General features: G+C 41.2%; 46 protein-coding genes (1 of these 46 running past the window's edge). 34 read left to right on the forward strand and 12 right to left on the reverse strand.

The window, feature by feature from the left end; translation table 11 throughout:
• The 29 genes from VIM89_RS06840 to rfbA all read left to right on the forward strand — a co-directional run.
• The coding region (locus tag VIM89_RS06840; protein WP_488155395.1) for a DNA-directed RNA polymerase subunit beta at nucleotides 1–201 on the forward strand (201 nt) is incomplete at its 5' end.
• Nucleotides 202–293: 92 nt separating this feature from the next.
• Nucleotides 294–4580, forward strand: a complete 4287-nt coding sequence (rpoC, locus tag VIM89_RS06845) for a DNA-directed RNA polymerase subunit beta' (protein WP_488155396.1) — start codon at nucleotides 294–296, stop codon at nucleotides 4578–4580.
• Between the two features lie 219 nt (nucleotides 4581–4799).
• A complete protein-coding gene (locus VIM89_RS06850; protein ID WP_488155397.1) occupies nucleotides 4800–7424 on the forward strand; it encodes an SLBB domain-containing protein in 2625 nt (874 codons plus the stop codon).
• 21 nt (nucleotides 7425–7445) lie between these two features.
• Nucleotides 7446–8546 (forward strand): lipopolysaccharide biosynthesis protein, encoded by a 1101-nt coding sequence (locus tag VIM89_RS06855; protein WP_488155398.1) that lies wholly within the window; start codon nucleotides 7446–7448, stop codon nucleotides 8544–8546.
• Between the two features lie 69 nt (nucleotides 8547–8615).
• On the forward strand, nucleotides 8616–9944 hold the full coding sequence (locus VIM89_RS06860) for a nucleotide sugar dehydrogenase (protein WP_488155399.1): 1329 nt from the start codon (nucleotides 8616–8618) through the stop codon (nucleotides 9942–9944).
• Nucleotides 9945–9964: 20 nt separating this feature from the next.
• The gene (locus VIM89_RS06865) at nucleotides 9965–10960 is read left to right on the forward strand and encodes an SDR family oxidoreductase (protein WP_488155400.1); all 996 of its coding nucleotides are present in this window, start codon (nucleotides 9965–9967) and stop codon (nucleotides 10958–10960) included.
• A 1-nt stretch (nucleotide 10961) separates the two neighbouring features.
• Nucleotides 10962–11372, forward strand: coding sequence for a sugar 3,4-ketoisomerase (locus VIM89_RS06870; protein WP_488155401.1), 411 nt, complete (start codon nucleotides 10962–10964; stop codon nucleotides 11370–11372).
• 1 nt (nucleotide 11373) lies between these two features.
• The gene (locus VIM89_RS06875; protein WP_488155402.1) at nucleotides 11374–11781 is read left to right on the forward strand and encodes a sugar 3,4-ketoisomerase; all 408 of its coding nucleotides are present in this window, start codon (nucleotides 11374–11376) and stop codon (nucleotides 11779–11781) included.
• The gene (locus VIM89_RS06880) at nucleotides 11778–12326 is read left to right on the forward strand and encodes an acyltransferase (RefSeq protein WP_488155403.1); all 549 of its coding nucleotides are present in this window, start codon (nucleotides 11778–11780) and stop codon (nucleotides 12324–12326) included. Before VIM89_RS06875 ends, VIM89_RS06880 begins: the two co-directional genes overlap by 4 nt.
• Complete coding sequence (locus VIM89_RS06885; RefSeq protein ID WP_488155404.1) at nucleotides 12323–13429, forward strand: DegT/DnrJ/EryC1/StrS family aminotransferase; 1107 nt, start codon at nucleotides 12323–12325, stop codon at nucleotides 13427–13429. Before VIM89_RS06880 ends, VIM89_RS06885 begins: the two co-directional genes overlap by 4 nt.
• 55 nt (nucleotides 13430–13484) lie before the next feature.
• The gene (locus tag VIM89_RS06890; protein WP_488155405.1) at nucleotides 13485–14969 is read left to right on the forward strand and encodes an O-antigen translocase; all 1485 of its coding nucleotides are present in this window, start codon (nucleotides 13485–13487) and stop codon (nucleotides 14967–14969) included.
• The gene (locus VIM89_RS06895; RefSeq protein WP_488155406.1) at nucleotides 14966–15853 is read left to right on the forward strand and encodes a glycosyltransferase family 2 protein; all 888 of its coding nucleotides are present in this window, start codon (nucleotides 14966–14968) and stop codon (nucleotides 15851–15853) included. Before VIM89_RS06890 ends, VIM89_RS06895 begins: the two co-directional genes overlap by 4 nt.
• A gap of 21 nt (nucleotides 15854–15874) precedes the next feature.
• Nucleotides 15875–17164, forward strand: a complete 1290-nt coding sequence (locus tag VIM89_RS06900; RefSeq protein WP_488155407.1) for a hypothetical protein — start codon at nucleotides 15875–15877, stop codon at nucleotides 17162–17164.
• A 6-nt stretch (nucleotides 17165–17170) separates the two neighbouring features.
• On the forward strand, nucleotides 17171–18472 hold the full coding sequence (locus VIM89_RS06905; RefSeq protein ID WP_488155408.1) for a glycosyltransferase family protein: 1302 nt from the start codon (nucleotides 17171–17173) through the stop codon (nucleotides 18470–18472).
• 74 nt (nucleotides 18473–18546) lie between these two features.
• Nucleotides 18547–19761: a glycosyltransferase gene (locus VIM89_RS06910; RefSeq protein WP_488155409.1), complete on the forward strand. Its 1215-nt coding sequence runs from the start codon at nucleotides 18547–18549 to the stop codon at nucleotides 19759–19761.
• Entirely contained in the window at nucleotides 19761–20981 is a 1221-nt protein-coding gene (locus VIM89_RS06915; protein ID WP_488155410.1) for a glycosyltransferase, read from the forward strand. The genes VIM89_RS06910 and VIM89_RS06915 overlap by 1 nt, the downstream gene beginning before the upstream one ends.
• A gap of 5 nt (nucleotides 20982–20986) precedes the next feature.
• On the forward strand, nucleotides 20987–22024 hold the full coding sequence (locus VIM89_RS06920) for a polysaccharide biosynthesis protein (RefSeq protein WP_488155411.1): 1038 nt from the start codon (nucleotides 20987–20989) through the stop codon (nucleotides 22022–22024).
• A gap of 6 nt (nucleotides 22025–22030) precedes the next feature.
• Nucleotides 22031–22480 (forward strand): cupin domain-containing protein, encoded by a 450-nt coding sequence (locus tag VIM89_RS06925; RefSeq protein WP_488155412.1) that lies wholly within the window; start codon nucleotides 22031–22033, stop codon nucleotides 22478–22480.
• On the forward strand, nucleotides 22477–23592 hold the full coding sequence (locus VIM89_RS06930) for a polysaccharide biosynthesis C-terminal domain-containing protein (protein WP_488155413.1): 1116 nt from the start codon (nucleotides 22477–22479) through the stop codon (nucleotides 23590–23592). Before VIM89_RS06925 ends, VIM89_RS06930 begins: the two co-directional genes overlap by 4 nt.
• A 33-nt stretch (nucleotides 23593–23625) precedes the next feature.
• Nucleotides 23626–24765 (forward strand): non-hydrolyzing UDP-N-acetylglucosamine 2-epimerase, encoded by a 1140-nt coding sequence (gene wecB / locus VIM89_RS06935; RefSeq protein WP_488155414.1) that lies wholly within the window; start codon nucleotides 23626–23628, stop codon nucleotides 24763–24765.
• A gap of 62 nt (nucleotides 24766–24827) precedes the next feature.
• Nucleotides 24828–25994 carry a right-handed parallel beta-helix repeat-containing protein gene (locus VIM89_RS06940; protein ID WP_488155415.1) on the forward strand — a complete coding sequence of 389 codons (1167 nt, stop codon included), beginning with the start codon at nucleotides 24828–24830 and terminating at the stop codon, nucleotides 25992–25994.
• A gap of 149 nt (nucleotides 25995–26143) precedes the next feature.
• The gene (locus VIM89_RS06945) at nucleotides 26144–27262 is read left to right on the forward strand and encodes a glycosyltransferase family 4 protein (protein ID WP_488155416.1); all 1119 of its coding nucleotides are present in this window, start codon (nucleotides 26144–26146) and stop codon (nucleotides 27260–27262) included.
• On the forward strand, nucleotides 27252–28160 hold the full coding sequence (locus VIM89_RS06950; RefSeq protein ID WP_488155417.1) for an NAD-dependent epimerase/dehydratase family protein: 909 nt from the start codon (nucleotides 27252–27254) through the stop codon (nucleotides 28158–28160). The genes VIM89_RS06945 and VIM89_RS06950 overlap by 11 nt, the downstream gene beginning before the upstream one ends.
• Nucleotides 28161–28209: 49 nt before the next feature.
• Nucleotides 28210–28521, forward strand: coding sequence for a DUF3467 domain-containing protein (locus VIM89_RS06955; RefSeq protein WP_488155418.1), 312 nt, complete (start codon nucleotides 28210–28212; stop codon nucleotides 28519–28521).
• Between the two features lie 231 nt (nucleotides 28522–28752).
• Complete coding sequence (locus VIM89_RS06960; protein ID WP_488155419.1) at nucleotides 28753–30000, forward strand: glycosyltransferase family 4 protein; 1248 nt, start codon at nucleotides 28753–28755, stop codon at nucleotides 29998–30000.
• A gap of 121 nt (nucleotides 30001–30121) precedes the next feature.
• Nucleotides 30122–31066, forward strand: a complete 945-nt coding sequence (gene fcl, locus VIM89_RS06965; RefSeq protein WP_488155420.1) for a GDP-L-fucose synthase — start codon at nucleotides 30122–30124, stop codon at nucleotides 31064–31066.
• Between the two features lie 27 nt (nucleotides 31067–31093).
• The gene (gene rfbC / locus VIM89_RS06970; RefSeq protein ID WP_488155421.1) at nucleotides 31094–31648 is read left to right on the forward strand and encodes a dTDP-4-dehydrorhamnose 3,5-epimerase; all 555 of its coding nucleotides are present in this window, start codon (nucleotides 31094–31096) and stop codon (nucleotides 31646–31648) included.
• Between the two features lie 9 nt (nucleotides 31649–31657).
• On the forward strand, nucleotides 31658–32509 hold the full coding sequence (gene rfbD, locus VIM89_RS06975; protein WP_488155422.1) for a dTDP-4-dehydrorhamnose reductase: 852 nt from the start codon (nucleotides 31658–31660) through the stop codon (nucleotides 32507–32509).
• Nucleotides 32510–32516: 7 nt separating this feature from the next.
• Entirely contained in the window at nucleotides 32517–33377 is an 861-nt protein-coding gene (gene rfbA, locus VIM89_RS06980) for a glucose-1-phosphate thymidylyltransferase RfbA (protein ID WP_488155423.1), read from the forward strand.
• A gap of 38 nt (nucleotides 33378–33415) precedes the next feature.
• Here rfbA and VIM89_RS06985 read toward each other — a convergent pair whose 3' ends face one another.
• From VIM89_RS06985 to VIM89_RS07015, 7 genes are all read right to left on the reverse strand, one after another.
• On the reverse strand, nucleotides 33416–34873 hold the full coding sequence (locus VIM89_RS06985; RefSeq protein ID WP_488155424.1) for a N,N-dimethylformamidase beta subunit family domain-containing protein: 1458 nt from the start codon (nucleotides 34871–34873) through the stop codon (nucleotides 33416–33418).
• A gap of 208 nt (nucleotides 34874–35081) precedes the next feature.
• Nucleotides 35082–35987 carry a tRNA (adenosine(37)-N6)-dimethylallyltransferase MiaA gene (gene miaA, locus VIM89_RS06990; RefSeq protein ID WP_488155425.1) on the reverse strand — a complete coding sequence of 302 codons (906 nt, stop codon included), beginning with the start codon at nucleotides 35985–35987 and terminating at the stop codon, nucleotides 35082–35084.
• A gap of 55 nt (nucleotides 35988–36042) precedes the next feature.
• Entirely contained in the window at nucleotides 36043–36702 is a 660-nt protein-coding gene (locus tag VIM89_RS06995; RefSeq protein WP_488155426.1) for an IS1096 element passenger TnpR family protein, read from the reverse strand.
• A 38-nt stretch (nucleotides 36703–36740) separates the two neighbouring features.
• Nucleotides 36741–38153 carry a CCA tRNA nucleotidyltransferase gene (locus tag VIM89_RS07000; protein WP_488155427.1) on the reverse strand — a complete coding sequence of 471 codons (1413 nt, stop codon included), beginning with the start codon at nucleotides 38151–38153 and terminating at the stop codon, nucleotides 36741–36743.
• A gap of 82 nt (nucleotides 38154–38235) precedes the next feature.
• On the reverse strand, nucleotides 38236–38802 hold the full coding sequence (locus VIM89_RS07005) for an L-threonylcarbamoyladenylate synthase (protein ID WP_488155428.1): 567 nt from the start codon (nucleotides 38800–38802) through the stop codon (nucleotides 38236–38238).
• A 1-nt stretch (nucleotide 38803) separates the two neighbouring features.
• Complete coding sequence (locus VIM89_RS07010) at nucleotides 38804–39778, reverse strand: glycosyltransferase family 9 protein (RefSeq protein ID WP_488155429.1); 975 nt, start codon at nucleotides 39776–39778, stop codon at nucleotides 38804–38806.
• A 117-nt stretch (nucleotides 39779–39895) separates the two neighbouring features.
• A complete protein-coding gene (locus tag VIM89_RS07015; protein ID WP_488155430.1) occupies nucleotides 39896–40711 on the reverse strand; it encodes a 2,3,4,5-tetrahydropyridine-2,6-dicarboxylate N-succinyltransferase in 816 nt (271 codons plus the stop codon).
• Nucleotides 40712–40889: 178 nt separating this feature from the next.
• Between VIM89_RS07015 and VIM89_RS07020 the strand changes: the two genes are divergently transcribed.
• From VIM89_RS07020 to VIM89_RS07030, 3 genes are all read left to right on the forward strand, one after another.
• On the forward strand, nucleotides 40890–41294 hold the full coding sequence (locus VIM89_RS07020; protein WP_488155431.1) for an RNA-binding S4 domain-containing protein: 405 nt from the start codon (nucleotides 40890–40892) through the stop codon (nucleotides 41292–41294).
• A gap of 182 nt (nucleotides 41295–41476) precedes the next feature.
• Nucleotides 41477–42421, forward strand: a complete 945-nt coding sequence (locus VIM89_RS07025) for an MraY family glycosyltransferase (RefSeq protein ID WP_488155432.1) — start codon at nucleotides 41477–41479, stop codon at nucleotides 42419–42421.
• Nucleotides 42422–42700: 279 nt separating this feature from the next.
• Complete coding sequence (locus tag VIM89_RS07030; protein WP_488155433.1) at nucleotides 42701–44647, forward strand: polysaccharide biosynthesis protein; 1947 nt, start codon at nucleotides 42701–42703, stop codon at nucleotides 44645–44647.
• Between the two features lie 205 nt (nucleotides 44648–44852).
• Here the strand turns inward: VIM89_RS07030 and VIM89_RS07035 are convergent, their stop codons facing one another.
• On the reverse strand, nucleotides 44853–45332 hold the full coding sequence (locus VIM89_RS07035; RefSeq protein WP_488155434.1) for a nucleoside deaminase: 480 nt from the start codon (nucleotides 45330–45332) through the stop codon (nucleotides 44853–44855).
• A gap of 93 nt (nucleotides 45333–45425) precedes the next feature.
• Nucleotides 45426–46016 carry an OmpH/Skp family outer membrane protein gene (locus tag VIM89_RS07040; RefSeq protein WP_488155435.1) on the reverse strand — a complete coding sequence of 197 codons (591 nt, stop codon included), beginning with the start codon at nucleotides 46014–46016 and terminating at the stop codon, nucleotides 45426–45428.
• A 280-nt stretch (nucleotides 46017–46296) separates the two neighbouring features.
• Here VIM89_RS07040 and gyrB point away from each other — a divergent pair, with 280 nt between their 5' ends.
• Nucleotides 46297–48255, forward strand: coding sequence for a DNA topoisomerase (ATP-hydrolyzing) subunit B (gyrB, locus tag VIM89_RS07045; RefSeq protein WP_488155436.1), 1959 nt, complete (start codon nucleotides 46297–46299; stop codon nucleotides 48253–48255).
• 121 nt (nucleotides 48256–48376) lie between these two features.
• Nucleotides 48377–49924: a hypothetical protein gene (locus VIM89_RS07050; protein ID WP_488155437.1), complete on the forward strand. Its 1548-nt coding sequence runs from the start codon at nucleotides 48377–48379 to the stop codon at nucleotides 49922–49924.
• On the opposite strand, the gene VIM89_RS07055 is transcribed toward VIM89_RS07050, so the two are convergent.
• The 3 genes from VIM89_RS07055 to VIM89_RS07065 form a co-directional block, all read right to left on the reverse strand.
• Entirely contained in the window at nucleotides 49914–50333 is a 420-nt protein-coding gene (locus VIM89_RS07055) for a retropepsin-like aspartic protease (protein WP_488155438.1), read from the reverse strand. The two genes, VIM89_RS07050 and VIM89_RS07055, sit on opposite strands and share 11 nt — an antisense overlap.
• Nucleotides 50334–50468: 135 nt before the next feature.
• Nucleotides 50469–52739 carry a translocation and assembly module lipoprotein TamL gene (tamL, locus tag VIM89_RS07060; protein ID WP_488155439.1) on the reverse strand — a complete coding sequence of 757 codons (2271 nt, stop codon included), beginning with the start codon at nucleotides 52737–52739 and terminating at the stop codon, nucleotides 50469–50471.
• A gap of 6 nt (nucleotides 52740–52745) precedes the next feature.
• Nucleotides 52746–57671, reverse strand: the 3' portion of a protein-coding gene (locus tag VIM89_RS07065) for a translocation/assembly module TamB domain-containing protein (protein WP_488155440.1). 168 nt of this gene lie beyond the right edge of the window; only the last 4926 of its 5094 coding nucleotides appear in the window; the start codon falls outside the window, past its right edge — the gene reads right to left on this strand; the stop codon is at nucleotides 52746–52748.

Raw genomic sequence — 57671 nt, forward strand, 5'->3', positions numbered from 1 at the left:
GTTTGGGCACTGGAAGCATTCGGTGCGTCAAACATCCTGCAGGAAATATTGACTGTTAAGTCGGACGACGTTATCGGCCGTGCTAAAACTTACGAAGCAATCGTTAAGGGTGAAAACCTGCCTACACCATCAGTTCCTGAATCATTCAACGTATTGGTTCACGAGTTAAGAGGTTTAGGTTTGGATATCACACTGGAATAATTAGTGAGTTAGTGAATGAGCGAATGAGTGATTAAGATCTTCATTCACTCATTCACAACTCACTCATTCACGCATTAAAAACAAAGGAGACTATGTCTTACAAAAAGGATAATAAAATCAAGAGTAACTTCACCACCATTACCATCAGCCTGGCTTCTCCGGAATCCATTCTTGAGCGTTCAAGCGGTGAGGTTTTAAAACCAGAAACCATTAACTACAGGACCTACAAGCCTGAGCGTGATGGTTTATTCTGCGAACGTATTTTTGGTCCGGTTAAAGATTACGAATGCCATTGCGGTAAGTACAAACGTATCCGTTACAAGGGTATCGTGTGCGACCGTTGCGGTGTTGAAGTAACCGAAAAGAAAGTGCGTCGTGAGCGTATGGGACACATCAACCTGGTGGTTCCTGTTGCTCATATCTGGTATTTCCGTTCGCTGCCCAATAAAATTGGTTACCTGCTAGGCTTACCAACCAAGAAACTCGATCTGATCATTTACTATGAAAGATATGTAGTTATCCAGCCGGGTATTAAAGAAGCTGACGGGATCAGCGCTATGGATTTCCTTACTGAAGAAGAATATCTTGACGTATTGGATACTCTTCCAAAAGAAAACCAATACCTGGATGATAAAGATCCTCAGAAATTCGTTGCAAAAATGGGTGCTGAGGCATTGGAAGAATTGTTAAAACGCCTTGACCTGGATCAGTTATCCTATGATCTGCGTCACCAGGCTGCTAACGAAACTTCTCAGCAACGTAAAAACGAAGCTTTAAAACGCCTCCAGGTAGTTGAAGCTTTCCGCGATGCAAAAACAAGGATCGAAAATAACCCCGAGTGGATGATCGTTAAGATCGTTCCGGTTATCCCGCCAGAACTACGTCCGTTGGTGCCATTGGAAGGTGGCCGTTTCGCTACTTCCGATTTAAACGACTTATACCGTCGTGTGATCATCCGCAACAACCGTTTGAAACGTTTGATCGAGATCAAAGCACCAGAAGTAATTTTACGTAACGAAAAACGTATGCTGCAGGAAGCTGTGGATTCGTTATTCGATAACTCACGTAAAGTAAACGCTGTAAAAACTGAAGGTAACCGTGCCTTAAAATCACTTTCAGATATCCTGAAAGGTAAACAAGGCCGTTTCCGTCAAAACTTATTAGGTAAACGTGTTGACTACTCAGCCCGTTCGGTAATTGTTGTAGGTCCAAACCTGAAATTACACGAATGCGGTTTACCAAAAGATATGGCTGCCGAGCTGTTCAAACCATTCATCATTCGTAAAATGATCGAAAGAGGTGTGGTAAAAACAGTAAAATCAGCTAAAAAGATTGTTGACCGCAAAGACCCATTGGTATGGGATATATTGGAAAACGTACTGAAAGGTCACCCTGTGTTACTAAACCGTGCGCCTACGCTGCACCGTTTGGGTATCCAGGCTTTCCAGCCAAAACTGGTTGAAGGTAAAGCTATCCAGCTGCACCCGTTAACCTGTACCGCGTTCAACGCCGACTTTGACGGTGACCAGATGGCTGTGCACGTACCGCTTGGTAATGCTGCTATTTTGGAAGCCCAGATTTTGATGCTTGCATCGCACAACATTCTTAACCCTGCCAACGGTACACCTATCACCGTACCATCTCAGGACATGGTGCTTGGTTTGTACTACATAACCAAAGGCCGTAAAACTGATGCAACCCGTGTGGTAAAAGGTGAAGGCCTGTCGTTCTACTCTGCTGAAGAGGTGATCATCGCCTTCAACGAGAAGAAAGTTGACCTGCACGCCTTCATCAAGGTTAAAACCAATGTGAAGGAAAAAGATGGCAGCATCAAGAATAAACTGATTGAAACTACTGTAGGACGTGTGTTGTTTAACCAGCACGTTCCTGAAGAAGTAGGTTATATCAATGAGCTGCTGACCAAAAAATCACTTCGCGATATCATCGGTGATGTTGTGAAAGTTACAGGTATGGCTCGCGCTGCCCAGTTCCTGGATGACATTAAGGAATTAGGTTTCCAGATGGCGTTCAATGGTGGCTTGTCGTTCAACCTGAAAGACTTGAACATCCCTGCTCAGAAAGTTACTTTGATAGAACAAGCTTCTAAAGAAGTAGAAGAAGTAATGAATAACTATAACATGGGTTTCATTACCAATAACGAGCGTTACAACCAGATCATCGATATCTGGACACGTATCAACAACCGTTTGACTGCAAACGTAATGGAGATATTGTCGACAGATAACCAGGGCTTCAACTCTGTGTACATGATGCTTGATTCTGGTGCCCGTGGTTCTAAAGAGCAGATTCGTCAGCTTGCAGGTATGCGTGGTCTGATGGCGAAACCGCAAAAATCAGGTTCAGGTGGTGAAATTATCGAGAACCCGATCCTTTCAAACTTTAAAGAAGGTTTGTCGGTATTGGAGTACTTCATTTCAACCCACGGTGCCCGTAAAGGTTTGGCCGATACGGCTTTGAAAACTGCTGACGCCGGTTACCTGACCCGTCGTTTACATGACGTTGCGCAGGATATGATCGTTGGCGAAGTGGATTGCGGAACACTGAGAGGTATATTCACCACAGCATTAAAAGACAACGAAGACATTGTTGAACCATTGTATGACCGTATTTTGGGCCGTACTTCATTACATGATGTACATGACCCGATCACTGGTGATCTATTGGTTTCAGCGGGTCAGGATATAGACGAGGAAATCGCTAAGAGCATAGAAAATTCACCGCTGGAAGGTATCGAAATCCGTTCGGTATTAACTTGCGAAAGCAAACGCGGTGTGTGTGCATTGTGCTACGGACGTAACCTTGCAAGCGGTAAGCGCGTGCAGATGGGCGAGGCTGTAGGTGTAATTGCTGCACAGTCTATCGGTGAGCCTGGTACACAGTTAACACTTCGTACATTCCACGTGGGTGGTACTGCTTCGAACATTGCTGCAGAATCGCAGATCAATGCCCGTTTTGAAGGTATCATCGAATTTGAAAATGTACGTACCGTGCCATTCCAAACTGAAGAAGGTACAGTTGATGTAGTATTGGGTCGTTCAGGTGAGTTCCGTATCCTTGAGCAGGGAAGCAATAAAGTGATCATGACCAATAATATTCCATACGGTTCATACCTGTATGCGAAGGATGGCAGCAAGATATCTAAAGGCGACCGTATCTGTTCTTGGGACCCATATAACGCGGTAATTATCTCTGAATTTGCCGGTGTAGCTAAGTTTGACGCAGTATTGGAAGGTATCACTTTCCGTGAAGAATCAGACGAACAAACTGGTCACCGCGAAAAAGTGATCATCGATACCCGTGATAAAACCAAGAACCCTGCTATCCAGATCACCGATACAAAAGCTAACCTGATAAAAGGATACAACATCCCTGTAGGTGCTCACATTGCTGTTGATGAAGGTGATAAGATCCAGACAGGACAGGTTATCGCTAAGATCCCTCGTTCAACTGGTAAAACACGCGACATCACCGGTGGTCTGCCACGTGTAACTGAATTGTTCGAAGCTCGTAACCCGTCTAACCCGGCTGTAGTAACCGAAATTGACGGTGTTGTAAGCTTAGGCGGTGTTAAACGTGGTAACCGTGAGATCACTATCGAATCAAAAGATGGTCAGATCAAGAAATACCTGGTTCCGCTGTCAAAACACATCCTTGTACAGGATAATGACTTTGTGAAAGCCGGTATGCCATTGTCTGACGGTTCAATATCACCTGCTGATATCCTGGCTATCAAAGGCCCGGCTGCAGTACAGGAATACCTGGTGAATGGTATACAGGAAGTTTACCGTTTGCAGGGTGTGAAGATCAACGATAAACACTTTGAGGTTATCGTTCACCAGATGATGCAGAAAGTGCAGATTGAAGATGCCGGCGATACCCGCTTCCTTGAAAAAGAAGCTGTTGATGGCTGGGACTTCATGATGGAGAACGACGAGATCTATGATAAGAAAGTAATTGTTGAACCAGGTGACTCTACTACACTGAAGGCTGGTCAGATCGTATCGGTTAGAAGACTCAGAGATGAGAACTCTATCCTGAAACGTAAAGACATGAAGCTGGTTGAAGTGAGAGATGCTATCCCGGCAACATCTAGTCCGTTGCTGCAAGGTATCACCAGGGCATCATTGGGTACTAAATCATTTATCTCTGCCGCATCATTCCAGGAAACAACCAAAGTACTGAATGAAGCTGCTATTGCGGGTAAAAAAGACCTTATGCTTGGTCTGAAGGAAAACGTGATCGTTGGTCACTTGATCCCATCAGGAACAGGTTTGCGTCAATACGAAAACATCCGTGTAGGATCGCAGGAGGAATTTGATCGCCTGATGGCTTCAAAGACCGAAGAAGTTGAAGCGTAATTCAATTTTCTGAATAAATTTGGTAAAGCCTTCTGTGAAAACGGAAGGCTTTACTGTTTTAAGCAGGCTTTGTAACTATTTCGATATTAGTTACTTTTGTGTTAGAAAGTGGTTAAAATGAAACTTATATCGGTCAATCTTTTTTAATTTGCTTATTATTGCACGCAAAAACTAAACGAGAGTTTTTTGCGTTTTCACTCCTATGATTATCGAAGAAGAATGAATAGCCTCAAAATCTACCTAACCATACTTGTTACTTTCCTGTTTTTTTTAGCTTATACCCCGGCTTCGGCCCAGGGGCTTTCTCAAAATTTATCCAGTATAAATGTTGATGACCTGTCGGATGCACAGATCATGCAGTTGATGCAAAAAGCTCAGCAAATGGGTTTGAGCGATTCTCAATTGATACAGTTGGCCCAGGCAAAAGGAGTATCAGATGACCAGATAAAAAAGCTGCAGGCAAGGGTAAATGATATCCGTAAAAAGAATGGTATTACCGGGAATAACAATAATGGTAACAATAATAACCCCGGCAATTCAAACGGCAATGATACTACCAGGCAGAGTGGCCGGAAATTAAATTTTACTCCGGATACAACAAACAATCAAAAACAGCCAAATCAACTTGATGTATTTGAGGAACTTAAGCCTAAGATATTTGGTGCGGACCTTTTTAGAAACAGCACTGCCAATACATTTCAACCTAACCTGAAGTTGGCTACGCCTGTAAATTATATTGTTGGTCCTGATGACCAGATAAGGATCAATGTTTATGGTAATTCTTCGGTTGACTGGAGTTTAGATGTTTCGCCTGAAGGTAATATCAATATACCCGGAATAGGGGTGCTGAACGTTTCCGGCAAGACTATAGAAGAAGTGACAGCTGCGGTGAAAAGCAAGCTGGCTGCAAATAATTACGCAATTGGTAAAGGCACAAATGTAAAGGTAAGCTTAGGTAATATTCGCAGTATCAGCGTGATCTTACAGGGTCAGTTGATGAAGCCGGGAACTTATACCTTGCCATCATTGGCCACTGTATTTAATGCGCTTTATGCTGCCGGAGGGCCGAATGACGTAGGCTCATTCAGGCAGATCGAGGTAATACGTGATAATAAAGTGATCCGTCATGTCGATTTATATGATTTCCTTGTTAAGGGAAGCCAAAAAGACAATATTTCACTGAGAGATCAGGACGTGATACGCGTACCTGCTTATAAGGTACGTGTTCTGCTAAAAGGAGAGGTAAAGATACCTGCATTATTTGAGGTATTACCGGGTGAAAAATTGCAGGATGTATTAAACTTTTCAGGAGGCTTTACCGATGAAGCGTATACAAAGCGTATCAAGGTTGACCAGGTAAGCGATCAGCAGCGAAGGTTTGCTGATGTGCCTGAAACGGATTTCGACAAATACACTCCTTTACGTGGGGATAAGTTTACGGTTGATAAAATTATCAATCGTTATGAAAACCGGGTACAGATCACGGGAGCTGTTTTCAGACCGGGAATTTTTGAATTGAAGAAAGGTTTAACCTTGTCACAATTGATAAAAAATGCCGGAGGGTTGAAGGAAGATGCATTCACGCCTCATGGCAGTATAGTGAGACTTAATCCGGATAATACGCAACAGCAATTGTCTTTTAATGTGAATGATGTCTTAAACCAACCTTCTGCCGATATCCCGTTACAAAGAGAAGATAGTGTGTCGATTGCTTCTATTTTTGATTTGCGCGATAAATATATGGTCACCATTAAAGGAGAAGTTCGGAATCCAGGAGATTTCGCATTTGCCGACAGCATGAAGGTGACGGACCTGATCATTAAGGCCGGAGGATTTAAAGAAGGCGCCACCGGTAAAAGAATTGAAGTGTCGAGAAGAGTTTACGACAGTGATCCAACTATTGCAAATACCAAGGTCGCCCAGGTATTCAGTGTGGATATCGACCCGAATTTAAAGACTAATGATGCCAATTTTACGCTCAGGCCTTATGATATCGTATCGATATACAGTTTGCCTGGCTTTGAAACTCAAAGAGTGGTAAAGGTTGAAGGTGAGGTGTTATATCCGGGTTACTATACCATTCAAAATAAGAATGAGCGGATATCCGATATGATCAAACGCGCAGGCGGGCTAACAAAATCTGCGGATATAGATGGTACCAGTTTAAGGCGCGACAATGCAGCGGTATTAGGAATTGATAAATCAAAAATAGATACCTCTGAAATAAACAAGGAGCGTGCTGAAAATTTTCAAAGGCTTCAGAATGATTATAATACCTCGTCGGATAATTCAAATACGAATGGAGCGCCCGGAAATGGTAGCGGTTCGGCAAGTGGCAATAATAAGGGACAGGGTAATAATAACAACGACGTTAACGCAAAGAAGGATAGTATTTATCAACCGAGAAATAACTTCATAGGTATTGATCTTCATAAAATTTTAGAAAATCCGGGTGGTACGTATGACCTTATCCTGGAGGATGCTGATGTATTAAGAGTGCCTAAATTACTGCAAACAGTTAGGGTAAACGGTGAAGTACTGTATCCGAGCGCTGTTGTATACACCAAGGGAAAATCATTTAAAGAATATGTTCTGAATGCCGGTGGGTATTCACCTAATGCTTTAAAGCGGGGTGCTTATATAGTTTATCCAAATGGAACCGTTAAAGGGACGAGAAAGGTACTGTTCTTTAACAGTCACCCGTCTGTAAAGCCGGGGAGCGAGATATATGTGCCCGAAAAGCCGGAGAAACGATCTAATCCGCAAGAATTAGTGGCATTCACAACCGGTTTCGCCTCATTAGGAGCGATTATCCTTGGTTTAATTACATTGCTAAAAAAATAATACCTGATAAATTCGGAATTAATGATTCAATCTGATATAGAAGATAAGAATACAGATGTTGACGACAAAACATCGTTGAAGCATTTTATCCAAAGGGTACAGTATTGGTGGGCATATTCGAAGCGTAAATGGAAACTGATCCTGTTGGGGTTCCTGGTTTGCGCGGGTTTGGGTTTAACTTACTCCTTCTTAAAGAAGCCCCTCTACGATGCCGAGCTTAGTTTTGCCATCCAGGATGATAACTCTACCGGAGGGAAACTTGGCGCCGCAGTAGGCTTAGCCAGCCAGTTTGGTATTGATCTTTCAGGCAGTAATATCGGCGGAGCTTTCTCGGGTGACAATTTATTAGAGTTACTTCGCTCACGTGCGATGGTAGAAAAATCTTTGCTTACATCGGTTACAATTAACGGTAAACAGGAGACGCTTGCAGAACTATATATCACCTTTAATAAATTGCGTCAGCGTTGGGGCGATGACCCGGCCTTAAAAAATATTCAGTTTTTACCTAATGCCGACCGGAGTAAATTCACTTTGTCACAGGACAGTTTACTGGGAACATTTTATGGCGTTCTAATTAAGAAGAACCTTAACGTGGATAAAGTAGACAAAGATCTGAGTATTGTTACCATTAAGGTTGAGACGAAAAATGAGCTGTTTTCGAAATACTTTACCGAAGCAATGGTAAAAACGGTTTCTGACTTTTACATCGAAACCAAAACAAAAAAATCGGCTCAGAATGTAAATGTACTTCAAAGATTAACTGATTCGGTTCGCAAAGAATTAAACGCCGCCATTACAGGAGTTGCTACTACATCAGATGTCAACCCAAATGCGAATCCGACATTACAGATATTAAAAGTGCCATCACAGCATCGCCAGGTAGATGTGGAAGCGAATGGCGCCATGTTAACTGAGCTGGTTAAGAATTTAGAGCTTGCCAAGATTTCGCTGCGAAAAGAAACACCCCTGATTCAGATAATAGATACCCCGATTTTACCTCTTGAAGAGAAGAAGGTTTCGAAGCCTATTGCATTCTTAGTTGGAGGTATTATTGGAGCTATACTGATGATAATCAATATTTTGATCAGGGGACGGTACAGAGAAATAATGAGCGCGAACTAAGGACAATTGCCTTTAGTTATTTGGTGGCTTATTTACAATTGAGAATTTACCTTTGATTAAACTAAATATATGTCAGAAATGCAAAGCCCTTCCTTATTTGAACCCTCGGGGAAAGTGAAGATCGGTATCATCGGGCTTGGTTATGTAGGGCTGCCTTTAGCTGCTGAGTTTGCTGCAAAATATACCGTTATAGGATTTGATATTAACAAAAACCGCATAGAAGAATTGTCTTCCGGTCACGACCATACACTGGAAGTGAGTGATGAGCAGTTGCTGAAGGTGGTGATCAATAAAGAACAATTAAATAGCCATGCAACCGGACTTCTCTGCACAAATGAGCAGGAATATTTAAATGATTGCACTGTTTTTATCGTTACAGTTCCTACGCCAACCGACAGGCATAACCGACCTGACTTAACGCCATTGTACAAGGCCAGCCAAACAGTAGGTAAGGCCCTCAAAAAGAACGACGTAGTTGTTTATGAATCAACCGTATATCCTGGTGTAACGGAAGATGAATGTGTGCCTGTATTGGAACAAGTGTCAGGATTAAAATTCAACCAGGATTTCTTCGCAGGATATTCTCCTGAGCGCATCAACCCGGGTGACAAAGAACACACAGTTGCCAAAATATTAAAAGTGACATCGGGCTCGACTTCAGAAGCTGCTGAATTTGTTGACCAGTTATACGGTTCTATTATTGTTGCCGGAACTTATAAGGCAGCATCTATTAAAGTAGCTGAAGCTGCCAAAGTGATCGAAAACACCCAACGGGATATCAATATTGCTTTTGTTAACGAACTGAGCAAGATTTTTAATCGTCTTGGTATCAATACAAACGATGTGTTGGAAGCCGCCGGTACCAAATGGAATTTCTTAAAATTCAAACCAGGATTGGTTGGTGGGCATTGCATCGGTGTAGACCCGTATTACCTGGCGCAGAAAGCACAGGAGCTAGGCTATCATCCTGAGATCATATTGGCTGGCCGCAGATTAAATGACGGCATGGGCGAATATGTGGCAGACGAGGTGATTAAACTGATGGTGAGAAAAGGCATACAGGTTATTCATAGCAAAGTGCTTTTACTGGGGTTCACCTTTAAGGAAAACTGCCCGGATGTGCGAAATACCAGGGTGATCGATATTGTACGTAGATTGAAAGAGTATAAAACTGATGTCTGCATACTAGATCCATGGGCCGATCCTGTCGAAGTGAACCGTGAGTATGGTGTTGACTGTATCAATAGTGCGGTAAACGAAAAATACGATGCAGTGATACTGGCAGTAGCGCATAAAGAGTTTAAAGAGATGGACATCTCAAAGTTTTTAAATAACCCGGCTGTGGTTTATGATGTGAAAGGTGTGCTGTCGCGTGATTTGGTGGATGCCTGTCTTTAATTATTTAATTGTTGCAAAAAATGTACGAACACAAATATCATAACGAAGATATAAGTAAATACAGTTTCCTGATCACAGGAGGCGCGGGCTTTATCGGCTCAAACCTGGTGGAATATTTACTAAAACACGAGGCGGGAAAAGTACGCGTGCTTGATAATCTATCTACAGGGTACTACACTAATATCGAACGCTTTATTGCCAATCCCGCGTTTGAATTTGTTGAGGGGGATATCCGTAACCTGGAAGTATGCCAAAATGCCGTAAAGGGAATGGATTTCGTATCACACCAGGCCGCTTTGGGGTCGGTTCCTCGCTCTATCAATGATCCCATCACGACTAACGAAGTGAACATAAGCGGCTTTCTGAATATGCTGGTAGCTGCCCGTGATGAGAATGTAAAGCAATTTATTTATGCAGCAAGCTCAAGTACTTACGGCGATCATCCGGGCCTTCCAAAAGTTGAAGATAAAATAGGTAATCCTCTTTCGCCATATGCGGTTACCAAATATGTGAATGAGTTGTATGCTGCGGTGTTCTCCAAAACGTATAATTTTCATACAATAGGGCTTAGATATTTTAATGTGTTCGGACCATACCAGAATCTGCATGGACCGTATGCTGCAGTTATTCCATTGTTTATTGAAGCTGCCTTAAAAGGGGAAGCTCCAAGTATTAATGGAGACGGCGAAACCAGCCGTGATTTTACTTTTGTTGACAATGCGGTTCAGGCTAATATTAAAGCATTACTTAACAACAATATTGAAAAACACGAGGTGATCAACATCGCAGTAGGTCAACGCACAACCCTGAACCAATTATGGCAGATGCTGTGCGAATTATCCGGCAACAGCATCGAGGCTATTCACAAACCAGAGCGCCGGGGCGATGTGCGGCATAGCCTTGCGGACATAAGCAAAGCAGAAGCATTAATACAATATAAACCTCAATATTCAATTAAAGAAGGACTCGGGATGACCTACAAATGGTATCAGGACGAGGTGTACAGCAAACTGTGATATGAGTGTAGCGTTAGCAAAAATTATTGATCTGCCGAAGATCCTGGATGAACGGGGCAACCTGTCATTCCTTGAAGAGAACAAGCATATTCCGTTTGAAATAAAGCGTACTTATTGGATATATGACGTGCCAGGCGGTGAAACGCGCGGCGGACATGCCTATAAAACCAACCAGGAATTTATAGTAGCCATCTCGGGAAGTTTCGATGTAGTATTGAATGATGGAAAGGATACGAAGATATTTTCATTGAATAGATCCTATTATGGCCTGTATGTGCCTAACGGTTTGTGGCGGCATATGGAAAATTTCTCAACCAATTCCCTTGCATTGATCATTGCATCTGAGGATTACGATGCGGATGACTATATACGGGATTACGATCAGTTTTTGTTAAGCTCCAAAGCCAGGTAATATGACTTCAGTATACGATTGTTCCATATTTGATTTGCCAAGGATCAAAAACCGGGCGGGAAATATTACCCCGGTGCACAACAATATCGAAATACCTTTTGCCATAAAAAGGGTGTTCTATCTGTATGATATCCCCGGCGGTGAATCGCGCGGAGCGCATGCCCATAAAGAGTGCCACCAGTTTTTAATTGCGGCCAGTGGGAGCTTTGAGGTTTCATTAAATGATAGCCGGACACAACGTACCGTACAGCTAAACCGGCCTTATCTGGGATTGCATATTCCTCCGGGTATATGGGCATCTGAGATCAATTTCTCTTCAGGGGCTATTTGCCTGGTATTTGCTTCGCACACCTATAATGAAAAAGATTACATCAGGGACTATAACGACTTTTTAAGCACCAGGAAATGATACACGAGTTGTCTGATGTAAAAACGACTGCAATAGGCAGCGACACCCGGGTTTGGCAATATTCCGTAATACTGGAACATGCCAGGATAGGAAATAACTGCAATATCAACTGTCATGTGTTTATCGAAAATGACGTAGTGATAGGAGACAATGTGACTCTGAAATCAGGGGTGTATGTTTGGGACGGCATCACGATAGAAGATAATGTATTTATCGGTCCAAATGTGACCTTTACCAATGATAAAAGACCGAGATCAAAACAATATCCGGAATCATTTTTACGGACAACCATTAAAAGAAATGCCTCTATCGGCGCGGCTTCAATTATTCTTGGCGGTATCGAAATTGGCGAATATGCGATGATTGGAGCGGGCTCTTTAGTTACTAAAAGTGTTTCTGCAAGGGCGCTCGTTATGGGAAGCCCGGCTAAAATAACCGGTTGGCTGAATGAAGATGGCACCAAAATGAGCCACAATGGTGATCATTATATTGATAATAATGGAGCGAAGTGGGTAGTGAAAAATAATAACCTGGTTCAACTATGAATATCCCTTTTTTAAATTTTACATACATGCACTCGGCTATAAAGGCCGAAATGACCAAAGCTTTTGAAGATGTATACGATGGCTATTGGTACATTATGGGTAAGCAGCTCACCGAATTTGAGCAGGCCTACGCCCGGTACAACCAGGTAGAGCATGCGGTAGGTGTAAGCAATGGTTTGGATGCGCTGCATTTGAGCCTGAGGGCATTGAATATCGGCGCGGGCGATGAAATAATTATTCCATCCAACACTTACATTGCAACTGTCCTCTCTGCATCTTATGTAGGAGCTACACCTGTCTTTGCAGAGCCAGATAAGTCAACCTACAACCTTGATCCTGCAAATATTGAAGCAGTTATAACTTCCAGAACAAAAGCGATTATGCCGGTGCATCTTTATGGCCAGGCCTGCCAGATGGAAGAAATAATGGCTATTGCCCAAAAGCATAATTTATATGTGATAGAGGATAACGCCCAGGCACATGGGGCAACTTACAAAGGAAAAATGACAGGTGCATGGGGCGATGCCAATGGAACGAGCTTTTATCCGGGCAAGAACCTGGGAGCTCTGGGAGATGGTGGTGCTGTGACTACCAACGATGCCGAAGTTGCGCGGCAAATAATGGTACTGCGTAATTATGGTTCGCAGGTGAAATATAAAAATGAGGTTGTTGGTTACAACATGCGCCTGGATGAATTGCAGGCAGCTTTCCTGAACGTGAAATTGAAATATATCGCTGAGTGGACCGCCGAGCGACAGTTGATTGCTCAATGGTATGATGAAGCGTTGGGGGACGTTACTGAAATTACATTACCACACGTTCATAAAGATGCGACACACGTGTATCACTTGTATGTTATTCGCACCGAGAAAAGGGACGCTTTGCAAAAACATCTGACAGAGCAGGGGATAGGAACATTGATCCATTACCCAATACCTCCGCATTTGCAAGAGGCGTATAGCCATTTGCAATTAAAGAAGGGCCAGTTCCCGATAGCTGAAGAAATAGCGGATACCTGCCTGAGTATACCGCTGTGGCCCGGCATGCAAAAAAATGATGTAGAAAGGGTAAGTGATGCAATTAAAAACTTTTTCAGAAAGTGATTGTCCGAAGGCTGATTAAATAACAGAGCCGGCAACACAACGATTAAAAAGGTTAATGTCCAAAGAAAACTCATACCGTCAGATATTTAAAACTACTTCGATCTTCGGAGGTGTTCAGATCTTCAATATCGCGATCAATATTATCCGCTCAAAGTTCATCGCCATACTTTTAGGGCCAGGAGGGATGGGTATTGCGGGATTGTTTACGTCTACCATTACTGTAATAACCAATCTTACCAATTTCGGCCTTGCCACCAGCTCTGTAAAAAATGTGGCTGCTGCTAACTCTACAGGAGATATGGAGCGGGTTTCTGTGGTAGTCGGCGTTCTCAGAAGACTAGTCTGGCTTACAGGTTTATTGGGTGTAATCATTATGCTGGTGCTTGCCCCGTGGCTGAGCGAATTGACCTTCGGCAGCCGGAAATATACTTACGGCTTCATGGCGCTTTCCATTACCTTATTGTTTACCCAGTTGAATGCCGGACAATTAGCCGTTTTGCAAGGCTTACGAAAAATCCAATACCTGGCTAAGGCTGATTTGATCGGTACCATCATGGGCCTTATCGTTTCAGTACCCATGTATTATTTCTGGAGGGAGCAAGGCATTGTGCCAACAATCATCATCACCTCGATATCGATGGTTTTGTTGTCCTGGTACTTCTCATCTAAAATCAAACTGCAAAAGCAAAAGATAACATTTACGTTATTGAACACGGAAGGCCGCGAAATGATGACGATGGGCTTCCTGTTAAGCTTTAGCGGACTTATTACCCTTGGTGTCGCTTATCTTGTAAGGATATATATTAGCAGAACCGGCGGTCTTGAGCAGGTAGGTTTGTATAATTCAGGATTTGCGATTATCAATTCCTATGTCGGCCTTATTTTCACCGCCATGGCGACGGATTACTATCCACGTCTTTCAGCTGTTTCCAGCGATAATAAAGCACTGAAAAATGTGATCAATCAGCAGGGGGAGATCGCCGTACTTATTATTTCGCCTATTATTTCCATCTTCCTGGTATATATCAATTTCATCGTGGTGCTATTGTACTCGAGCCGTTTTACCGGAGTTAACGGTATGATACATTGGGCCGCATTGGGAATGATTTTCAAAGCTGCAAGCTGGTCGATAGCATTTATCCTGCTGGCAAAAAGCGATAGTAAAGTATTTTTTTGGAATGAGTTAGCAAATAACGCCTATATGCTGGTTTTCAATTTGCTCGGGTACAAATATGGCGGGCTTAATGGTATGGGTATATCTTTCCTGGCAGGTTATGTCATCTATTTCTTCCAGGTGTTCTTTTTGGCCAGGCACCGATATGAATTTGGCTTTTTTAAAGAATTTATTGGAATAATGGGTATACAATTGGTATTAAATGTATGCTGCTTTTTGTCGGTAATACTGCTGCATCATCCTTATAATTACCTGGCCGGGACATTTTTTATTGCTTTATCTTTGGCTTTTTCAATCAAAGAACTAAATAAAAGGCTCGCTTTAACGGCTATTTTAAAACAATTGAAGCAAAAGTTTAGTAAATGACCGCAGATCAACCATTAGTATCAGTAATTATACCCTGTTATAATCACCAGCAATATATAACGCAGTGTGTTGAGAGTGTCATTAATCAAACCTATAAAAACTTTGAGCTTACGGTTATTGATGACGGCTCGAAAGATAACAGCCCCGAAATACTAAAGGAATTACAGAAGAAGTATGGCTTCAACCTGGTGATACAGGAAAACAGGGGCCTGGCCATGACATTGAACCGGGGTATACAGGAATTTAGCAAAGGAAAATATTATTCATCCTGCTCCTCTGACGATTATTGGGCTTTGGATAAGCTGGAGAAACAAGTGAAGCTTTTAGAAGAGCACCCGGAGTACCCGGCGTGTTTTGGTAAGGCCTACATGGTTGACTTAGATAGCAAAATCATTCCATATCTGACAGAAACAGCAAATAAGTCATTAAAAGGCGGTAGTGTATTTAAGGAGATCATTTTCCAGGAGCTTCATCCGCCGGTGAATTTTATGTTCAGAAGGTCGATATTTGATGAGGTGGGGTATTACAAAAACACCTGGGCGGAGGATTACTATATGGATCTAAAGATCACTGAAAAACATCCGCTTGGCTTTATTGATGAATATATCAGTTATTACCGCCGAAGCCCTGAAGTTGAGAATGTGAAAGCGAAAATGATCAATCAGAAAACTATCTATTCGCATCTTGATTCCCTCAATGAGTATAAACATTCAGCTTATTATAAAAAAGCGCTAAAGCTTTGGTATCTAAGATGTTTTTATTGGTATCTTCCTTATAAATCAACAAAAAAACTGGCCTTTAAAGGAATGATCAGAAATTTGGACCGGTTAACTTCATTCACTTTTTTAAAGGCAATTTTTAAATTCATAGTTCTTTGGAACTAGCCGATAAATGAAACCTGTATAATGATGAATTTGGGAAAATATGTGAAGAGTGGTATACTGATTTTTGCAGTATATATTTACATATTTAACCCTCCGGTTAAGGGGCTTCCTAATCTTATCTGGCTGTTGTTGCCTATTATATGGGGATACCTATTATACTACTCGCTTGTTGGCAAACTCTTATATCTGTTTAAGAATGAGATTATCCTGATCATCCTGATCACCCTGTTTACCGTATTGCGAGACATTGACTGGACAAACGGGACATCCAGCAAAAACTTCTTATATATTAATGGCACCCTGCTGATAGAGGCCATTCCGTTTTCTTTTTTTATCGCGGATATCTGTTCTCGTCACCTAAAGCTGCCGGAAAAAGCCACAAGTGATGAGCGGTTGATCAATATTATCTTATGGACCTGCTTCTCTGCAGCATTCATCACGGTTATGCTGCTTGTTAACCCGTCGCTCAACAACATAATGAATAACAAGATCCTCGCGGCAAGTGAATACCAGCAGGATAATTTACTTCGGGGTTTTGGCTTTGCATCTACGTTATTTTACTCTTACGGACTTGTTCAGGGAACAGCCGCAGCGATCATTCTTCTGAAAATGTCGGAAGCAAAAAAGCATTTCATAATATATTTTATAACCCTTGTTTTTTTATTGATCTCTATCCTGGTAAATGCACGTATCGGCATGGTGCCGGTTATTGTGATGGTAATTTACTTAATATTTATCAGGAAAAAGGTTAAGATGTTCTTGTATGCATCCGGTATATTAGGAGTGATACTGGTTGTATTCCTTTCATCAAGCTTTGCCGAAAAATATCAGAAGATAATTGACTGGGCTTTCAGCTTTTTTACACAAACCTTCGGTTTTGTTTCGGGAGGTAAAAGTAAAACCGGGCCCGATACTTTTGGCGTATTAACTAACATGGTTGTACTACCGGATAATGCACCCGATTGGATAATTGGCTCAGGCGCCGACTTGTTTTTGCATGGTCAAACCAGTGGTACTGTCACCCATTCAGACATCGGTTTTATAAGGCAGCTTTATTATGGCGGTATAGCATATTTAACGTTACTAATGACATTGGTCAGCGTTATGGCAGTTCGTCTTTACAATCTTCAAAAACATAGATGGTTTTTTATCCTTTTTGTATTTACGGTGATTGTGGCAAACATCAAAAGTAATTTTATAAATAATCACTCGGCCTTCAGGCTGTTCCTGCTAATATATATGGGATTTATCTATTATTCGTTTCTTGAAAAGACTAAAAAGCAATCAAGAGTAGCCGATACTAAAGTTTGATATACTATGAATAATGATTTTTGTAAGATTCTGATCATATCAAACAGTATTCCTAACGACGATAATGCAACCAGCATTACACTAAAGAATATGTTTTCGGGGTGGCCTGCAGATAAAGTAGCCATCATATATACATCCCTTGATAAAAACACACCGCAAAGCCAATACCGTACATTTCACATCTCCGAGTTAAAGTTTATAAAAAATAAAGCATCGGATCAGGATGGATTTCTGAAGACTCTCCGTTCATCAAAAAGTGAAGTAAAAGGAGTGAGCGGAGCAGCGCCGAACAAATCGCTGAAGGGTAATATATTAAACTATCTGCATACCCTGGCATCGTCCTATAAAGCATTGCTGCCATACCGGTATGATGATGCGTTGAACCGATTTATTTCTGAATTTAAGCCTGATGTCATTTATTCTCCCCTGGGTTCTATCGCGATAACGGATATCACATACAAACTTTCAGTTCAATACAACCTTCCTGTCGTTCCGCATTTTATGGACGATTGGCCGCATACCATTTATGAAGGCGATCCTATGCTATTAGTACCCCGGCTTAAGAAGAAACGCCTTTTGAATAAAGTCTTGAGGCGAACAAAAGCTGGTATCGTGATCAGCGAAAAAATGGCAAATGAGTACCGATCAGAATACCATAAGGAGTTTTTTGCTTTAATGAATTGCGTGGATATAAAAGAACCGGATAAAACTGATCAGCATAAAAATGGAAAAATAGTGTTCTCTTACTTTGGAGGACTTCACTTGTTAAGATGGCAAACGTTGTTGTCATTTTTTAAGGCGGTTAAAAATAATAGGGCTTATGCAGCTAACGATCTCGAGTTCAGGATTTATACCTCTGATGCAGATCGGGCAAAATATCAGCATGAATTCGGCCAAATTGCCGAGGTAGTATTTTGCGACCGGGTTTCGCAGGGAGCATTGATCGGCGAAATGAGGAAAAGCAATTACTTAGTACATGTGGAGGCATTTGATGAAAAGATTAAGAAATACACACGTCTGTCTATTTCTACCAAGATCCCGGAATATCTGGTGGCGCAAAGACCTATAATAGCCATTGGTCCCGGTGATATTGCGTCAATAGAGTACCTTAGAGATAATGATTGTGCACATGTGATAGCAGATTTGAATAGCCCGGAATTATCAGGGATAATAGATAACTCTGCCTCGGAAGAATATAATAAACGGCTGCTGGCTAATGGCTGGCAGTTATTTTTGAAGAATCATGAAATGCAAACGCAGCACGATTTGTTGAAATATGTTTTTCAGCAGTCACTGGATAAAAAGTAAACAATTAAAATAATACCCCTTAATGCTAACTCAGGTGGAAAATAAAGAGAGATTATGATCTCAGTATTGATTATATGATGCTCAAAAAAGGAATTCTATATATAGGCGGATTTGAACTACCCGATAAAAATGCAGCTGCCCAGCGTGTAGTTGCCAATGGAAAACTGTTGATGGAGCTCGGTTATTCGGTTTATTATCTGGGTATAGATCGTACATTAACTGAACGAAAGCCTATAGAATCTACAAAGAAAGTATTCGACGGATTTGAATATTACGGCGTAAAATATCCTTCTGGCTTAGCTGACTGGATGCATCAATTAACCAGTATCACAGATATCACCAGAATTGCCAATCAGATAGATTCATTGGAATACATAATTGCATACAACTATCCCGCAATGGCATTGGCTAAGTTGAGCAGTTGGTGCCGGTCAAAAAATATTCGCCTGATATCTGATTGTACAGAGTGGTATGATCCTCAAGGCAGTTTGCTTTTTAAAATGATCAAGGGGTTTGATACCTATCTGCGGATGAAAGTTATTCAACCTAAATTGGATGGGCTGATCGTAATAAGTGGTTACCTGTATTCATTTTACGTCAACCGGATGAAAAATGTGATACAAATTCCGCCTTTGGTTGATATCAGGGCTGATAAATGGGCAAACGACTGCCTGAATAACAGTAAAGAAGTTGTATTGGTATACGCCGGTTCGCCGGGAAAATTTGCGAAGGATCGACTGGATAGTCTGTTACAAGCGCTGGCTGTTATCAAGGCTGAAACGAACATCCGGTTTTTGCTTAATGTGGTTGGTGTGACAAAAGAGCAATATATTGATGATTTCGGCGCGGGATCATTTCCTGAAACTTTGGAAAAAGAAGTGAATTTTAAGGGAAGATTACCACATACCGATACCCTCAATGAAATTAAATGTGCGGACTATGCGCTGTTTTTAAGGGATAATAACCTAATGAATACGGCGGGCTTTCCTACTAAATTCGTAGAGGCATTATCATGCGGTACCCCGGTGCTGACCAATGCCAGCAGCAATATCACGGATTATCTGAAAGACGGAGAAAACGGCTACCTGTTGGATAACTCAAGCGCTGAAGCTCTGGTTAAGACACTCAGTTTTGCATTGACTCAAACCAAAGAACATATTCACGGAATGAAAGCGATTATAAAAGCGTCGAGTATATTTGACTATAGAAATTATTTGGGTGCTTTTAATAATTTCCTGCGCAAAGCAGGGGATAATGAAAAAGTTAAAGAATCAAAGAGATTATCATAATGCCGGGAGCCAAAAATGTTTTAATGCTTACAGGCTTATTCCCTGATGAAATAAGAAGTGAAATAATAGCCAACAGTAAATTTAATACCCAATTTGCGGCGGATGCACTGCAATGGTCTTTTGTAAGCGGGCTGACAAATTACTATAAAAATCTGCGGCTTCTTAATTTCCCTTTTGTAGGATCTTACCCCACACTATGTAAGACACCTTTTATAAGATCATTTTCTTTCGGAAAAGACAAAGGCTTTGAAGGGACAAATATCGGCTATTTAAACTTGATAGCTTTAAAAAATGCCATTATATACAGGCAGGCAAAAAGTAATATTCGCAATTGGGTAAAGCAAACAGAAGGTGAAAAAGTCGTTTTAATCTATTCAGCATTTTTACCCTTTTTGAAGGCGGCTATTTCTGCAAAAGGAGAGTTTAGCAATCTTAAAGTTTACCTGATATTACCGGATTTACCCCAATTTATGGGTGGACCCAATAATGCATTATATAAAGTATTCAAAAAGATCACGAACGAGCAATTATATAAATGCTTCAGCCAAATGGACGGTTTTGTGCTTCTCAGTAAATATATGACCGAAGCATTGCCAATAGATAACAAGCCATGGACGGTTGTCGAGGGGATTTATAATGATAAGTCGGCTGCTGCATCTATCTCTAAAGCAGCTTCTGATAAAAAAACCATTCTTTACACGGGCACCTTAGCGAGGCGATATGGAATATTAAGATTACTGGAAGCTTTCGGGCAAATTGAGGATAAAAACTACCTGTTAGTAATTTGTGGTGACGGAGATACAAAAGAAGATATTAACTTAGCCGCCGAAAAGGATACCAGGATCGTTTATAAAGGATCGATCGACAGGGCAGAAGTGCTGAAATTGCAGCTGCAAGCCTCATTGTTGATCAATCCGCGCACTGCCGAAGGGGAGTTTACCAAGTTTTCTTTTCCATCTAAAACTATGGAATATCTTGCCTCAGGTGTGCCGACACTTTTGTATAAATTACCCGGTATCCCGGATGAATATTATAATTATTGCTACAGTTTAGAAGATTTTTCTATATCAGCTTTGGCTAACAAGATCACGGAAATATTAAGCCTTGATCCGGCTGTATTGGCTGAGAAAGGACGACTGGCACGGGAGTTCATTTTGAATAATAAAAACCCTGAAAAGCAATGCGAAAAAGTATATAAGTTAATTGAAGAAATTAAGTAGCCACGATGTTTAAAGATAAAATATTACTGATTACCGGCGGAACGGGCTCATTTGGAAATGCCGTTTTGAGCAGGTTTTTGCATACTGATATTAAAGAGATACGCATTTTCAGCCGTGATGAAAAGAAACAGGATGATATGCGTAATCAGCTTAAAAATGAAAAGCTGAAATTTTATATAGGCGATGTTCGCGATTACAATAGCATCGAAAGAGCTATGCATGGCGTTGATCTGGTGTTCCACGCTGCTGCGTTAAAGCAGGTACCATCCTGCGAATTCTTCCCGATAGAAGCTACCAAGACCAATGTGTTTGGTACGCAGAATACTATTGATGCTGCCGTTGCCAATAAAGTATCAAAAATTATATGCCTGAGTACGGATAAAGCTGCTTACCCCATCAATGCGATGGGTATTTCAAAAGCTTTAATGGAAAAGGTGGCCATTGCTGCATCGCGCAATATTATTGACAATACAACTACTGTTTGCCTCACCAGGTATGGCAACGTAATGGCCTCACGAGGTTCGGTTATTCCTTTGTTCTTAAAACAGATAAAAGAAGGCAGCCCAATAACCATTACTGATCCAAAAATGACGCGTTTCCTGATGTCGCTGGAAGATGCGGTTGATCTTGTTTTATTTGCTTTTGAACATGGTAACCAGGGCGATTTGTTTGTTAATAAAGCACCCGCAGGCACCATTGGTGATCTGGCTGCAGCATTAAAAGAGTTGGCCAATGCCGATAACGAAACGCAGATCATCGGTACCCGCCATGGTGAGAAGCTATACGAAACTTTGTGTACCCGTGAGGAAATGGCAAAGGCACAGGATATGGGCGATTTTTACCGGATACCTGCTGATAACCGTAACCTGAACTACAACCAGTATTTTTCGGAAGGTGAGGTGGATATAGCCCGCATAGAGGACTACCATTCGCATAATACACAGCAGTTGGGCGTAGAGGGGATGAAGAAGCTGTTGTCCAATCTGCCTTTAATAAAAAAGGAATTGTTTGGTGATAACGAGGTGGCACAATATCCTGGGTAAACTGATATGAGTAATCAACCTCAAATCATATCCGGTGCAGTGCATACCGATCATCGGGGATCAATCTCTTTTGTCAACGACTTTACATTTGACAGTATAAAACGTTTTTATACTATAGAGCCGGCTGATTTGACTGTCGTCAGAGCATGGCAGGGACACCGCACAGAAAGCAAATGGTTTCATGTTATTGCAGGTTCTTTTAAAATAGTAGCTGTAAAGGTTGATAACTGGGAAAATCCTTCAGATGATTGTGAACAGTTTGAATATGATCTGTCAGCCGGAAACCCGGCTGTTTTACATATCCCTGGTGGATATGCAAATGGCTTTAAGGCGTTAGAACCCGGTTCTCGGGTAATGATATTTTCTGATTTTACGGTTCAGCAATCTGTAGGTGATGATTATCGCTACGATCAGAATAAATGGTATAACTGGAACGATATAAGCAATTCGATATGAAAATAGGTATTACAGGCAATGAAGGATTTGTCGGCAAGCATTTGACCAATACCATCCGGCTTTTTCCTGATGAATTTGAAGTAGTACCTTTCTCCAGGAACTATTTCGAGGACGAGAGCAAACTACAACAATTTGCGGCCGATTGCGATGTGATCGTTCACCTGGCTGCATTAAACCGTCATAACGATCCGGATACCATTTATAAAACAAATATTGAACTGGTTGAAAAATTGGTTCGGGCGCTGGAGGCTGTCAACAGCAAAGCGAATGTACTATTCTCGTCTTCATCGCAGGAAGAGCGGAATAATGTATATGGCAAAAGCAAAAAGGCGGGCAGGGAATTATTTGCTGCCTGGGCCAAGCGTTCAGGTGGAAAATTTACCGGTATGGTGATCCCGAATGTTTTCGGGCCTTTTGGTAATCCCTATTACAATTCTTTCATCGCTACTTTTTGTCATCAGCTAAGCCATAACGAAACTCCTAAGATTGAGGTTGATGGTGATGTGAAACTGATCTACGTAGGTGACCTGGCGAAAGCGATCATCCATGAGATCAGGAGCAACGCCGGAAATGACTTATTAATTGTTCCGCATACTGATGAAAAGAAGGTATCGGCGATTTTAAAACTTCTGGAAGGTTACAAAACCGACTACATGGATAATGGCATAATTCCTCAATTGAATGATCCGTTTGAAGTGAAGCTGTTCAATACCTTCCGCTGCTATATGGATATCAAAAACTATTTCCCTGTAAAGTTTAAGCAGCACATTGACCCAAGAGGCGCCTTTGTGGAAGTGATCCGGTTAAATGTAGGGGGACAAGTATCTTTTTCTACTACTGTGCCAAACATTACCAGGGGTAATCATTACCATACAAGAAAGATTGAACGCTTTGCAGTAATAAAAGGGAATGCACTGATCCAACTCAGAAGGATTGGAACTGATGAAGTGCTCGACTTTCACCTTTCCGGTGATGAACCTGCTTATGTAGATATGCCTGTATGGTATACTCATAACATCAAGAATACAGGCACTGAAGAACTGTATACTATATTCTGGATCAATGAGTTCTACGACCCGGCCGATCCGGATACTTATTTTGAAAACGTTTAGTTGAATATTAAAACATCTGCCTAATATTATATAATGAAATCGAGACTTAAAGTAATGACCGTGGTTGGTACACGGCCCGAAATAATAAGATTATCACGCGTAATGGCCGCGCTGGATCAGTCGGAAGCCATCGACCATATATTGGTACATACCGGCCAAAACTATGATTACGAACTGAACCAGATATTTTTTGATGACCTGGGCATACGTAAACCCGATCATTTTTTAAATGCTGCCGGTGCAACAGCTACGGAGACCGTCGGTCAGATACTGATCAAGATCGACCCGTTGCTGGAAAGCGAAAAACCTGATGCATTTTTGATACTGGGTGATACCAATAGCTGTCTTTGTGCTATACCGGCAAAAAAACGCCACATCCCCATATTTCATATGGAAGCTGGTAACCGTTGTTTCGATCAGCGCGTTCCGGAAGAAACCAACCGGAGGATAGTCGACCATATTGCCGACATGAACCTTACTTACAGTGATATCGCCCGTGAATATCTTTTACGCGAAGGTTTGCCTGCCGATAGGATCATCAAAACCGGCTCTCCAATGTTCGAGGTTTTAAATCACTACAAACCTGAGATTGAAAGATCAGGTGTTTTAAGTCGTTTGAACCTGGAAGAAGGTAAGTACTTTGTGGTTTCATCGCACCGCGAGGAGAATATCAATAGTGAAAAGAACTTCAATGGATTGATTGAAAGTTTAAATCATATTGCAGAAACATTCGGTTTCCCAATCATTGTGAGTACACATCCACGCACCAGGAATATGATTGAAGCTAAAAAAGTATCTGTAAGACCGGAAGTACAATTCTTAAAACCTTTGGGTTTTAACGATTATAATGCCTTGCAGATGAAATCATATGCTGTTTTATCCGACAGTGGCACCATATCTGAAGAGTCATCGATCCTAAACTTCAGGGCATTAAACATCCGTGATGCACACGAACGGCCCGAGGCAATGGAAGAAGCTTCAGTAATGATGGTGGGTTTGAATCCTGAACGCATTATGCAGGGTTTAACACAATTGCAATATCAAAAGACCGGTGAGGAACGGAATTTCAGGCGCGTGGCAGATTATTCAATGCCGAACGTTTCTGAGAAAATGGTCAGGATAATTTTAAGCTATACAGATTATGTTAAACGCGTGGTATGGAGTAAATTATAAATTTCTAATATAAAAACTAATCAGATAACTTAGCGTTATACAAGCAACCATACACAAAAGTTATGAAAAAGTTTCCCCTTACCCCGCTTAAAATGCTCGTATTACCATTGGTAATATCTGTATGTATTTCCGCAAAAGATTGTAATGCGCAATCCGGATTTCAAGTTAAACCTGTTCCCGCTCAATACAAACCGTCGGCCGATATGTTGTCTCCGTATCACCAAACGGCTGATGCAGAAAAGAGCACTGCATATGATCTGACTAAAAGCTTGCCGCAAGGTTATGTTACCGATGGTTCTGTAGATTATACCACTTATTTGCAACAAGGTATAAATACACATCCTAAAGTAGTGTTCCCTAATTTTCCGGTTCGTGTAAACAAAAGCGGTGTGGCATTGAAAAGCAACTCAACCGCTATTTTTGATACCAAATCGAAATTGATATTAGAACCAACAGACGCCGCCAATTATCAAATATTAACGCTTTACAATGTTCAGAATGTAAAAGTATATTTCCCTGTTCTGGTTGGCGACCGTAAAGATCATAAAGGCACTAAAGGTGAATGGGGGATGGGACTATATATCTCAGGCGCAACCAATGTTGATATCATCAACCCGGTTATATCCGATTGCTGGGGAGATGGAATTTACGTTGGAAGAACGAAGGAAACCTCTAAAGATATCCGCATTTTCTGCCCAGTATTGGACGATAACCGCAGGAATGGTATCTCCATAGTTTCCGCAGATGGTTTAACTATACGAAAGGCTTTTGTAAGTAATACCAATGGCACCGATCCGCAAGCAGGTATCGATTTTGAGCCAAATGGCAATGCAGATGTGTTAAGCAATATTTTGATTGACGCTCCTACAACTTTTAATAACGCAAAGATCGGTATCGCATTCTCTATTTATGCAATGCAAGGCCAGGTTGACAAAGATGCTAGTATCACTATCCGCAACCACGTAGATGATGGGTCAGACAATGCCTTTTTTTATTACGGTTTCAGAAATACGCTGGGTACCAATAATATGAATGGTCATATACAGGTTATTAATCCAAAATGGAAGAATAACAGAATGACATTCGTACGTATGGGGCATTCTGAGAAAGGGCCAAATATTGAATTCAGCCATGTTTCTGTATCAAGAAATGATGCAGAGCAGCCTGATTCATTAAGAAAGCTCAGAAGAAACTTCAGCAGCTCTAATGCTAAAATAAATTTTCAGTAATCTGCGTATAGCAAAAATATTATAGAATAGATCGTCAGCTTATATAAGGCTGACGATTTTATTTTAACCGTACCGGATATTCTTTAATAAGCTACTTTTACAGGAAATTGCCAGCCTATATGCTGGTGCACTAATTTGAAATTTGTTTAATGGGTAAAAAGCTTCTTTTTGTAGTAAATGTCGATTGGTTTTTTGTTTCGCACAGGCTGCCGCTGGCACTGGAGGCATTAAAAAGAAATTACGATGTTTACCTGGCTACCAAAGATACCGGATGTAAAAAACAACTAACCGAACATGGCATAAAGGTGATCGATATTGATTTTGAACGCTCAGGCAAGAATCCTGTTAAAGAGCTTTCACTCATCACTAAATTAACCAAAATATACAAAGAGATTAAACCGGATGTTATCCATCACATCACGCTAAAGCCATCCATTTATGGTACTATTGCAGCCCGTAAGGCTAAATCAAAGGCTAAGATCATAAATGCAGTGAGCGGATTGGGGTATACCTTTACAGATAACCGGCAATCTTTAAGCAAGGTATTTTTAAAGGGACTCTTAAAATGGGCTTTCAGCGATCAGAAATCAAATTTTATTTTTCAGAACCCGGACGACCAGTCTTTTTATAATCAGATGGGCTTTTTAAATGGGAAGAACTTTGTGATCATCAAAGGCTCGGGGGTAGACGAAAAAGAATTTAGCTTTTTTGCACCGGTAAAAAAAGAAAAGCTGGTAGTGGTACTACTTGCCAGGATGTTAAAAGACAAAGGCGTATTAGAGTATATAGAAGCAGCAAGGTCGTTAAAAAAAGAATTTGAAGGAAAAGTAGAATTCTGGCTGGTAGGTGGAATTGATGAGCATAACCCTGCGCATATTACTGAGCAAGAATTAAAAGACAAATGCGATCCCGGATATGTTAATTGGCTGGGACATCGGAGCGATGTAAAGAATATCTACGAACAATCAGACATCGTATGCCTGCCATCTTACAGGGAAGGTCTACCCAAATCACTGATAGAAGCTATGGCAATAGGGCGCCCCATAGTGACAACAGATGCAATAGGCTGCCGGGAATGTGTGGATGAAGGTATCAATGGCTATAAGGTGCCTGTAAAAGATCATCAGCAGTTAGGCGCACGAATAAAGGAACTGTTACTGGATGAGGACTTAAGATTGAAAATGGGAAAAGCCTCGAGAGATAAAATGGTAAACGAGTTCTCACTAAAAGAAGTGGTGGCACAAACATTTAAGTTGTATGAAGACTAATGTTTTAATCACCGGCTCAACCGGCTTTGTTGGTCAGAATTTGTTGCAATATCTTGATGATAGTTGCCGGATTTCAACCTTATCGCGGGCTGATCTGCAAACCATTTCTGTGGAGGGATTAAACTCAATAGATACCGTTATTCATTTGGCAGGCAAAGCACATGATCTAAAAAAGTCCTCCAAACCTGAGGAATATTATAAAGTGAACTTTGAACTTACCCGCAAGCTGTACTATGCGTTCCTTAAGTCATCAGCAAAAAAGTTCATTTTCATCAGCTCAGTGAAGGCAGCGGCTGATTCGGTTACGGGAATTCTTACTGAGAACGACAAAGCCAACCCGCAAACTGATTATGGTAAATCAAAATTGATGGCTGAGGAATATATACAAGCGCAGTCTTTGCCAGAGGGAAAATCGTATTATATAATTCGCCCATGCATGATCCATGGTCCGGGTAATAAAGGCAATCTTAACTTGCTATACAAATTTGTAAAAAAGGGTATCCCTTATCCACTGGCAGGTTTTGAGAACCGCAGATCATTTTTAAGTGTCGAAAATCTTTGTTTTGTAATAAAGGAGCTGATTCAGCACGACGAAATATCCAAAGGGACATACCAGGTTGCTGACGACGAACCATTATCCACCAACCAGGTTGTTACGCTACTAGCCGGCGCGATTGGGGTAAAACCAAAACTGTGGAAGATCAGCCCGAAACTGATTGGATTTTTAGCCAAATGCGGTGATGTGCTGCATCTGCCATTAACTACTGAACGTTTGCATAAACTTACCGAAAGCTATATTGTTAGTAACAGTAAAATAAAGCAGGCTCTGAATAAGAAGCTACCACTTACAACAGTAGAAGGTTTGACAATTACTGCTAAATCATTTAACAAGGCTTAGCAGCCAATATATAATTACGAATTTCAAAAGGCTTTACTATTTTTATACCATGGAAGAACAAAATGAGAATCAGCTGAATATTGAACTTTCTGAAGAGATAGCAGAAGGGGTTTATTCAAACCTGGCAATTATAACTCACTCCAACTCAGAGTTTGTAATGGATTTTATCCGCGTGATGCCTGGGGTGCCCAAGGCAAAAGTCAAATCGCGTATTATTCTGACTCCTGAACATGCTAAACGTCTTGCAACAGCCCTGCAGGATAATATCGAAAAATTTGAAAATGCGAATGGTCGTATCAAAATTCAATCTGAACCAACCGGTTTCCCAATGAATTTTGGGGGTACAATGGGGCAAGCTTAATATTATTAATAATATTTTATTTAGTAATAATATATATTGTGCAATTTGTCGGAGAAATTGATCTTAACGATTAGTTTAAAGATATAAAAACAGATTTTCTTCAGAATTCCCGCTTAGATTTAATGTAATATTTAATTTTTTAAGATAATATAAAACAATTTTCGCTGTTAAATGTAGTGATATATAACACAACCCGTTCATTCACTAATTTAATACGAAATATTGTTTCTTATGAGTTTTGAACCCATATACAGTTATATATCTGAAAAAAATATCGAAATAGTTAACCCCGCTGTCCCACAACATAATGCCGTATTGGATGCAGCACTATCATCTAAGAATACCATTGGTGAAATGAATAAAGTTACTGACGCATCAAAGAATGTCCTGCAGTTTTTGTGCTTTAATTCACCATATGGCGGCAGTTTCTTCCAGTCTTTATTGATGCTTGAGCAGAAGTTAAACCAGGATGATATCGATATGGTGTACCTGTTTCACATGGACACTTCGCATTACGACTGGATTCAGGACCTCATTAATCAGGGAAAGAAAATATATTTTTTAAGCGGTAATTTTTCGAAAGATATCTTCTACATAAGGGATCTGCTCGTAAAACATAATATTAAATATATACATGCCCACTTTGCGGGACTTAAATACCTGTTTTTACTGAATGTTGCCAGCAAGTTATATAGTAAGCAAACATTTATAGTAAGGCATCTCCGTAACCACGACAAACCCAGAGGCTTTTTTGGAGAGAGCATAAGGAAGATGTTAAACAAGGTTGATTTGTATATCGGGTGCAGCGAATCGGTAGCTGTTGAATACAAAAAGAACTTTAAAATTGAGGACAAAAAGATCACTCACGTTACCAACGCAATCAACTTCAACAGGTTAAACAAGTTTGATAAGCTTCAACGGGCCGATTATCGTATAAGCCCCGACACCAAGGTGTTTTTATTGTTTGGGTTTGATTATTATCGTAAAGGAGTCGACGTAGTTCTTGAAGCGATGGATCGTTTAGTGCAGGAAGGCCACGACGTTTGTTTGCTGCTAAGCTTATCTACCAATAAAGAGGTGATAGAAGCCCGGATTAAAGATCGTTTTTCTAAAATGCCCGATTGGTTAAGGGTACTTAGCCCGCGTGAGGATATTGCTTCCTATTATCTTTTAAGCAATTACTTTATATCTGCCTCCCGCGAAGAAGGTTTCTGCAACGCTTTGGTAGAAGCTGCCTATTGTGAAAGACCTATCATAAGCAGTGACATCCCCGGACAAGGCTCATTGAATATTCCTCATACTTATAAATTCACTTCCGAAAACATTGCCGAACTAAAAGATGCAATGATTGCGCTTATGTCGCTAACCGATGAACAAAAAAACTGGATTGTATCCGAACAAAAGGAATATGTAATTAAGAATTTTGATCTGGATACATGGGCAGAGCAGATTACTGACGTTTACAGGAATCTTAACTGATAATCTCAAAATTTGGTTTGTATCTCACATTAAGCATGCTCTTTAAGTCTGTTGCCGGATACCAGGCTGTTTAGTCTAATTTTTTAATTATTTTTACGTCGCAAATAATTACCTGTTCGTTGTGGAAAAAAATTCAAAGATCTATATAGCGGGCCATCGTGGCATGGTTGGTTCGGCAATATACCGTAAGCTTCAAAAAGAAGGATATAATAATATAATCACCCGTTCGTCATCCGAACTCGATTTACGTACACAAAGCGACGTAGAAGAGTTTTTTGAGCAGGAGAAACCAGAATATGTTTTCCTGGCTGCAGCTAAGGTTGGTGGCATTGTTGCTAATAATACCTATCGCGCTGATTTTTTGTATGAGAACCTTCAGATACAGAATAACATCATTCATTCATCATACCTAAATGATGTGAAAAAACTGATGTTTTTGGGTTCAAGTTGTATATATCCAAAACTGGCACCACAACCATTGAAAGAGGATTATTTGCTTACCGGTCCGCTGGAACCAACGAACGAGCCTTATGCAATTGCAAAAATAGCCGGTATTAAAATGTGCGATGCCTATCGTTCACAATATGGTTGCAACTATATATCGGTAATGCCAACCAATTTGTACGGTTACAATGATAATTATCATCCGCAAAATTCACACGTATTGCCCGCTTTGATACGCCGTTTCCATGAGGCGAAAATTAATAATACACCGGAAGTAACTATCTGGGGAACAGGAACACCGAAGCGCGAATTCTTATTTGCAGATGATCTGGCCGAAGCTTGTTATTACCTGATGCAGAATTATAACGAAGAGGGTTTAGTAAATATCGGCACTGGTGAGGATATTTCTATAAAAGATCTGGCTTTGCTGATAAAAGATATTATTGGGTACGAAGGTGAAATAAAATTTGACACCTCGAAGCCTGATGGCACCCCACGTAAACTGATGGATGTTTCCAAATTACATAGCAAAGGCTGGCACCATAAAATTGCGTTAGGAGACGGTATAAAGCTGGCTTATGAAGACTTTTTGGCGCATCAGGCCAACCTGGTTTCTAATTGATCATCTGCAGGAATAATAAAACGGATCATGACAATCGAATCCACACCCCTTAAGGGTTGTCTCATAATAAAACCAAGCATTTTTGGCGATGAACGCGGTTATTTTTTCGAAAGCTTTAACCAGGAAAAATTCAGGGCATTGACAGGAATTGATACCCATTTTGTGCAAGATAATCAGTCATACTCAACCAAAGGAGTATTAAGAGGTTTACACTTGCAAAAAGGTGCATCCGCACAATCAAAACTGGTTAGAGTGGCTAAAGGTGAGGTATTGGATGTTGCAGTTGATCTGCGCCCAAACTCAAAAACCTATGGCAAACATTTTAGCATCAAACTTTCGGACGACAATAATCTGCAATTGTATATTCCGCGTGGATTTGCGCATGGCTTTGTGGTATTAAGTGGTGATGCCATATTCCAGTACAAATGCGATAACTATTATGATAAGGCGGCCGAAGCGGGCATATACTATGCCGACCCCGATCTGGCCATCGACTGGATATTGCCTTATGAACAATTGATTGTATCGCCGAAAGATCTTGAACTGCCTGCTATGTCGGCAATGGGGACAATCGGCTTTTAACTATATCTGATGAGTAATATTGTAGTTTTTGGTGCCTCGGGCCAGTTAGGAACATGCTTAAAGACACTTGCAAATACCCAGGGGCTAACAAACATATTTTTCCCGCCTGAAAACGAAGCCAATATCCTGGATAAAGAAGCGCTGAAGAAAATATTTGATACTTATCAACCCGCATGGTGCATCAACTGCGCCGCATATACTGCCGTTGATAAAGCAGAAGACGAAATTGATCTTGCCCGCAAAATAAATAAAACAGGAGCGGAGAACCTGAGTGATCTGTGTAAAGAGTATAACTCTGTTTTTATTCATACCTCTACAGACTTTGTATTTAAGGGTGATAAAGCAACACCGCTGGATGAAGAAGATATAGCCGAACCTATCAATATTTACGGCTTAACCAAGCTGGAAGGCGAGCAGGCTGTAATTGATAAACTAGAGAAATATTTCATCCTTCGCACCAGCTGGCTTTACTCTGAATACGGCAACAATTTTGTTAAAACCATGCTGCGTTTGGGTATCGAGCGGGATGAATTAAAGGTAATTGCTGACCAGGTAGGAACACCGACTTATGCTATGGATCTGGCTGAAATTATTCTTCATATTATATCAGGCAACAGCGCAGCCTACGGTTTATATCACTACAGTAATGAAGGCGTTGCTTCATGGTATGATTTTGCCAAAGCTATATTTGATATATCTGGAACGAAAGTAAAAACGCTTCCGATAAAAACATCAGAATATCCTACACGCGCCGTGCGCCCGGCTTATTCGGTGATGAGTAAGGCTAAAATCAAACAAACTTTTAATATCGAAATTCCATATTGGCGCGATAGTTTAATAACTTGTATCAGTAAACTTTAATCTACTTATGAAAGGTATCATATTGGCCGGAGGTTCAGGCACCAGGCTTTTTCCCATAACAAAAGCTATCAGCAAGCAGTTAATGCCGATATACGACAAGCCGATGATCTATTATCCCTTATCGGTATTAATGATGGCCGACATCCGTGAGATACTGATCATTACTACGCCTGAGGATAGCGACAGCTTTAAGAGATTATTGGGCGATGGGCATGAGCTGGGTTGCCATTTTGAGTATGCCGTTCAGGCTGTTCCAAACGGGTTGGCGCAGGCCTTTGTGATAGGTGAACAGTTTGTTGGCGATGATAAGGTAGCATTGATACTGGGCGATAACATCTTCTATGGTACAGGTTTCGATAAATTGATCCAGAGCTTTAACGATGTAGACGGCGCCGCCATATTTGCTTATAAGGTATCCGATCCTGAAAGATATGGCGTAGTAGAATTTGATGAGCATTTTACAGCTCTATCTATCGAGGAAAAACCATTAAAGCCAAAATCATCTTATGCAGTTCCCGGACTGTATTTTTATGACAACGAGGTGGTACATATTGCTAAAAATATAAAGCCATCTGCACGCGGAGAATACGAGATCACCGACGTAAACCGTGCTTACCTGGAGAAAAAAAGGCTGCACGTAGGCGTAATGGACCGTGGCACCGCCTGGCTGGATACGGGTACTTTTGATTCGCTAAGCGATGCAACTGAGTTCGTTCGCGTAATAGAAAAACGCCAGGATACCAAGATAGGCTGTATCGAAGAAGTAGCCTATCGTCATGGCTTCATTGATAAAGAACAGTTAAAGGTGCTGGCAGAAAAATACATTAAGAGCGGGTATGGAATGTATCTGAAAAACTTACTACAATAAGTATTTCAGATACATTCATCCAATATTTCAAAGGAAGCTTAACTGGTAAAAAGCGTCTCGTTATTCAGCGACTTTTCAATCATTTTTTTTGTGATCTGCACGATCTTGCTGCCGTCTTTTCCTTCAATGCCATTGGTTGCACACCAGTTTGTTGATGCTACGTTAACTACCGTTCCTGATTGGGCTGTTTTCTTAAACACGATAAATGTCCCCAATCCTTTATTACCCCAGTTGATCGCAAAATCATAACCAAGCAATTCAATTTTATAGAAGTTTAATTTCGAGTTATCAATAACCGGTACTTCCGTCGAGCCAGGCTGGATCATTTTAACCACTGGTGCGCCATCGTATTCAAGAGTCGGCAAGTTCAAAATTTCGCCATTTCTTAACCCTGTACCTTCAAATAACGGCGATTTTTCATTTACAATTTTGTATCCATTAAAGCCGTTAGGCAATTTATTCCCATATCCCCCGCCATCGAAATCAGCGCCAATGCTGGTTATGACCGGATATTGCAATTGAGGGTTTGACCAGAAAATAGTACTGTAGATCGTGTCGCCCAGCGGGTCGAGCTTTTTATCCTTATAACATATCATTAAGTCTTTGGCGGAGTTATATCTGACCTGGAAATACATGGTATTACCCGATAATATCAGCACATTTTTTCCGGATGCAATAAACTTATCAATATTCAATCGTGCTTCCCTGGTCCAATATTCACTATGACCTGCCAGTATAATGATTTTAGTGTCCTGTATCTCTGTATAATCATCCAGGTCGGGGTCTGAGATGAATCTCATGTCATAAGGCTGATTGCATGCCCATCTTAAAAAGCCGGAAGTATAATCCGCAGCGCCCCATGTTGAACGCGCATAAGATGCAACAGTACTTCTGGCGTTATCAGGTTTATATAAGCTTTTGCCGCCCTGTATATTATAAGCATTGTCTGTATTGCTCGGATAAACAACAGTGATATCGTTATTTTTTGTCTTGCTTTTACAGATGATCGAACAAATCACTGTACCATCAGCAATAAACCGGTATACCCCGCTTTTAAGACTTTCCGGAAGTTGCATGGTAACAGTTGGTTTATAACCAGATCCATTTAACCACGGCTTTAAACTGCTATTTGCCTGGGTGGTAATTGCTTTGTTGATACGAAGCACTACCTTTTCGGCAGCATCCGTAAAAGTTATTAATTGGTTGCTACTGATAGCTCCTGAAATATATAAAGTAACAGTATCCCCGGGATAATAAGTTAATTTATCCGAATAGCATTTAATGATTTTAGCGATAAAGTCAGGCTCAGGCATTAAACCCGATGCGGTTTCGGTAGCAGAATATTGACCAAGATAATCGCTTGATACCACGGGAGGTACCGGGGTGGTAACTATGGGATTAGAACCGGGAGCTACTGATTCTTTTTTACATCTGGAAAAGGCAAAAAGCAGTAACAGGGAACCTAAGAAGTTCCTTCTTTTAATAGGGGTACTCATATGTGATAAAATATATTAAGCTAAATTCTGCCGCAAAATAATATTGGCTATATTTTCTTAAAGTTTAAATAATATTAATTAAATAAATGAAATAGTATAATTTGCCTGTAAAATCGGCGGTTATAATTAAATATTACGTAGGGAAGACTATAAGCGCTACAATAAGAGAAAAATATTCACTAATTTTTTAGTTCTGTGTATGAGGCACTTAGGCTTTGAGTATGGATTCCACGAGATTCTCTGAGGAGGCATCCAGCCATTTTATGTCCTTATCCTTCCTAAACCAGGTGAGCTGGCGTTTTGCAAAGCGGCGGGTATTTTGTTTGATCAGGCTGATAGCGGTATCCAGGTCCGTTTTATTATCGAAGTAGTCAAATAGCTCACTGTAGCCAACGGTGTTTAATGCATTCAAGTGCTGGTATGGCAAAAGTGAGCGTACTTCTTCCACCAGGCCATGCTTAATCATTATATCCACACGCTTATTAATGCGGTCATATAATATCTCTCTTGGTAAATTCAAAGCAATTTTAATACTTTCAAAAGAGCGTGGATTGATGTTAGCCTTCCGGTAAGATGAAAAAGGCCTGCCTGTTGCCTCAAATACTTCCAATGCCCTTATCAATCTTTGGGAGTTATTCAGATCGACCTGGTTATAATAATCCGGGTCAGCTTCTTTAAGTTTACCTTGAAGAGATTCAATGCCTTTTTCTGCAAGTTCCTGGTTGAGTTTTTCCCTGATTTCAGGATCAGCAGTTGGCAGATCATCAAAACCCTGGGTTACGGCTTGTATAAATAAACCCGATCCGCCTACCATTATTACCTGGTCGTGTGTTTTAAAAAGCTTATCCAATAACTGAAGAGCCTCCTTCTCAAAATCACCAACCGTAAAGTTCTCTGTTATGGAATGAGAATCGATAAAATGATGTTTGGCTTGCGCTAGCTCTTCTGCATCAGGTTTGGCAGTGCCGATGGACATTTCGCGATAGAATTGGCGTGAGTCCGCAGAGATGATCTCCGTGTTTAATTGCTGTGCCAGTTTTATAGCAGCAGCAGTTTTACCTACAGCCGTAGGCCCTGCAATTACAATAAGCTTTTTGGGAGATGATTGACTCATGGTTCATACAATAAACAAGTGCTATTAACTATGAACCATGAGCTATAAGCCACGATTAATAATCATCATTGTGCTGGTGCTGGCCTTCGTCTTCAAAGCCTTCATTGTCAGAAAATTCGCTGCCGAATTCATCTTCTTCTTCACTTTCCCCGCCTTCGCTGTGTTCGTCTACCTCTAATTCATCCTCGGTATCAAGAACTTCAGAAAAGCCTTCTTCAGCATCTTCAGCGTTGTATTCCATCTCGTTCAGGAAATCGAAATCTTCATTGGCAGGGGGCAAAGTGGTTGGGTTGAATACGTTGCCAAATTGTTTTGGCGCTTCTCCACTGGCCCTTACCACGGCAGGATAATTAGTGCCGGGTGTTTCATCCAGTAATATCTTCAATAGTTCGATGTGAAAATCGAACGGGCGGTCGAAATTAAAAGTGTAATAGAATTTTTGATGTGGGTCGTCTATCCTGCTGCTCAGCTTTACCTTATCCATCAGTACAATACCGCGGTCAATTCTGCGTTGATTAGGCATAAAGGTAATCTCTTCGCCCTTTATCCATTGGTCATTGCTCACATAGAAGGAAGACGGATATTCGCATTTATAGCCAATTGCCTGGTGAATTGCACGATGAAAGTCTTCGAAAGTTTGAGTGGATTTGATATCTATCTCTCTAACCACGTCATCGTAGTCTTCAAAAGAAACCCGAAATCTGTATACTGCCATTTTTGTTTGTAGAATTTTACAAAAGTAAGTGTTTTAAGTTAAAATGTGTTCGCCACAACTTTTAAGCCAATTTCTGCGCCTTTTTTAATTGTGTAGTCGAGAGCCGCCTCGCGCGAGTTTGGAATCTCGCCCTCCAGTATCGCTTCGCGTATCTGATTTTTGATAATTCCCACTTCGCGGCCCTCTTTAATACCGAACAGATGCATAATGTCGAGGCCGGTAACGGGCGGCTGCCAGTTGCGTATTTTGTCACGCTCCTCAACATCTTTTAATTTTTGCTGAACCAGCTCAAAGTTGTTTCGGTACTTCTTTATTTTGTATTCATTTTTTGTCGTTATGTCTGCTTTACACAACAACATCAATGACTCGATGTCATCACCTGCATCAAATAATAACCTGCGGACTGCCGAGTCAGTTACCACTTCCTGCGCCAGAACAATAGGCCGCAAATGAAGCTGCACCATTTTTTGAACGAACTTCATTTTCTCATTCAGCGGCAATTTCATCGTAGCGAATATTTTCGGCACCATACGCGCGCCTTTATCCTCATGGCCATGAAAAGTCCAGCCATGGCCTGATTCAAAACGCTTGGTTGCAGGCTTGGCGATATCATGTAATATTGCGGCCCACCTCAGCCAAAGGTCATTGGTAGTGGCGGAAATGTTATCCAATACTTGTAGGGTATGATAAAAGTTGTCCTTATGACCTTTGCCATCGATATAATCGACTCCATAAAGATTGGCCATCAAAGGAAATATCTTATGCAATAGCCCCGTATCAAACAGGTAAATAAAGCCTACAGATGGTTTAGCTGACAGAATGATCTTATTCAGTTCTTCAGTAATACGTTCCTGAGATATGATCTCAATGCGCTCAACATTTTGTTTGATCGCCTCAATAGCTATTGGGTCTATCGTAAAACTTAATTGCGATGCAAAACGGATAGCCCGTAACATACGGAGCGGATCATCCGAAAATGTCTCTACCGGGTCAAGCGGTGTTTTGATGAGCTTCTGTTCCATATCCTTTACACCACCGAAAGGGTCGAGTAACTCGCCAAACTGGTCCGGATGTAGGGCAATAGCCAGCGCGTTGATGGTAAAATCGCGACGCTTCTGATCATCATCCAGTGTGCCGTTTTCAACAATAGGTTTGCGGGAATGAGCACGATAGGATTCTTTACGGGCACCTACAAATTCTATTTCGATATCCCTGTACTTCAGCATCGCCGTACCGAAATTTTTGAATACCGATAGCTTAACCTTCAACTTCTGCGCCACCTTTTCTGCAAATTCAATTCCATTACCAATGATAACAATATCGATATCTTTTGACGGACGGTTTAACAGCAGATCGCGCACGAAACCACCTATCACGTAAGCATGCACGTTTTGCTCAGCAGCAATACCGCTTACTATAGAAAACAAAGGATGTTTAAGGTGTTGTTTCATGCGATGGTATGCTTTGCGGGGTTCAAAGCATAAATTATTTCGGTACAAAAATCGTAATTAGAAAACCTAAACCATAATAAAATTAACGGCGGATAAATTCAAACTGCCCGTCGGGGTTAAGGCGCATAATGGTGGACGGTTTTTTCTTTTCGGTATCATGCTGTTCGAGGTCCACCACATAATCCACGCCATCGATAATTTCCTGGTCAATTTCATCAAAAGTTTGTGGGGATGGTTTGCCGCTGATGTTCGCCGAGGTAGATACCAGAGGTTTGCGTAACCGCTGTATCAACTGTTGGCAAAAATCATGTTTAGCTACTCTAATACCTACACTTCCATCAGCAGCAATCAAAGCGGGAGAAATGTTCTTTGCCCCCGGCATTACCAGCGTGAGCGGGTTCTCAGCATATTCGATCAGGTCATAAGCAATAGAAGGCACTTCCTGAATATAACTTTCCAGTTTGTTTTCGCTGTCCAGCAAGATGATCATGCTTTTTGCTTCGTCCCGTTGTTTCAGGGCGAATATCTTTTTGATGGCCTCCGTATTGGTAGCATCACAACCAATCCCCCAGATAGTATCAGTAGGATAGAGGATAATACCGCCCTCCTGGATCACTTTTAAAGCTTTGGCAACTTCTTCCTTCAGCATGTTATAAATATAAGCTTAACGCGTTTATAATCTTAATTTCGTCTATCAATTGCATACACTTAGGTATGCCGTATAGTTTGCAGGTATTGCGTACGCAAGGCTCACATTCCAGTTTGCCTGCGCGGATCACTTTTAAATTCTCTCTATTATAAGGTGCGGTATTCAATTCATTCCCTGCTCCAAATAAAACTATAGTAGGCACTCCCAAACTGTTGGCCAGGTGCGCCGGACCTGAATCGGTGGTCAATACTGCCTTTGATGAAGCCATCAATTCACATAGTCCTGCAAGACTTGTTTTGCCGGCATAATTCTCAATCTTGTCGTTTGTTGTGCCGCTAAGTAATTCATCAACATAAGCCTTCTCTTTCGGAGAACCGACGATCACAAACTTTGTGTTTTTAAAGGTATTGGTCAGTGTATTGATTAATTGTTGCCCTTTATCAATCGGCATCCGGCGTGATACAGCCTCCGAATTAAAGTTCAATACAACCTGACTGCTATTGCGTACAGTTGTTTTAGCCTGAAGCCTGACTTCCCGCTCTGTGATCTTTTTACCAGTGAATTGCTCTAATAATGATACATACTCATCTGTACGATGCAGGTTGGCAGGCTTTTTATAAGTGTTGGTCATCAAAAAGAACCGCCCTTCCTTACCAAACCCGATCCGCTTTTTTGCTTTGATTGCCCAGCCCATTACTGCTGATGAAAGTGAATCAGGCAGGCAGAAAAACAAATCATATCTTTCAGCTTGCAATGTTTTGCCAAACCGATAAACTCCTGCTAATCCCGGATATTCCTGCTTGGAAAACAAATGAACCTGGTTAAGTCCCGGAATGAGCGATGCAATTCCACCCAATTCCTTTTTGATGATCACATCAATCTGTGCATCAGGATAAGATTGCCTTACTGCACCGACAAATGCAGTGCTCATCACCACATCGCCGAGCCAGTTAGGGAGCCTGATTAATATCTTCATTTTTGGAGATATGAGATTTGAGATGTGAGATATGAGAAAGCTAATCTAAGGCTTTGCATTGTTCAATCTTTAATAAATAGTAATCTCATATCTCAAATCTCACGTCTCAAATCTAAACTAAACCGCCACATTATTATCTCTCAGGGCATCATTCAGTGAGGTCTTTTTATCGGTGGATTCTTTTCTTTTGCCGATGATCAGCGCGCATGGCACCTGGAATTCACCTGCGGGGAATTTTTTGGTATAAGAGCCCGGGATCACCACTGATCTTTCTGGCACGCGGCCTTTATATTCAACTTTATCTGCGTGCGTAACATCGATAATTTTGGTTGACGCAGTAAGCACCACGTTTGCGCCCAATACAACTTCCTTTTCTAAATGCACACCTTCAACTACAATGGCACGTGAACCCAGGAAGCAGTTATCTTCAATAATAACGGGGGCAGCCTGAACCGGTTCCAATACACCGCCAATGCCTACACCACCACTCAAATGGCAATGTTTGCCTATTTGCGCACATGAGCCTACGGTAGCCCAGGTATCAACCATAGTCCCTTCATCAACATAAGCACCGATATTTACATAAGACGGCATCAGGATAACACCTTTAGCAAGATGTGCGCCGTAGCGTGCAATAGCATGAGGAACAACACGTACACCACGCTTTTTGTAATCGGTTTTCAATTTCATTTTATCATGAAAAACAAACGGGCCGACTTCAATTTCTTCCATTTGCCTGATCGGGAAATAAAGGATAACGGCCTTTTTTACCCAATCATGCGTATGCCAGCGGTGACCTACTAATTCGGCAACACGCATTTCGCCGCGGTCTAATCGTTGTATAACTGTTTCAATGGCGGTGGTATAATCATGGTTCCCCAAAAGGGTTCTGTCTTCCCAAGCCTCTTCAATAAGTTTCTTTAGATTTTGCATTATGTGATATAAACTTTTGACAAATTAAAGGATTTTATAGGAGAAATGTTTACCTATAGATGTAGTATATGTAAGTATAACAAACCGTATATCTATATGTTTAATTAACCCGGTCTTAACGAAGTTTTTACCTTTGTGTAAATATTAATGGAGTAATAGCTTCTGAAGTTTTAAAGAAATGCCTGAAAAAGAGAAATTAAGGATCGATAAATATTTGTGGGCGATACGGATATTCAAAACACGTTCATTGGCAACCGAAGCCTGCAAAGCAGGACGTGTAAAGCTTGACGGCCAGAATATCAAACCGGCTCATGAAGTAAAAGTGGGAGAGGTGTACCTTGTATCTAAAGGGCCAGAACGTAAAATAATAAGGGTACTTGGATTATTAGAAAACCGCATGGATGCCAAAAGTGTCGCAGGTTTTTATGCTGATGAAACACCTGTTGAGATGACACATGCATTTAAATCGATGTTTAACGCTCCGGTGCTAAAACGCGACCGCGGAACAGGCCGCCCAACCAAGCGCGAACGACGCGAAATTGATGACATGCACGATAATTTCTTTGATACCAAAGAAGAGTAAGCGGAAACCACTAATGACCGAATCTTGATGTTAACGAAAAATAATTGCATCTTTGCAGCATTTTTGGGAGCCTATGGTACCCATATACCAAATTGAAAAACTGTATTGATTGACATTCTGCAACATATCAAATCAAAAAAGGCTGCCAGGCTAAGTTTGTTTAATCCCTCAGCCTTTATTGTATGATCTACGGAATAATAGCAATTCTCTTTTTTGCGGGCATGTTATTATACTTCCCAATCGCAGATCATTATAACATTATCGATCACCCTAACGAGCGTAGCTCACACAGTGTTATCACCATCCGTGGAGGCGGGGTAATCTTTCTTTTTGCTGCTTTAGCTGCCGTGATCATGCATTCTGCTTACTGGTTACCTGTAGTGGCGCTTTTTATGGTAGGGATAATCAGCTTTATTGATGACCGGATAACGCTGTCAAGCAAAATAAGGATCCTGGTGCATTTAGCAGCAACAACCTTGTTTTTTATCTACCTGGGCGTTTTCTCACGACCGGTTTATGAATCCCTCTTTCTATATTTTGTTGTTATAGGCACGATCAATGCCTACAACTTTATGGATGGCATAAATGGCATAACCGGCTGCTATAGCTTAGTAGTATTAGCCGGATTGCAGTATGTTAACCTGAAACTGGGCTTTATTGATAAAGATATGATCTGGCTGCCTATGATAGCCTGCGGAGTTTTTCTTTATTTCAACCTTCGTAAAAAGGCCAGGTGTTTTGCCGGAGATGTTGGCAGTATCACTATTGCCTTTTGGATCGTAATGTTATTAATCAAATTGATATTGGTGACAAATAATTGGTCATATATTTTATTCCTGTCTGTATATGGCACGGATTCGGTATTGACGATAATGCATCGTATCTGGCTGAAACAGAACGTTTTTAAGCCACATCGACTGCACCTGTATCAAATTATGGTTAATGAACGTAAAACGCCTCACCTGTGGGTATCATTTGGATATATGCTGCTACAGGGCGGTATAATTTTTTTTATTGTAAATAACAGAAGCTTTACTGCTACAGGTTTATTTGCGGTTATTCTAATACCCCTGATATTAATGTATTTAATATTAAAAATTGCGTTAATGAAAAAAATAAGTATCTGATACTATGCGATTAAACCATCATATAGGTTTTTTTGTCATAAGAACTAAAACTTTTTGCCTTGAGGGTTTGTTTTGTTGTCGGATATGAGTTATAGGGCATATTAACGCAAGCAAGTATTGTAACAATAATGTTTAACAACGCATCTGAAAAACCGGGGTATTTTTAATAAAATTGCATTTTTATTTTCTCCCCTATTATGTTTCAACTGGTGCATTTTTTGCGTATTTAAAAAATATTAGCTATAATTATATCATCTACTCATCTACTAACATCATTTTATGAAAAAATACCTACTCTTTTCTAAGGTCGTGCCGCGGTGGTTAATTATGCTTGTTGATCTCTCGATTGTGGCCTGGTCTTTTTCCACGTCTTATTTTATTGTAGAACGATTCGAGTTTATCAATATCCTTCGCGGTTACTTCTTCATTTATACAGGATTATACAGTGCCCTTGCAGCTATGGTAATGTATGCTATGCGTATACATATCGGGCTGATCCGTTATTCCAACACGCGTGATATGTTGCGTATTTTCGGTTCGGCATTTGTAGCGAGTTTGCTTTACCTGGTGGTTATTAACACTTGGCTGGTACATGTGATCCATGTCGACCTGGTTACGCTCAACCTGGTGCTTTTGATCAACTTTTCAGTATCGAGCACTTTGCTGATCCTGTTAAGAACCACAGTAAAAAGCGTTTTCTTTTATCTGACAAATAACACTAATGCCAAAAAAACTATTGTATTGATTTATGGGTCGGATAATAATGCGGTACTTGTAAAACAAGCTTTAGAGGCCAGTGCGAATACTAACTTCTGTGTAGTTGGTTTTGTGGATGATGGCAGCAAAAAGATAGATAAAGAAATTCAGCAGGTAAGGGTATATCATATTGATAAGCTTGGTAAACTAAAGGAAAAATATAATGTAGACAAGCTCATCATCATGAATCATAATCTTGATGAGCAAACTAAAAAGTCGGCCCTTGAAAACTGCCTTGCGCTGGGTATACAAGTTTTAACCGTACCTCCATCAGACCAGTGGATATATGGCAAGCTTAATCCGCAGCAGATCAAAGATCTTAAGATTGAGGATTTGCTGCAGCGTAAACCGATTAAAATCGATAATACACGCATTTCGGAAGATTTGCATGGAAAACGCGTACTGGTTACAGGCGCAGCAGGTTCTATCGGGTCAGAAATTGTAAACCAGGTGCTGAGTTATAAGCCGGCCATGGTTATTTTGTGCGATCAGGCTGAATCGCCTTTGCACGAAATCAAACTGGAGGTAGAGGAAAAATTCCCGAACGTACCTACGACTATTTTTATAGCCGATATTAGGAACCTGCAGAGAATGCACAAGCTGTTCTCTGATTATCGCCCTGAAGTTGTTTTCCATGCCGCAGCGTACAAACACGTACCAATGATGGAAGAAAACCCATCAGAAGCAGTATTGGCGAACGTATTGGGTACCAAGCATGTGGCTGACCTTTCGGTTGCCTTTGGTACTGAAAAATTCGTGATGGTATCGACTGACAAAGCGGTTAACCCGTCAAACGTAATGGGTACCACCAAGCGCATTGCCGAAATATATATACAAGCGTTGAAGGATAACCCAATTAATAATAAGTCAGGCGTTCAGCCAACCCGTTTTGTGACTACCCGCTTTGGAAATGTATTGGGTTCAAATGGCTCAGTTATTCCACGTTTCAGGGCGCAGATACAAAAAGGCGGTCCGATTACGGTAACCCATCCTGAGATCACCCGTTATTTCATGACCATACCTGAGGCTGTTCAGCTGGTGCTGGAAGCCGGTACCATGGGTACTGGTGGCGAAATATTCATTTTTGATATGGGGCAACCTGTGAAAATTACGGATCTGGCATTGAAGATGATCAAACTGGCCGGTCTGCAGCCTGATAAAGATATCAAGATTGTTTATACCGGTTTAAGGCCAGGTGAAAAGCTGTACGAGGAACTGCTAAATGCAGGCGAACGTACGATGCCTACTCATCACCCTAAGATCAAGATTGCCCAGGTAATAACTTATCCTTATGAGGCTGTTGCTGCTGACATTGAGGAATTGCTCGAGCTAAATAAAGGCCAGGATGATGAAGCCATTGTGAACAAAATGAAAGAGATCGTTCCGGAATTTATCAGCAAAAATTCTCAGTATGAATACCTGGATAATAATGACGGAGATATCGAAGTAATTGAGGCGCTTGCGAGCTGATATTACTACTCTTAAAATAATAAAAGGCGTTCTGACTATCAGAACGCCTTTTTTATGATTAAACCCTAATGTCATACTGAATTTATTTTAGCACCCGCAGGACATTCACGCTTGCTTGGTGTGCGATTTGCCAATAGTAGACCTGTCTATCTTATACCTTGCAGATGGGGTGCCGAAATAAATTCGGCATGACTTTTTTACTAAATCAATAACCTATCTTCGATCCGGAATCGACCCAGAGTCTGAATGCTGATATCGCCTCATCACGTAAAAGCTGAATGATCTGTAATTTACGCTGATTCATTGGTCGCTCAAGTTCCTTGTAGATGAAATGATCGTCAAAGCCTATGTCAGCTGCGTCAGCTTTGGTATTGCCATAATAGATTGTATCAATATGCGCCCAGTAAATAGCACCGAGACACATAGGGCACGGCTCACAGCTGGTATAAATGACACACCCGGTGAGATCATAAGTTCCTAGTTGCTGACAGGCAAGCCTGATTGCAGATACTTCCGCATGAGCTGTGGGGTCATTTTGCTGAACAACCTGGTTAGCACTGGCTGCCACCACTTCGCCATCTTTTACAACAACTGCACCAAACGGTCCACCGGCAGCTCCTTTCACATTCTGCTCAGACAGCCCAATAGCCATCCGCATAAACTTTTCATGTTCCTTCATTTTCATCGCATTCTGTGAATTAAAAACCCCGGTTTTAAGGACCAGGGTTTAGTTGTATTTCTTAAAAACATGTATCCGCTTGATACATGCGTCTAATAGTTATTTTTTGTCTTTTGCGTAAGCATCATTCAGCCTTTTTACAACATCAGAAGTTACATCCAATCCCGGATCACCATACCACATAGTAGTGTTTCCCTTTTGGAAGGTCAGGATCATTTTATAGCCTTTTTCTTTTGCATAATCTGTCATAAAGGCAGCAACTTTTTCATACAATTTTTTCTGCTCTTCACCCTCTCCATTCTGAATCTGGGCAGCCGCATTTTGAGAGTATTGTTGAAATTCCTGTCCTTCACGCTGTAAACGCTGTTCGGTCGTAGCGCGTTGATCGGCGCTTAAAGTGTTTGCGCTCCTTTGATAGTCGGCAGCTTCTCTTTGTAATGCCTGCTGGCGTGAGCCAACATCGTTCTGAGCTGCTTTTCTTTTGTCATCAAGACGCTTCGACATGTCTTTAAAATACTCATATTTTGACAGCAGGGTATCCTGGTTTACATATACAATACTGCCGGATGAGGGCGGAGTAGTCGAAGCCGCTGATTTATCTGAAGTTTTATTTTGGTTACATGCCGCAATAGTTCCGGCAACCATAAGGCCTAACGTTAGTTTGGTTAAAGGCGAGGTCTTGATTTTCATTCTCTTAATTCAAAATTTTGACAAAGATAATCTTTCGGCCCGGATGTGCAAATGTGGGGATGTGCAGATGTGCAAATGCGGAGATGAGTGGACGTAATTTGGCATTTTATATTAATTGATATGGTGTTTTTTGAAGTTATCTGCACATTCGCACATCTGCACATCCGCATATATAAACATCGCTGTTATTTATCCACACGTATGCCAGAAATCCGGGTTAAAATGCGTATTTTTGTATATTAATTCCCCGCGTAAAAAGGGATGATCGTTGAACATAAATATGAGCGAAGAAGTAAAAGAAGTATCCAATTATTCAGCAGATAATATACAGGTTTTAGAAGGATTGGAAGCGGTGCGTAAGCGTCCTTCAATGTACATCGGTGATACCGGCCCTAAAGGGTTACATCACCTGGTATATGAGGTGGTAGATAACTCGATAGATGAAGCGCTTGCCGGTTATTGCGATACCATCAAAGTAACTATCCACAAAGGTAATTCCATTACAGTAGAAGATAACGGTCGTGGCATCCCGACAGGGATAAACACCAAGGAGCAGAAATCAGCCCTTGAACTGGTAATGACTGTATTGCACGCCGGTGGTAAATTCGATAAAGACACTTATAAGGTTTCAGGCGGTTTGCACGGTGTGGGTGTGTCCTGCGTTAACGCGTTGTCGATACACATGACTACCATTGTACATCGTGAGGGGAAAATATTCACACAAGAGTACGAACGGGGTAAGCCATTGTTTGATGTGAAGGCCATCGGTGTATCCGATCGTACCGGAACTATCCAAACTTTCCAGCCAGATGCTGAGATATTCACCCAAACACTGGAATATAAGTATGATACACTGGCTACACGCTTGCGTGAGTTGGCATTTCTGAATAAAGGCATCAGGCTGACCCTTACAGATGAGCGTTATGCAGATGAAGGCGGAAATTATACCACTGAAGAGTTCTACTCCGAAGGCGGTTTAAAAGAGTTTGTGAAATATCTGGATGGCACCCGTACGCCATTGATTCCTGATCCGATCTATGTGGAAGGCAATAAACAGGGCATCCCGGTTGAGCTGGCCTTACAATACAATGATACCTACAGCGAGAACGTATTCTCATACGTAAATAACATCAATACCATTGAAGGTGGTACCCACGTAGCCGGTTTCCGTATGGGTTTGACACGTACGCTGAAAAGCTATGCGGATAAGTCAGGCTTGTTGAAAAACGTAAAAGTTGATATTACCGGTGACGACTTCCGCGAAGGTTTGACTGCAGTGATCTCGGTTAAAGTTGCTGAGCCCCAGTTTGAGGGTCAGACCAAAACCAAGCTGGGTAATAGCGAAGTAAGCGGTGCGGTAAATGTTGCTGTTGGTGAGATTCTATCCAATTATCTGGAAGAAAATCCAAAAGAAGCAAGACTGATCGTTAATAAAGTTATTCTTGCTGCTACGGCCCGTGCTGCAGCCCGTAAGGCCCGCGAAATGGTGCAGCGCAAGAACGTGATGGGTGGAACCGGACTGCCTGGAAAACTGGCAGATTGCGCTAATAATGATCCCGGAATGTGCGAGATATTCCTTGTCGAAGGGGACTCGGCAGGAGGTACTGCCAAACAAGGCCGTAACCGCGAATACCAGGCTATTCTGCCTTTGAGGGGTAAGATCCTGAACGTAGAAAAGGCCATGGAGCACAAGATCTACGAAAACGAGGAAATCAAGAACATGTTTACTGCTCTCGGGGTAAGCATAGGTACCGCCGAAGATGATAAAGAATTGAACCTTACCAAACTCCGTTATCACAAGATCGTTATCATGACGGATGCTGACGTGGACGGTTCGCACATTACTACACTGATCCTAACTTTCTTCTTCCGTTATATGAAAGAACTGGTTGAATTTGGTTATGTATATATCGCAACACCGCCGCTGTATCTTGTAAAGAAAGGCAAGGAGCAGGAATATTGCTGGAATGATGTTCAGCGTGATGCTGCTATCCAACGCCTGAAAGGTGCTGGTAAAGAGGACAGCGTACACGTACAGCGTTACAAAGGTTTGGGTGAGATGAACGCCGAGCAGTTATGGGAAACTACTATGAATCCCGAAACACGTACATTGCGCCAGGCAAGCATTGAAAATGCAGCCGAGTGCGATCATACATTTTCTATGCTGATGGGCGACGAAGTTGCACCGCGCAGGGAATTCATTGAAAAGAATGCGAAGTATGCTAAGATTGATGCGTAATTAAGATAGCTTTATTTTAAAAAACCTCTTCTTTTAACAAGAAGAGGTTTTTTTTATTGCCGGGAATTTTTAAAAACGATATATTTATCATTGTTTTCCAGAGACCTTAACACAAATTTGTATGATAAAAAATTTACTACTCCTCTCATCATTTTTCCTAATCAATTATTCTCTTAAAGCGCAGGAACATTTTATAAGCTATCATAATGATGCGGAAAAAACACTGATGGCAAATGCGAAACTGCCCGATGATTACATAAAATTGGCGTTGACAGCCAAAATGAGTGAAGCTGATGCCAACTCAACCATTGCCCAATTGAATGATCACATAAAACAATTAGACTGGGAATCAACCGCTAATCAGAAACCTGAAAGAAGATTAAAACAGCTTTTTCAAATGGTGCATGCTACTTTTTTGAAGCGGTATGAAGAAAAAGCATCTTTTGATCAGCTTTTTACAACCGGTGAATATCAGTGCGCGGGTGCGTCTATTCTTTATGCCTATATACTGGATAAATTTCAGGTGCCTTATGAGATAAAGGAACTGCCTACTCACGTATACGTGGTTGCTTATCCGGGCTCATATAATATTTTGCTGGAGACTACCGATCCTGAAAAGGGCTATTTTGTGCCGGATGCTAAAAGCAAAGAGAATTATATTAATGCTTTGATAAAGACTAAATATCTTGACCCTGACTATGTAAAGAAAGTTGGTACGGATAAAGCTTTTGACGAGTTTTTTTATAGCAAAACAAATATCAGCCTAAAAGAGGCCGTTGGGGTACTTTATTATAATGACGCCATTGAAGAAATGGACGATACGAAGTATAGTGATGCCTATTCAAATATAGCCAAAGCCCAGGTGCTATATCCGGCTAAAAAGAACGAGTTTTTGCAAAACGCCATAATGGAGGAATTGGTCAAGAATTTCAAATTTGAGGACATTAAGGACTGGGAGGGGTTGGTGTATAGCGTCAATTCTTCAAATAGTGATGAAGATAAAAAAAAGTATGTAGAATTTCAGTTCGATAACCTTATCCAAAAGAAATTATGGAAAGCAGGGCAAAAAAATAAAGTTGATGAGGTGCACAATTACCTGGAAAAGAATTTAAAGGATTCGACCCTTAAAAATGATATTGAAGATGAATACCTGATTGAAAACGCGCGATATGCGTACACTTCAAATAACTACACGGATGCGCAAACTTATTTGGAAAAAGCAATAGCGAGAAACCCTACAGATCCGCAACCAAAATCATTGCTAACAGATATGATCGGGCCAAAGTTTGCCGGTCAGCCTTCGTCTGAAACTGTTAAGTCACTGGATCAGTACATAGCCAGGTTCCCCTTTCTGGGAAATGACCCCAGGATCAGGTCAATTTGTTTATACAGTTATTCTTACCTGACGTATTATTATTTCTCAATTAATGATGGACAGCAAGGCGATAAATATCTGAAAACAATGTGTAATGAACTGGATACACACAGTAATTATCAGAATAAAAACGAAGAACAAATTGCTTTGGCTTTTGGCAGGGCCAGTGAGTTTTATTACAGAAAATACGGGAAATCAAAATCTATAGAGATTTTAAATACTGGTCTGAAATATGCGCCGGCAAATGAATTATTATTAAGGAAGATTAAGGTGTTAAAAGAATCTAAGTATTAAAAATCAATACTTTATTACCGTAATCAATTACTGCGCTATATTTCATCAGGATGTCGCCACCTAACACACCTAAAACTTCGGGGTGATTGAGCTGCCTGTAAGCAATATTAATGGCTGAAAGATCAAGCACGGCAACTTCAAAATCTGATAAATACAGATCGCCGATCTGAATGTCATTGATTATAGCGGTTGATGAACTCATATTGGTAACCCCCAAGCCTGTTGACAACCTTTCGCTGGCCACAATAGCTGCCCCTGATTGCTCTAACATATCATGATCAAAAGCAGTTTTAGAAGCGCCGGTATCTAATACGAGTATATATGGTGTGCCATTTACATTTATCTCAACCAGCGGATGATATCCATCGCCATGAAGATCGATAATTTGCAAAGGAACGGTTACAGTCATCAGGCAATAATAATCAATTTTTATTAGTTGTATTGGTTGTAGAAGTTGTAGTGGTTGTCGGTTACATTGCTCTTCACCGGTCAACTATTTAACCATTCAATAACTCACTCAATCACTAATTCACTCATTCACTAATTAAAAAGGATAACCTATAGCCAGGTTAAATACACCGTTCTGGGCTTTAAATTTATAAGGTTGCCCCGGTGGGAACGGATAACGTACGGGGAAACCGAGATCGGTACGAAGTACCAGGACAGTAACATCAAACCTCAATCCAAAGCCCCAATCCACAGCCATTTGATTGATGAAATCCTTGCCAAAGGCTGCACCGGGTAAGCCTGCATGTGGCCTTAGGTTCCATATATTTCCAGCATCCATAAATAGTGCGCCATATACGATACTGAATAGTTTTGGCCGATATTCCACGTTGGCTTCGATTTTTATATCACCCGACTCATCCGGTAGAAATCCACTTGCATTGGTAATCGTCTCCGAAGGAGTGTAAGTACCCGGGCCTATGGAACGTGCCCTGAAGCCACGCAAGCTATTGGTGCCACCAATAAAGAATTGCTGGCTATATGGCAGAATTGTAGAGTTGCCGTAAGGTAAACCAACCCCTACAATTAATCTGGTAGCTATACTGCTGTTAGGGCTGAGCTTATGATAAAAATGGAACTCATTCTCGATCTTCACATATTGATTAAAAGGAACGCCAAACAGTTTGCGTACCTTCCCGGCTAATGTATCAGCACCCGTTAACAAGCCATAAATGTTGCCGGATAGTGAAATCTTTCCGTTATAAAAATAGGTATTGGTACGGTTGGTTTGTGTTGTGGTCGTGTACGTATACCCGTAGCTTGGACCAAAGGTAAACTGGTTATCGATCACATGCTTCAGTGTTGGGTTTTGGGTGTGTTGTATGCTGTCAAGGTATTGTTGGGAGACATGAGCCGCATCAACACGGGTTACATTAATTAAATTCAGATCGTGGGTAACAAAGGTGTTTGACTTCCACTCATAACCCCATGATCCGGTGTAGGAATTTAAAAGATAAAGCTTATTTCGATCTACAAGTGTATACCCCAGCGTTAAATTGGTATGCGGGATATAAGCATTGTCCGCTTTTGGATCTGGGAATGGCATAATAAATCGCGGCCATGATAGAGTGGTCTGCACACCTGTCTGGTATACATTGTATCCCTGATTTTGTCCGGAGAATTGCACATCGGAGCTGCCAAATAAGGTAACCGTTAATGCCTCGGCGCCTTTAAAAGCGTTGCGGTTTTTCCAGTTGATATTAACCTGTGTACCCGTATAATTTGCTGAAGTTGTTCGCCCTAATACATCAAGCTGTAAAGACTTTTTTGGGTATTGTGTCAAAAAGTAGTACACATTTAGCTTCGATGAGTCGGCAGAAACATCTTCAAACCTGTTCTTTACAAACTTGAAAGGCCCCAGGTTGATCATCCTGTTCAGTGATTTATTATGATCAGTGCGGTTATATACTTCTCCCGGCTGCAGTAGTACGGAATTTTTAAATACAAAAGGCCTAACGGTATTTTTCGGATCGATCACATTATACCAGCGATATTTTACCGCCGAATCGAGTTTAAGCGCTGTATCTCTTAAAGTGTAATGCGGATAAACGTAAATATTATCGATCTTGTATATCCTGCGTGCTTCGTCGGCTGTTTCGTCTTTTACTTTTACATAAATATCCACCTGGTGGCCTTTTACCGTACTATCTACCCGCATGATCAGATCTTCAGGAGCGAAATAATAAAAACCTTCTTCTTTTAATTTGGCGTCAATGCGTACCCGCTCAGCCTTAATAATATCCAGGTTGTAGTTATTCCCAACAACAAAAAGAGTTTGCTTAATCGTACCTGCAACAGCCGTATCCACATCACTCTTGCCCGTTGGAAAAGATACCGAACGGATGGTATAATTTGACCCGGGCTCGACCGTGTATATCGCTTTGGCAATTTTCTTTTTACTGGTAGTATCTCCGCTCACTTGTGACTGGAAATAGCTTTCATTTTGCAGGCGACTTTGTAATATCTGAGCATTCTTGTTTACATCTACTTCGCTTATCAATACAGGTGGCTGACCGAATTTTGTATTGAGCCAATGACTTAGGCCTTTCTTTTTGTTGGTTTTGGTTTTATAATATATCCACAACTTTACCCGCATGCCTAGTATTTTTGAGTTAGGGTGAGGACGTAGTAAGTCGGTCAATTCGTCACTCATTCCTTTTGCATCTTTAGCGGTTACGTTCCCTGCTGTATCAGCAAATTTTACTGAACCACCATCATATAACTTTTGATTAGGGGCAAGATATTTGGTAGTGCTGCAGGCAGTCAGTACAGATGAAAGTATAAGTATATAGCGTAGTTTTAAATTCATAGGTCATTAGTTGGCTGCTTGCTGCTGTGTCTCTTTGGCTTCCTGATCTTTTTCTTTTTGCTCCTGTTTGTATTTACGTTCCAGCGCCTTGTCTTTAGGCGTTTTTCTTCTGAATATCTGACTAAATCGGTTGTAATCTACGGTCAGAGTAAAACCGACCCCCGTTTCAATGATTTCACCTTCAATCACCACAAATTGATCGCGACGATAGGCGCGCAATTGATAACGACCATCCTTACTAAGTTTATAGTTGACTGAAACATTGCCCGCTATATCAGTAGTCTTCTGTCCCGGTTGATTTTGGCCCTCGAGATTGAAATTGTTGCCTACGCTGACTGTAAGCCGGTCGTTCAGGAACCGCTTAGATAGGCCCACGTTCAAATCCGTTCGGTTTTGCGCCGTACCGGATGAGTAATCTTCACCGGACGTCAGTCCAAAATTTAAATCCACGCCTGCTATCAGGTTGCCAGCTAATCGATTCAACTGATCGGATAACAAGCTACTCACACTATTTCTAACCAAGCCTTCAACACCTGTGCTACCGCCCTGGCTTTGCAATGGATTATCGCCGATGAAGTGACCTAATACCAACACTCCCAGAACTTGCTTGTTTAGTTCATTTGGGTCTTGCCTTACCTGGGCAAGCCTTGAATCAACCGTATTAATTACATCCTGCGATACTGTATAACTACTATCTGGCAACACGATGTCGAAGCTGATATCTGGTTTCATTAATTCATTCTCCAATTTCAAGTCGACATTAAATGGCAGCTTTTGCTTGTACATAGTCTGATTTTCGGTGCCGGTTAATTGGTCGCTTACCAGGTCTATAGGAGGTACATCGGCTACATAAATAGCTGTCAGGTTGATATTGGCGCTGGTTGGGTCGCCCGTCCAGGTAATGGTGCTGCCTTTTTTGAAGTTGAATTTGCGGTTAACTGAGGCGTAAGAAAGATTGTATGATCCCTGCTCTACAGTATACGTCCCGGTCAGATTAGTTTTGCCACTTGGGTCGATTCCTCCATTTAATTGTGCTTCGCCCTTTATGTGAACTATATCACCATTGTTTTGATCGACTACAATATTGAAAACAGCATCCTTATTTATCCGGATTGTTGCATTCACATCCATTCCCGTCAGCTTACTTTTCTTTAATGAGTCGAGTTGCTTAGCCAGCATAATGGAGTCGGATTTCGGCGCATTTGGGTCGATAAATTCGACCACACCTTGCCGGTCTTCAATGCTTGGGTCGCTTGATGGAAGAACGATGGTCAAATCGGTTTTGTCGTTCACGGTCAGGTTCGCATCCACAACCGGTGAATTCATATCACCCCTTATTTTGATGTCGCTATTCAGGTAGAGCTTACCGTAGTACAGTTGGTTATCTTCCTGGGTAGAATTGATCACCCTGAAATTATCTGTGTGGATATTAACCCCGAATTTGTAATCGGTGTAGTTAGAGGTATAAACTGTACCTGTTACAATCGCTTTATTTCCCGTTGAATCGACCAACGTGAAATCATTAAAGCGTATGCCGTCATTATTGAATGTAATGCTTTCGCGCGGCATGCTGAAGTAGGAATTAAGCATCGATACATTAAAGCCTACCTTGTTAAAGTTGATATCGCCGCGTACTGCCGGGGCGGATGTTGTGCCTGCAATTTTCAACTGACCGGTAATATCACCGGTTGCTTCTTTAATACTGCCGAAACTGAAGCCTTCGATGCTTTTCATGTTCAGTTTCACGATGTTCAGATCAAGGTCAAAGCGACTTTGCGTAGCGGTGTAATATATCCCTTTCAGATCCACCTGATTACCTTTACCTGTAATGCCAACCTGGGCAGCAAAAGCATTTTCGGTTTGATTATTTACCTTGATGGCGATATTGCCTACGGTATCTCCTTTAAAATTAAAATCGCCAATATTTAAGGCTGACGTAAATACAGGTGATTTCTGGAAATTACTGATCGTGGCATCGCCGTTGATCACACCGCCAACTTGCAATGAATCCTGCTGAGCAATCCGTGTTAAAGTCTCGATATGGAAATTTTTAAAATCGATTTTAACCGGGGCATTCATTTGCTGCTCAGTGCTGTTAACGCTGAGTGTCTGGTTACTGTTGGTGATGGTGAAATCTTTGGCGAATATGCCTTTGGTGCCAAACTGTAATGCATTATCAGCATTTACAGCCCACGGTTTATAATCAAGAACCAATCCATTTTGCAGGAAACTGAATTGGTATTCGTCAGGTAATAAACTGAATACCCCGGCAATGCGGTAGCGTTCTTTCTTTGCTGCGTCGCGAACCTGTAAATTAATATTCAGTTTATCGTCTTCAGCCTTACCGGTTATGCTGGTATAAAGCAGGTTGATGGAAGACGATGCTTTGATCTGGTCAGCAGTCAGGCTATAATCCAACTCATCCTGGTTGGTTTTTATGGCCAGTTTTACATTGCTTATTTCATTAGTAGCATAAATTACCTTCGGTATATTGCCATTTACCACAAGGTCTCCGGTTTGGCTGTTGAACCATCCGTTAAATGTTATCGGATCCATCTGCTTCAGGTCAGGAGCAAAATCGGTGACCAAAGGAGTCTTTACTAAGCGCGCATCGAACTTGAATTGCTGCGGCGTATACTTTGGCTTAGCATTAACAATTTTTGATGCGATGGAGCGATTGAAATATTGATTAATTACATCCTGCATAGCTGCGCCAATCTCGGTTAGTTTGTATTTGCCAACCATGTGAGCATAAAGCATTGGAGTTGTGAGGCGGAGGCTGCTGCTATCCGCATTTGCAGTAGATACCAGGCTTACCGTATCGATTTTAATTCGTTTGCCCGATGCAAACATCACCAAATCAGTCGCTTTAATATTGGCATTCAGGTAATCAGGGTCGGCAGTTGGAACGTTTGCCTCGATTTTACCATGAAAACGCGTTTCGTCAGTTGCCAGATTCAGATTTTTAAGGTTGATGCTATCCACCATTAGCGTTGCATTAACCGATGGATATTTTTTGTTCATGTTAGCTTTCGCATTCAGACTGAAATTGATGTTCGGATCTTTCATGCGGGCAATGGCGGTATAGCTGCCATTTACAGCTGTGCCCTTCAGCGACAGGTTTTTATAAGTATAACCCTTAACGTAAGCGCTGGCAATGTCGCCGTTAAATTGAAAACTTGCGGTTTTAGGGTCGATACCCGTGCCTGATATCTCAGTTGACAAGGTAACGCTGCCCAATTGTTGAGGCTGCTTAGTTAAGGCACCCACGTTGAGCTGATTTAAATTGACATGTGCTGAATAGGTGGCTTTCTGCTTATTGGTACCATTCTTCATTTGTGCAGTTACATCGGCACTGCCCAGGCTTGATTTTAAAGCCAGTTTGGTATTGAAATTGGCCATGCTGCCTTTGAAGTTGCCTTTCAGGTTCATGTTTTCAGGAATGTCGACATTGGATGGGATCATTCCCGCCGGAACGACTTTTGCCAGGTCACCGCGGCTGGTATTGAAGTCATTGATCGTTACATCAAAGTAGGTCTTATTCATATCAGGCAGGCCCTTCATTTTCGCCGATGCTTTAATATGCGTGTTGCTCAAACCTGTGATCTCCAAAGAAGGAATGTTCAAGTCGTTTACTCTTCCCATCACCTGACCATTGATCTTAAATACACTGTTTGGCGAGTGTTTAAATGGCTCCATTGATGCCATGGTTGGCATAACGAGCAGTACATCTTTTAACCCCAGGCGACTGCCATCCAGATCGGCGTTAATACTGATCTTCCCTAAATCTTTACTGATATTGGCCAGAGAAGGGTAACCAACTTCTAATTTCTTTTGCAGAACCGTTTGCGGTGTTTCCAGATAAAGATCATTCAGGTAAGATTTGTGCTCGCCATAAAAGAAATCGGTATGGAATTTTCTGATGGCCAATCCGCTTTTTTCAGTAAAAGTCAGATTGTTGATCTTTCCTGAAGAACTATCGGCGCTGTAAGCCAGGTTCTCCAGATCGGCATTCAGATCACGAATGTTCATATGCGCGTAATCCAGGCCGTTCTTTAATGGGGCTTGTCCATTGTTATCAAACTGAATATTATCATTCTTAAAGCTGAGCTTTCGTAAGACAGCAGACCAGGGTTTGCCAGTCTGTGGTTTAGCCACCAATGTGTCGATCTTTTTTACTGTTTTTACGACCGCCTTTTTTACCGTTTGTGGTTTAGCAAAAGTGAGCGAGGCGCGGGTATCATCCAATGAAATATTATTGATATCAGCTACCTGATTTTTCAGATCGAGCTTATTCATCTCGATCAAAAACTCACCGAGATTTACATTGGCCGCCATTTCGTTGGTACTGTAGTCTACCTTAATTCGTGATAGTTCGATAGTGCCCAGGTTAAGGGTCATATTAATAGGTTGCGTAGCTGTATCAACAACTGCGGCCTTTTGAATAGATGAACCCGAAGGCGTCTGGACAATCTTGGCATCAATATCCGATATGGTGATCTTCGGAATCGAAAATTTCATTTTATTCATATCAAAGTCCTTGATACGGGTATCAAAGTGACCCAAAATGAATTTTACATTGTTGCCATTGGTCAGGTCGTTATAGCCGATATTGATCTTGTTCAGAATAATCTTATCCAATGAGATCTTCATTGATGAAGTATCATTCGGATTAGCCGGCTTTGAAGGCCCGTTATTAAATGCCTTAATAATATAATCGAAGTTGAAAACACTGTCCTTATTGCGGTAAACATTGGCGGTGATACCTTTCAGGTTGATCTCGTTTACGGTTAGCTTGTGATGAAGCAGGTCCAGCAGACTTACATCCAGTTTGAGCTGATCGCCGGCGACAAGCGTGTCCCGCCTTTGGTCTTCCATGTAAACGCTGTCGATAACGATCAGCTTTGGAAGCCCCAAACTGATATGCCCGAT

Source organism: Mucilaginibacter sp. (assembly GCF_036568825.1).
GTDB lineage: Bacteria > Bacteroidota > Bacteroidia > Sphingobacteriales > Sphingobacteriaceae > Mucilaginibacter.

Coding starts and splice junctions, on each gene's coding strand:
- VIM89_RS06905 (WP_488155408.1), top strand. CDS start 17,171: ATGAATAATGATTTTTGTAAGATTCTGATCATATCAAACAGTATTCCT.
- tamL (WP_488155439.1), bottom strand. CDS start 52,739: ATGAATTTAAAACTACGCTATATACTTATACTTTCATCTGTACTGACT.
- VIM89_RS06875 (WP_488155402.1), top strand. CDS start 11,374: ATGACTTCAGTATACGATTGTTCCATATTTGATTTGCCAAGGATCAAA.
- VIM89_RS07010 (WP_488155429.1), bottom strand. CDS start 39,778: ATGAAGATATTAATCAGGCTCCCTAACTGGCTCGGCGATGTGGTGATG.
- VIM89_RS06850 (WP_488155397.1), top strand. CDS start 4,800: ATGAATAGCCTCAAAATCTACCTAACCATACTTGTTACTTTCCTGTTT.
- VIM89_RS06910 (WP_488155409.1), top strand. CDS start 18,547: ATGATGCTCAAAAAAGGAATTCTATATATAGGCGGATTTGAACTACCC.
- rfbC (WP_488155421.1), top strand. CDS start 31,094: ATGACAATCGAATCCACACCCCTTAAGGGTTGTCTCATAATAAAACCA.
- VIM89_RS07050 (WP_488155437.1), top strand. CDS start 48,377: ATGATAAAAAATTTACTACTCCTCTCATCATTTTTCCTAATCAATTAT.
- VIM89_RS07020 (WP_488155431.1), top strand. CDS start 40,890: ATGCCTGAAAAAGAGAAATTAAGGATCGATAAATATTTGTGGGCGATA.
- VIM89_RS06955 (WP_488155418.1), top strand. CDS start 28,210: ATGGAAGAACAAAATGAGAATCAGCTGAATATTGAACTTTCTGAAGAG.
- VIM89_RS06940 (WP_488155415.1), top strand. CDS start 24,828: ATGAAAAAGTTTCCCCTTACCCCGCTTAAAATGCTCGTATTACCATTG.
- VIM89_RS06885 (WP_488155404.1), top strand. CDS start 12,323: ATGAATATCCCTTTTTTAAATTTTACATACATGCACTCGGCTATAAAG.
- VIM89_RS06865 (WP_488155400.1), top strand. CDS start 9,965: ATGTACGAACACAAATATCATAACGAAGATATAAGTAAATACAGTTTC.
- VIM89_RS06860 (WP_488155399.1), top strand. CDS start 8,616: ATGTCAGAAATGCAAAGCCCTTCCTTATTTGAACCCTCGGGGAAAGTG.
- VIM89_RS07055 (WP_488155438.1), bottom strand. CDS start 50,333: ATGACTGTAACCGTTCCTTTGCAAATTATCGATCTTCATGGCGATGGA.
- VIM89_RS07035 (WP_488155434.1), bottom strand. CDS start 45,332: ATGAAAATGAAGGAACATGAAAAGTTTATGCGGATGGCTATTGGGCTG.
- VIM89_RS07005 (WP_488155428.1), bottom strand. CDS start 38,802: ATGCTGAAGGAAGAAGTTGCCAAAGCTTTAAAAGTGATCCAGGAGGGC.
- VIM89_RS06890 (WP_488155405.1), top strand. CDS start 13,485: ATGTCCAAAGAAAACTCATACCGTCAGATATTTAAAACTACTTCGATC.
- wecB (WP_488155414.1), top strand. CDS start 23,626: ATGAAATCGAGACTTAAAGTAATGACCGTGGTTGGTACACGGCCCGAA.
- VIM89_RS06930 (WP_488155413.1), top strand. CDS start 22,477: ATGAAAATAGGTATTACAGGCAATGAAGGATTTGTCGGCAAGCATTTG.
- VIM89_RS06880 (WP_488155403.1), top strand. CDS start 11,778: ATGATACACGAGTTGTCTGATGTAAAAACGACTGCAATAGGCAGCGAC.
- VIM89_RS07030 (WP_488155433.1), top strand. CDS start 42,701: ATGAAAAAATACCTACTCTTTTCTAAGGTCGTGCCGCGGTGGTTAATT.
- VIM89_RS06995 (WP_488155426.1), bottom strand. CDS start 36,702: ATGGCAGTATACAGATTTCGGGTTTCTTTTGAAGACTACGATGACGTG.
- VIM89_RS06895 (WP_488155406.1), top strand. CDS start 14,966: ATGACCGCAGATCAACCATTAGTATCAGTAATTATACCCTGTTATAAT.
- VIM89_RS06945 (WP_488155416.1), top strand. CDS start 26,144: ATGGGTAAAAAGCTTCTTTTTGTAGTAAATGTCGATTGGTTTTTTGTT.
- VIM89_RS06870 (WP_488155401.1), top strand. CDS start 10,962: ATGAGTGTAGCGTTAGCAAAAATTATTGATCTGCCGAAGATCCTGGAT.
- VIM89_RS06985 (WP_488155424.1), bottom strand. CDS start 34,873: ATGAGTACCCCTATTAAAAGAAGGAACTTCTTAGGTTCCCTGTTACTG.
- VIM89_RS07025 (WP_488155432.1), top strand. CDS start 41,477: ATGATCTACGGAATAATAGCAATTCTCTTTTTTGCGGGCATGTTATTA.
- VIM89_RS07015 (WP_488155430.1), bottom strand. CDS start 40,711: ATGCAAAATCTAAAGAAACTTATTGAAGAGGCTTGGGAAGACAGAACC.
- VIM89_RS06855 (WP_488155398.1), top strand. CDS start 7,446: ATGATTCAATCTGATATAGAAGATAAGAATACAGATGTTGACGACAAA.
- VIM89_RS06915 (WP_488155410.1), top strand. CDS start 19,761: ATGCCGGGAGCCAAAAATGTTTTAATGCTTACAGGCTTATTCCCTGAT.
- VIM89_RS07040 (WP_488155435.1), bottom strand. CDS start 46,016: ATGAAAATCAAGACCTCGCCTTTAACCAAACTAACGTTAGGCCTTATG.
- VIM89_RS07000 (WP_488155427.1), bottom strand. CDS start 38,153: ATGAAACAACACCTTAAACATCCTTTGTTTTCTATAGTAAGCGGTATT.
- miaA (WP_488155425.1), bottom strand. CDS start 35,987: ATGAGTCAATCATCTCCCAAAAAGCTTATTGTAATTGCAGGGCCTACG.
- VIM89_RS06950 (WP_488155417.1), top strand. CDS start 27,252: ATGAAGACTAATGTTTTAATCACCGGCTCAACCGGCTTTGTTGGTCAG.
- VIM89_RS06925 (WP_488155412.1), top strand. CDS start 22,031: ATGAGTAATCAACCTCAAATCATATCCGGTGCAGTGCATACCGATCAT.
- rfbA (WP_488155423.1), top strand. CDS start 32,517: ATGAAAGGTATCATATTGGCCGGAGGTTCAGGCACCAGGCTTTTTCCC.
- VIM89_RS06920 (WP_488155411.1), top strand. CDS start 20,987: ATGTTTAAAGATAAAATATTACTGATTACCGGCGGAACGGGCTCATTT.
- gyrB (WP_488155436.1), top strand. CDS start 46,297: ATGAGCGAAGAAGTAAAAGAAGTATCCAATTATTCAGCAGATAATATA.
- VIM89_RS06960 (WP_488155419.1), top strand. CDS start 28,753: ATGAGTTTTGAACCCATATACAGTTATATATCTGAAAAAAATATCGAA.
- rfbD (WP_488155422.1), top strand. CDS start 31,658: ATGAGTAATATTGTAGTTTTTGGTGCCTCGGGCCAGTTAGGAACATGC.
- VIM89_RS06900 (WP_488155407.1), top strand. CDS start 15,875: ATGATGAATTTGGGAAAATATGTGAAGAGTGGTATACTGATTTTTGCA.
- rpoC (WP_488155396.1), top strand. CDS start 294: ATGTCTTACAAAAAGGATAATAAAATCAAGAGTAACTTCACCACCATT.